The organism is Actinokineospora sp. NPDC051303, assembly GCF_055586285.1.
Genome location: NZ_JBVJIN010000012.1, coordinates 86,971 through 144,641 on the forward strand (window position 1 = coordinate 86,971; position 57,671 = coordinate 144,641).

The window sequence follows — 57,671 nt, forward strand, 5'->3', positions numbered from 1 at the left end:
CCTCACCACCATGACGGTTAGGCGCCTCACGCACGTGACCGTTCAGCGGAGCGCCGCTCAGCGGCACCTCACCAACATGCCCGTTCGGCACCTCACGGACGTGACCATTCAGCGGAACGCGGTGCGCAGGGCCGCTCAGCGACACCTCGCGAACGTGCCCGTTCGACATCTCACGGACGTGGCCGTCGGGCACGTCACGGACGTGGCCATTCGGCACGTCACGAACGTGGCCGTTGGGCACCTCACGAACAGGACCGTTCGGCACCTCACGGGCGTGGCCATTGGGCACCTCGCGAACGTGCCCGTTGGGCACGTCACGGACGTGGCCGTTGGGCACCTCGCGGACAAGGCCGTTGGGCACTTCGTGGGGGTGGCCGTTCGGCACGTCGCGGACATGCCCATTCGGCACCTCGCGGACAGGGCCCTTGGGCACCTCGCGGGGGTGGCCGTTCGGCGGGAGGCCGGGGGTGGGGCTGTGGGGCGGGAGGTCGCCCAGGTGGCCGCTCAGTGGGACAGCGCGCGTCGGGCCGGGGGGGATCTCGCGGGCGTGGCCGTTGCGGGGGGGCTCGTAGGCGTCGCCCGCCGGTAGGGGGGGCTGGCGCGGGGCCTCGCGGACATGGCCGTTCAGGTGAGCCTCATAGGGGTGGCCGTCGGGCACGGCCTCGCGGACCTGGGCCGGGGGCCGGGGCGCGCGGGCGTGGTCGGTCGGTGGGGTGTCGCGGTGGTGGCCCGCGGGGGGACGGGCCGCGGCGGGCAGCGGCGGACGCCGATCGTCGCGCATGTGGTCACCCCCTCGTCGTCCAATGGCATCACGATAGGTCAACCCGCCGTTCGGAGGGCGTCAACCCGGCACAGCCCACACCGCCGATCACAGCCTGGCCCCTCAGGCGAGGAAGCCGCGCAGCAGCGATGCCGTGCCCGCGAGATGCTCGGCCATGGCCCTGCGCGCGGCGGGCGGGTCGCCGTCGAGGATAGCGTCCACGATGATCCGGTGTTGCCGATCGGAGTGCTCGATGTTGGCCGGAATCAGCGGGATCGCGTCGAGCAGGGCGTTGAGGCGGGTGCGCACGTGGACGACCGCGCCGGTCAGCGACGGTGCGGCGGTGGCCTCGGCGATCGCCAGGTGCAGGCGCGAGTCGGTGCGGCGGTAGTCGGCCAGGGCCGCGCCCGCGCAGTCGGCCAGGCGGGCGCGCAGATGTCTGCGGACCTCGGGGGTCAGCGACCGCGCCGCCGCGGTCTCGGCCGCGCCGGTCTCCAGGACGAACCGCAGGGTCAGCGCGTCCTCCAGCTCCCCCGGCGGGGCCGCGAGCGGGTCGGCCGCGCCCCGGGGCGGTGGGACGGCGCGGACGAACGTGCCGCCGTAGCGGCCCCGGCGGGACTCGACGTGCCCGGACTCCTGCAGGGCCCGCAGCGCCTCGCGCAGGGTGACCCGGCTGACGCCCAGCCGCGCGGACAGCTCGCGTTCCGGGGGAAGCCTGCCGCCGGGCGGGACGACGCCGAGGCGGATGGCCGCGAGCATCCGCTCCATCGTCTCCTCGAACGCGTTGCCCGTGCGGACCGGGCAGAACAGCGCGTCCGCGAGCACGTCGTCCAGCCCGTGACCGGGGTCAGAGGGGAGTGACATACGCGCCGGAGATGCCGCCGTCGACCAGGAAGGAGGACGCGGTCATGAACGAGGAGTCGTCGCTGGCCAGGAACGCGACCGCGGCGGCGATCTCCTCCGGCTCGGCGAAGCGGCCGATCGGGATGTGCACCAGCCGCCGCGCGGCCCGCTCGGGGTCCTTGGCGAACAGCTCGCGCAGCAGCGGGGTGTTCACCGGGCCGGGGCACAGGGCGTTGACCCGGATGCCCTCGCGGGCGAACTGCACGCCCAGCTCGCGGCTCATCGCCAGCACGCCGCCCTTGGACGCGGTGTAGGAGATCTGCGAGGTGGCCGCGCCCATGACCGCGACGAACGAGGCGGTGTTGATCACCGAGCCGCGGCCCTGGCGGCGCATGTGGCCGATGGCGTGCTTGCAGCACAGGTACACCGAGGTCAGGTTGACCTCCTGCACGCGCCGCCAGGCGTCGAGCCCGGTGGTGAGGATCGAGTCGTCCTCCGGCGGGGAGATGCCCGCGTTGTTGAACGCGACGTCGAGCGAGCCGTAGGTGTCGACGGCGGTCTGGAACAGGGCCTCGACCTCGGTCTCGCTGGTGACGTCGACCCGCACGAACAGCCCGTCGACCTCGTCGGCGGCGGCTTTCCCACCGTCGGGGTCGACATCGCCGATCACGATCCGCGCGCCCTCCTCGGCAAGCCTGCGGGCCGAGGCGAGCCCGATGCCGCTGGCCCCGCCGGTGATGACGGCGACGCGGCCGTCGAGACGCTTGGTCATCGGTGTCCTCCTGGTCTGCTGTGTCTGGTCCGCTGTGTCTAGTTCTGGTTCGCGGTGTCGCTAGTCCGCTGTGTCGATGAAGACGTTCTTGACGTCGGTGAACGCCGCGACCGCGTCCGGCCCGAGTTCGCGCCCGAGCCCGGACTGCTTGAAGCCCCCGAAGGGCGCCCAGTAGCGGACCGAGGAGTTCGAGTTGACCGACAGGTTGCCCGCCTCGACGCCCCGGGCCACCCGCAGCGCCCGCCCGACGTCGCGGGTCCAGATGGAGCCGGACAGCCCGTATTCGGTGTCGTTGGCAAGCCGCACGGCTTCGGCCTCGTCATCGAAGGGCAGCACGGCCACCACCGGCCCGAACACCTCGTCGGTGACCGCCCGGTGGTCGGCCGCGACCGGACCGAGCACCGTGGGCGGGAACCAGAACCCCGGCCCATCCGGCGCCGCACCGCGGAAAGCGACCGGCGCTTCGTCCACATAGGACGCCACCCGGTCCCGGTGCGCGGCCGAGATCAGCGGCCCCATCTCGGTGGCCTCGTCACCGGGAGCGCCGACCACGACCTGCCGCACGGCCTGCTCGAACAACTCCATGAACCGGTCGTAGACCGGACGCTGGACAAGAATGCGCGACCGCGCGCAGCAATCCTGCCCCGCATTGTCGAACACGGCCGCGGGCGCCTTCGCGGCGGCCTTCGCGAGATCGGCGTCGGCGAAGACGATATTGGCGTTGTTCCCACCGAGTTCAAGCGTCACCCGCTTCACCTGGTCGGCGCACCCGGCCATGATCTGCTTGCCGACCTCGGTGGACCCGGTGAAGACGACCTTGCGCACCAACGGGTGCGTCACGAACCGCTCCCCCACCACCGACCCCCGGCCGGGCAACACCTGAAAAACGTCCTCGGGAATACCCGCCTGCTTAGCCAACTCCGCCAACCGCAACGCGGTAAGCGGGGTGAGTTCAGCGGGCTTGACCACCACCGTGTTCCCACCGGCGAGCGCGGGCGCGAACCCCCACCCCGCGATCGGCATCGGAAAGTTCCACGGCACGATCACTCCGACCACACCAAGCGGTTCATGGAAGGTGACGTTCACCCCGCCCGGCACCGGAATCTGCCGACCGAACAACCGCTCCGGCACCCCAGCGAAGTAATGCAGAACGTCACGGACATTGCCCGCCTCCCACCGCGCGTTACCGATGGTGTGCCCCGAGTTCGCCACCTCCAACCGCGCCAGATTCTCCACATCCCCATCAACGGCCTCGGCGAACCGCCGCAACAACCGCGCCCGCTCCCCCGGCGCCATCTCCCGCCAAGCGGGCAACGCGGCATGCGCCCGGGCAATGGCGGCATCGGTCTCATCAACCGTCGCCAACCCGACGGTCCCCACCACCTCCTCGGTAGCCGGATTCACGATGTCGAGACTGCTGCTCACCGCTCTCCTTCCCGCACGCCCCTCGAAGAATCTGTCAAGTCGTCTATCCACATGCGCCGAAGTTATCCACAGGCTCCGAGAACTCCTTCCACCAGCCCAAATCCCTGACAGACTGGAGCAGTGCCCCGGCCCAGGGCGCGGTCAAAGGTCGATGTGCTGATGGATGAGCCCCGAGAAAGGCGGTGGTCGAATGATGCTGTGATTCCGCGCCAAAGCGTGGTGGAGGTGGCGGTTAGAGCGTGGTGGAAGTGGTTGTTGTAGTGGAGGTGGGTGGTGGTGCGGCTTGCAGGCAGCCGCGCTGATACGAAAGTGGGAGAGGCAGAGGCAGGCCGCCGCTCGGGCTCGCCAAACCTGCCCGCCAGCCACCCCTGCTCTCGGCCCACCCTGCTCGCATGCCATTGGCATGCCTGCAAGGCCGCGCCGAAGCTGCCCGGCGCCCGGTGAGAGCGGGACAGCGAACCCGCCCCCCACGAAGCCGAACCAGCGCCCGCCCGGTGCTCGATGGGGTGGAGTGGTTTCTTTGGGGGAGAAGGAAGATCCCTAAACTCGCCGTGGTCGTGGGGCCGAAGGCTCCCCACCCGTCTTTCCCACGACGGGATCTTCCTTCGTAGGGGCCCCAAAGAAACCACTCCACCCCATCGAGCAGACCACGAAAGCCGGGAAGCACGAAAGCCCAGAGCAGACCCCCACACAGGACCACACACATCCGGGAGGCCATCGACAGCCCAGCTCATGACCGCTGCCTACGACGGCACGCGGCCTGAACCAGAGCGGCGAACAACCGCACATCAGCCGGATCCTGCTCCGGATGCGACTGAACCCCCACAACAAACGTGGCGGCCAGAAGCTCGACCGCCTCGATGGTGCCGTCTGGCGCGGTCGCGGCCACCTTCAGCCCCGTACCCAGCCGATCAATTGACTGGTGGTGATGGCAGTGGGTCTGCGCGGACGAACCCAGGATCGTCGCCAGCATCGACGCGGGGCGGATTGACAGTTCCGTCTTGCCGAAGCGGGCCACCTCCGGCTGGTGGTCGGTGGTTCCGACGACCTCGGGGGTGTGTTGGTGCAGGGTGCCGCCGCGGGCGATGTTGAGGACCTGCATCCCGCGGCACACGGCCAGCAGCGGCAGGTCCAGCCGGATCGCGGCGTCGAGTAGGGCGAACTCGGCGGCGTCGCGGGTGGGTTGGGGGGTGCCGGTGGTGGGGTGCGGTTCCTGGCCGTAGCGGCGGGGGTCGATGTCGGCGCCGCCCGCGAGGACCAGGCCGTCGAGCCAGTCGACGGTTTCGGCGCGCCAGTCGCCGATGGGAGGCAGCAGGACCGCGTTGCCTCCCGCCGCGCGCACGGAGTCGACGTAAACGCGATGCAGGACGGCGGCTTCGGCTTCCCAGATGCTGAAGGTCGAGTGCTCCAGGTAAGTGGTGACCCCGATGACAGGAGGCCGGTCAGAGACGTTCAAAGCCACGCACGCGCTCCCAGTCGGTGACGGCCGCGTCGAAAGCGGCCAGTTCCACCCGCGCGGCGTTGCCGTAGTGCTCGACGACGTCGGCGCCGAACGCGGCGCGGGCGACGGCGCTCTCGGCGAGCAGGGCGGCGGCCTCGCGCAGGGTGGTGGGGACGCGCGGCTTCTGGGAGTTGTAGGCGTTTCCGGTGAACGGCGGCTCCAGCGGCAACTCGTTCTCGATGCCGTGCAAACCGGCGGCGATCAGCGCGGCGACCGCCAGGTACTGGTTGACGTCGCCGCCGGGCACGCGGTTCTCCACCCGCAGCGAGGGGCCGTGGCCGACGACGCGCAGGGCGCAGGTGCGGTTGTCCACGCCCCAGGCCACCGCGGTCGGGGCGAACGAGCCGGGGGCGAAGCGCTTGTAGGAGTTGATGTTCGGGGCGAAGAAGTAGGTCAGCTCGCGCAGGCAGGCGAGCTGGCCCGCGAGGAACTTCGACATCAGCGGGGAGGTTCCGCCCGGGCGGTCACCGGCGAAGGCGGGCCTGCCCTCGGCGTCGCGCAGGCTGATGTGGATGTGGCAGGAGTTGCCCTCGCGCTCGTCGTACTTCGCCATGAACGTCAGGCTGCGCCCGTGCTGGGCCGCGATCTCCTTGGCCCCGGTCTTGTAGATGCCGTGGTTGTCGCAGGTGGTGAGCGCGTCGGCGAAGCGGAACGCGATCTCGTGCTGGCCGGGGTTGCACTCGCCCTTGGCCGACTCGACATACAGGCCAGCGCCCGCCATGCCGGTGCGGATGGCGCGCAGCAGCGGCTCGACGCGGCCGGTGCCCAGCAGCGAGTAGTCCACGTTGTACTGGTTCGCGGGCCGCAGACCACGGTAGCCGCGGTCCCACGCCTGCTCATAGGTGTCGTCGAAGACGAGGAACTCCAGCTCCGTGCCCACGAACGCGGTCAAGCCGTGCTCGGCGAGCCGGTCGAGCTGGCGGCGCAGCACCTGGCGCGGGGAGACCGTGACCGGGCCGCCGGTGACCAGCTCGACGTCGGCGAGGACCAGCGCGGTGCCCTCGTGCCAGGGCAGCAGCCGCAGCGTGGCCAGGTCGGGGCGCAGCACGAAGTCGCCGTAGCCGGTGTCCCAGGACGAGGTCCGGTAACCGTCAACGGTGTTCATCTCGACGTCGACGGCGAGCAGGTAATCGCACGCCTCGGTGGCGTGGTCGAGCACCTCGTTGAGGAAATACCGCGCGGCGCACCGCTTTCCCTGCAACCGGCCCTGCATGTCGGTCATCGCGACCAGCACGGTGTCGACGGCGCCCGCCGCCACCAGCTCGCGCAGCCGGGCCACCGAGATCAGGCCCTCGTCGCGCGGTCGGTCGGTGTCGCGCATCAGCCGGGCCCCCAAAGGTTCAGCTTCGCTCCATTGACGCGGTGTCACTCGCATGCTGGCAGCGACCCAACACTGGCGCAACCACTTCTCGCGGGCAATCCCCTGTTCGGTTCGTTACCTTCGGACGGACCTTGACCAAGAAACCGATTAACCGCACACTGGATCTTCCGGTAATGGACCACCCGCGATCCATTGGGGAGTAAAGATGGCCGACCTCGCCCGCACCAGCTCCCCCGACCAGGACGACGACGAGGCCAGGCTGCACCGGCTGGGATACGCCCAGGAACTGCGCCGCTCGATGTCGGGCTTCAACAACTTCGCGGTGTCGTTCACCATCATCTCGATCCTGTCCGGCTGCCTCACCCTCTACGGGTTCGGCATGAAGACCGGCGGACCGGCCGCGATGATCTGGGGCTGGCCGCTGGTCGGGGTCTTCGTGATCCTGGTCGGGCTGGGCATGGCCGAGGTCTGCTCCAGCTACCCCACCGCGGGCGGCCTGTACTACTGGGCGGCGAAACTCGCCCCGCGCAACGGGCCAGCGTGGTCGTGGTTCACCGGCTGGTTCAACCTCATCGGCCAGGTCGCGGTCACCGCGGGCATCGACTTCGGCGCGGCGCTGTTCCTCAACGCGTTCCTCGACCTCCAGTTCGGCTTCGCCGCGACCCCCGGGCACACCGTCACCCTGCTCGCGATCATCCTCGCCGCGCACGGCCTGCTGAACACCTTCGGCGTGAAAGTCGTCGCGGCCCTCAACAGCGTCAGCGTGTGGTGGCACCTGGTGGGCGTGCTGGTCATCGTCGGCGTGCTGGTCATCGTGCCGGACAACCACCAGGACGCGTCCTTCGTGTTCGGGGAGTTCGTCAACAACACCGGCTGGGCCTCACCGGTGTACGTGTTCCTGCTCGGCCTCCTGCTCGCCCAGTACACGCTGACCGGCTACGACGCCTCCGCGCACATGACCGAGGAAACCCGTGGCGCGGCGGTGGCAGGCCCGCGCGGGATCGTCAACTCGATCCTGGTGTCCCTGGTCGCGGGCTGGGTGCTGCTGATCGGCCTCACCTTCGCCATCCAGGACTACGACGGCGCGGTGGGCTCGGCGACCGGGGTGCCCCCGGCCCAGGTCTTCATCGACGCGGTCGGCGTCACCACCGGGAAGCTGCTGCTGCTGATCTGCATCGGCGCGCAGTTGTTCTGCGGGATGGCGGCGGTCACCGGGAACTCGCGGATGATTTACGCCTTCGCGCGGGATGGGGCGATTCCGGGGGCTGGGTTCTGGCATCGGATCAACAAGCGGACGCGGACGCCGACTAACTCGGTGTGGTTGGCTGCGGTGGGGGCGTTTTTGCTTGCTGTGCCTTACTTGTGGAGTGCTACCGCGTATGCCGCGGTCACTTCGATCGCTGTTGTGGGGCTTTATACGGCGTATGTGATTCCGGTTTATTTGCGGGTGCGTAAGGGGGAGGCTTTCGAGCGTGGGCCCTGGCATCTTGGGCGGTGGGGGCGGGCGGTGGGGATTGTGGCGACCGCTTGGGTGGTGTTTATTTTCGTGTTGTTTATGTTGCCGCAGGTTTATCCGGTGACTTGGGAGACGTTTAATTACACGCCGGTTGCTTTTTTGGTGGTTCTTGGGGGTGCTGGGGTTTGGTGGGGGGTGTCGGCTCGGAAGTGGTTTACCGGGCCTAAGGTGCAGGGGACGGTTGAGGAGTTGGCGGCTGTGGAGCGGGATCTCGCTTGAGTTCTCTGGGGCTGGGTTGGTGGGGTTGCTCGATGGGGTGGAGGGTTTCTTTGGGGCCCCTACGAAGGAAGATCCCGTCGTGGGAAAGACGGGTGGGGAGCCTTCGGCCCCACGACCACGGCCAGTTTAGGGATCTTCCTTCACCCCCAAAGAAACCACTCCACCCCATCGAGCACATGGCAGGGTTCGTGCGGCTTCGTTGGGGCGCGGGTTCGCTGCCCGGTCCGCCCCATCGAGCACCTGGCGAGCGTCGGTTCGGCCTGGTTGGGGGCGAGTTCGCTGTTGCTCGTTCCGCACCATCAAGCACCTGGCAGGGCCGGGTGCGGCTTCGTGGGGGGCCGGTTTGCTGCTCGGTCCGCGCCGTCGAGCGTGGGTTAGGAGAAGGAGCCTGGGCTGATTAGGCCCTGTTCGTAGGCGAAGACGACTGCTTGGACGCGGTCGCGGAGGCCTAGTTTCATGAGGATTCGGCCGACGTGGGTTTTTACTGTGGTGGCGCCTAGGAAGAGGTTGTCGGCTATTTCGGCGTTGGAGAGGCCTCGGGCGATTAGTTCTAGGACTTCTCGTTCTCGGGGGGTTAGGGTGGATATTGCTTCCGGGCGGACGTTGGGTGGGGAGTGGCGGGTGAACTCGCGGATTAGGCGGCGGGTTACGGCGGGGGCTAGGAGGGCGTCGCCTGCTGCGACTATGCGGACGCCGTCTACGAGGCGTTCGCAGGGAACGTCTTTGAGGAGGAAGCCGCTGGCGCCTGCGCGTAGGGCGCCGAAGACGTACTCGTCTAGGTCGAAGGTGGTGAGGATGAGGACTGGGACGGCGTCCACCACGTCCGGGCCCGCAAGCGCGCGGGTGGCGGCTATGCCGTCCATTTTGGGCATTCGCACGTCCATGAGGACGATGTCGGGGCGGTGCTGTCTGGCCAGGGCGACCGCCTCTTCGCCGTCGCCTGCTTCTGCCACGACCTTGATGTCGGGCTCGGCTTCCAGGATCAGGCGGAACCCGGTCCGCATCAGGGGCTGGTCGTCGGCGATGACGACGGTGAGCGTTCCCATATCCGCCGCAGCCTAGTGCCAGCCCCGTGCCACTGTGGGCGGACGGCCCGATTTACCCCCGGTAGGGCAAGGTCGCGACCACTTGGAACTCGTCCGGGTCGTGCCGGACATCCAGGCGGCCGCCGACCAAAGCGGCGCGTTCGCGCATGCCGATCAGGCCGTGGCCGGGGGCGCCGCAGGGGCGGGGCTCGTCGTTGCGGATGTCGATGCGCAGGTCGTTGCGGCCGTAGCGGAGGTCGACGGTGACCCGGGTCGGGTCGGCGTGCTTGGCGGCGTTGGTCAGTGCCTCTTGGACTATCCGGTACGCGCACAACTCCACCCCGGCCGGTAGCTCCCTGCGGTGACCGTGGACGGCGAGGGTGACCGGGAGGCCCGCCGTGACGCAGCGGCTCACCAGGTCGTCCAGGTTCGCCAGGCTGGCCTGGGGCGCCAGGTCGCCTGGCTCGGTGCGCAGCACCCCGAGCAGGCGGCGCAGCTCGGTCAGGCTCTGCCTGCCCGACTCCTCGACCTGGGCGAGCGCGGTGTCCGCCGCGGCGGGGTCGCGGGCGACGGCGCGGCGTGCGACGGAGGTGTAGAGGACCATGACGCTGACCGTGTGGGCCACCACGTCGTGCAGTTCCCGGGCTATCCGGCCGCGTTCGGCCTCGGTCGCCAGGCGGACCCGGGCCTCCCGCTCGTGCTCGACCAGGACGCGGTTGGTGCGCTGCTGGTCGCCCAAGACGAACGCGGTGCAGTAGAGCACCAGCAGCATCGGCAGCCAGGCCAGGGAGTCGTGCTCGATTAGCTCGGCCGCGGTCTTGAGGACGGCGAACCCGACCAGGCAGCGCAGCGCGGTCCGCTTCGGCCGCCAGGCGGCCACGGTGTAGAGCGCGATCAGCGTGCCGACCTCGCTGATGCCCAGGTGCAAGACGGTCCCGACCACCGCGACGCCGCCGATGACCGCGACCACCACAGTCGGCGCCCGCCGCCGCCAGCCCAGCGGAAAAGTGCTGGCCACCAGGAACACCAGCGTCCATCCCAGCGGGACACCCGCCGGGCGGAAGAACACGTTGAACCAGATGTCCGCCGTGAGGAGGACGACCGCCCCCAGGCTGTCGTTGCGGTTGGGCGCGGAAAGGTCAAGCGCAGGAACCCGCATGGCAGCCAACACTAACGAGCGAACAGAGCCGGGGCGTCCTCCCTGGTGAGGATTGCGGGGTCGACACTAGGAGGATGCACAGGCTCACCGCCCTCGTCGTCGCCGCGCTGTCGGTGCTGCCGTTCCTGGTCGTCCCGGCGCCCGTGAGCGCGGCCGAGCCCTGCGCCCCGCCGGGAGACCACACGGAACGCGAGTGGCCCGTGGTGCAGCGCAAACCGGACGGGACGCCGGTGCGCCGCACTTACCGCGCGCACGTCCCACCACACCAGACTGGCGCTGTCGTCCTGGACTTGCACGGCGCCTTGAGCGACAAGGACGAGCAGGACCGGCGCAGCCTGATGCGCGCGAAGTCCGACGCCGAGGGGTTCGTGGTCATCCAGCCGAACTCCGCGCCGAACTGGACCACCTCGCCGGAGGAAGAGGCCAAGCGCGGGGTCAGCGACATCGAGTTCGCCCGGGTGCTGCTGGAGTTCGCGGTGCGGCGCATGTGCGTGTCCCCGGACGCCGTCTACGCCGTCGGGTTCTCCAGCGGCGGTCTGATGTCGACGGTGCTGGCCTGCGCTGGCGCGGAGGGCCGCCTCGGCGGGTTCCGGTTGGCGGGGGTGGGCGCGGTCGCCGCGGCTCCGCTGCCCAGGACGCTCACCGGGCCGGTCTGCCCGGCGCTGGCCGAGCACCCGGTTCCCCTGCGCGTCGTGTTCTCCGACAACGACAGCCTGCTCGCGCGCTGCTGCGGCAGCCTCGCCAAGATGACCACCGCCGTGCACGCCGTCGCCGAGATGTGGGCGGCTGACAACGGGTGCATTCCACTGTCGACGGTCGTCCCGACCGGCCAGTCCGGACCGGGAGTCCGCAAGCGCACCACCAGGCACCACTGCCCGGGGAAACACGGCGAGGTGCTCGTCGACGTCGTTGACTCCGGCTCCCCGTTCCGCGACGGCCACTTCTGGCCGGGACCGCCCAATGGGGACGACTACGACGCCACCGCCGCGCTGTGGTCGTTCCTGCGCCCCTGACCTGGCCGACGACTGGACCGAAACAGATGGTGTGACCCGGGGCACTTTCGCCGATGTCCGGGTAGCTTTGCGTCCCACGTGGTTCGACGGCGCACCACTGGAGAGGAAGATCCATGCGCACCAACAGGATTCGGCTCGTGCTCGCGGCCGCGCTGCTGAGCCTGGCCGCCGGGGCGGTCCCCGCGGCGCTCGCCCAGGAAGGCGACTTCTACACCCCGCCGGGCACGCTTCCGGCCGCCAACGGCGACATCGTCCGCGCCGAGCCAGCCGAGTTCTTCATCGATCCGGTGCGGCTCATCCGCGCGGACGGCGCGGTCCACCGGATCATGTACAAGTCGACCGACCGCACCGGGGCCGCGATCGCGGTGACCGGCACCGTCATCACCCCGAACCGGGCGTGGACCGGGCCGGGGCCGCGGCCGGTCGTCGGCTACGCGGTCGGCACCCAGGGCCTGGGTGACCAGTGCGCCCCGTCCCGCCAGTTGTCGGCGGGCACCGAATACGAGGGCCCGTTCATCGAGGGCCTGCTCGCCCGCGGCTACGGCGTGGCGATCAGCGACTACCAGGGCCTGGGCACGCCGGGCGTGCACACCTACATGAGCCGCGCCGTGCAGGGCCACGCCGTGCTCGACGCCGTCCGCGCGGCGCAGCGGCTGCCCGAGGCCGACCTGCCCGACAGCGGCCCGGTCGCGATCACCGGCTACTCGCAGGGCGGCGGCGCGGCCGCCGCGGCCGCGGAGCTGGCCCCGGCCTACGCGCCCGAACTCAAGCTCAAAGGCGTTGTCGCGGGCGCGGTCCCGGCCGACCTCGCCGCGGTCGGCCGCTTCATCGACGGCGGGCCGTACGTGGCGTTTCTCGGCTACGCGGTCGCGGGTCTGGAAGCCTCTTACGGCATCGCCGCCGACCCGTACCTCAACGACAAGGGCAGGCGGTTCCTGGCCGACATCAAGACCCAGTGCCAGCTCGAATCGATCCCGAAGTACGCCTTCACCCGGACGGCGTCGCTGACCGCGGACGGCCGCCCGCTCGACGCGTACCTCGCCGAGGAGCCGTTCCGGAGCATCGTCGCCGAGCAGGTCATCGGCCAGGGCCGCAAGCCCGCGGCGCCGGTCCTGCTCACGCACTCGACCCTCGACGACGTCATCCCCTACGACGTCGGCAGGAAGCTCGCCCAGCGCTGGTGCGAGCAGCGCGCCAACGTCCGGCTCTCCACCTACGCCAGCCCCACGCACGTCGCGACGGCGATCGCGGCCTACCCGGAGGCGTTCGGGTTCCTCCAGGCCCGGTTCGCGGGCACGCCGCAGGTCTCCAACTGCCCGCTGATCTGAGGCAGCGCGGCCACCCTGGCGCGGCCGAAACCAATTCGACGGCTTTGGAATACTGGGCCGGTCGAAAAAGGTCACAGGAGTCGTAGAGGAGTGCCAGGGTGGCGCACGGAGATGTCGGACTCGAACTGGGCGCGCGGGTGGCGGGGGCGCTGCGCCGCGGGCTGGGCGTGGCGATCACGCCCGAGGAGGCCGTCATCCGACCGTCGACCCGCGCCGGGGCCGACTACCAGTGCAACGCGGCGATGAGCCTGGCCAAGCGGGTGGGCAAGCCGCCGCGCGAGGTCGCCCAGGCCATTGTGGACAACCTGGACTCCGACGACCTGGTCGAGGCGCCGGAGATCGCCGGGCCGGGGTTCGTCAACCTGCGGCTCCGCGAGGACTGGCTCGCGGCGCGGGCGGGCGAGTTGCTGGGCGACGAGCGGCTGGGCGTGCCGGTCGCCGAGCGGCCGCGGCGGTTCGCGCTGGACTACTCCAGCCCCAACGTGGCCAAGGAGATGCACGTCGGGCACCTGCGGTCCTCGATCATCGGGGACGCGATCCTGCGGCTGCTGCGCTTCACCGGGCACGAGGTCATCCCGCACAACCACCTCGGCGACTGGGGCACGCCGTTCGGGATGCTGATCGAGCACCTGGTGGACGAGGGCTGGGCCGCGGGCGGCGAGCACACCATCGGCGACCTCAACGGCTTCTACCAGGAGGCGCGCAAGAAGTTCGACGCCGATCCGGCGTTCGCCGACCGGTCGCGGGCGCGGGTGGTGGCGCTGCAGGGCGGCGACGAGCCGACGCTGGCGCTGTGGCGCGAGCTGGTGGACGAGTCGACCCGGCACTTCCAGAAGGTGTACGAGCTGCTGGGCGTCGAGCTGACCCCGGCCGACACCTACGGCGAGAGCTTCTACAACCCGTACCTGGACGAGGTCATCGCCGATTTGGAGGCCAAGGGGCTCACCGAGATCAGCGGCGGCGCGGTGTGCGTGTTCCCGCCCGGGTTCACCAACCGCGACGGCGAGCCGCTGCCGCTCATCGTGCGCAAGAGCGACGGCGGTTACGGCTACCACGCCACGGACCTGGCCACCGTCCGCTACTGGATCGGCGAGCGCGGCATGACCGACCTGCTCTACGTGGTGGGCACCCCGCAGGCGCAGCACTTTCAGATGGTCTTCGCCGCCTCTCGGCAGGCGGGCTACCTCACCGGTGAGCACACCGCGGTCCACATCGGATTCGGCTCGATCCTCGGCGAGGACGGCAAGACGATCCGCACCCGCGCGGGCGGCTCGGTCAAGCTGGCCGACCTGCTCGCCGAGGCGGTCGAGCACGCCGCGGAGACGGTCGCCGAGCGGTCGTCGCTGCCCGCCCAGACGCAGGCCGAGGTGGCGCGGGCGGTGGGCATCGGCGCGGTGAAGTACGCCGACCTGTCCAACGACCGGGAGAAGGACTACGTGTTCACCTGGGCGCGGATGCTGGCCAAGGAGGGCAACACCTCGGTCTATCTCCAGTACGCGAACGCCCGCTGCCAGTCGGTGCTGCGGAAAGCGGGCGAGGCTCCCGGCGACGCGGTCGCCATCACCCAGGCCGCCGAGCGGGCGCTGGCGCTGAAGCTGGTGCAACTGCCCGCCGCGCTGGCCGCGGCCACCGAGTCCTACGCCCCGCACAAGCTGTGCGCCTACCTCTACGACACCGCGGCCACGTTCACCGCGTTCTACGACACGTGCCCGATCCTCAAGCCGGGGGTCGAGCCAGCGACGCGGCGGTCCCGGCTCGCGCTCACCGCGCTCACCTCGGCCGTGCTGACCCTCGGTCTGGGACTGCTCGGCATCGCCGCGCCGCCGGAGTTGTAGCCGCCGCAACGGGCAGCCGCTGGAATTTGTGAGCCGACAGCGGTTGCCCTGAGTGGGCGGGAGGCGGCAGAGTGTGACTGTGATGATCATCGAGCGGGTAGTGCTGCTGGACGAGGCTGGCAACGACGTCGGCGTCGCGGACAAGGCGGGCGTCCACCACGCGGACACTCCTCTGCACTTGGCGTTCTCCAGCTACGTGTTCGACCGGGACGGTCGTTTCCTGCTCACCCGCAGGGCCACGCACAAGAAGACCTGGCCGGGCGTGTGGACGAACTCGTGCTGCGGGCATCCGGGGCCGGGCGAGGCGATCGCGGACGGGGTGTCCCGCCGTCTCGCCGACGAGCTGGGCCTGCCGGGCCCGCACAAGGTGGAGCTGGTGCTGCCCCGGTTCCGCTACCGCGCGCAGATGGGCAACGGCGTGGTGGAGAACGAGATGTGCCCGGTCTACCGGGTCGTTGTGGACAGTGGCGTCGAGCCCGAGCCGAACCCCGACGAGGTCGACTCTGCGGTGTGGGTGCCGTGGGTCGAGTTCGCCGAGTCGGTCCTTTCCGGCACGCGGGAAGTGTCACCGTGGTGCGTGCTCCAGGTGCGTGAGCTGAGCGCGCTTGGCGACGACCCGGTGAGCTGGCCGCTGGGGGACCCGGCGGACCTGCCCGCGGCGGTGGTCGGCTGAACCGCCGAGGACCGGGGTGGCGGCGACCGGGACGGGCCCGGCGGCAAGGAGTTGTGGCGGCGGCCACCCCGCGGGCGAGCAGGGAAATCCACAAGCATTGAAAAAATCTGGACAATAGGCCAATTGGGGGCAAACCCGACACCTTCGGGTGACGTTTTTCCCTACATTGGATCTAGTGGAACTACTGTTCAGCAGCCTGCCCGCACACGGGCACACCTACCCACTCCTCCCCCTCGCCATCGCGGCCCGCGACCAGGGACACCACGTCACCTACGCGACCGCGGAGAGCTTCCATCCGGTCCTCACCTCGCTCGGCTTCGACGTCGTCGCGGCGGGCCCGGAGATGATGGCCGCCTTCGCCGAGGCGGCAGGCCGTCCGCTGGACGCGGGCCCGGTCAAGCCGCACGACCTCAACGAAGAAGAACTGCACCAGGTGGCGACCCGCGCCTTCGCCGAGCTCCTGCCGCGCGGGTTCGCCCGCGACCTCAAGCCGATCCTGGCCGAGACGAAGCCCGACCTGGTCGTCTACGAGCTGGCCAATCCCGGCGCGGCGATCGCGGCCAAGGCCGTGGGCATCCCCGTGCTCGCGCACGGCTTCGGCCGGGCGGGCTTCGACACCGACGCCGCCGACGCCGCGCACGACTGGAGCCAGTGGCTCCGCGCGGTGGCCGCCGAACACGGTGTGGCCCTGAGCGCCGAGAACGGGTTCGACTTCGGGGACCCGTGGGTGGACATCTACCCGTTGTCCATCCAGCACCCGGACTTCCGCGACGCGGCTGGCCGGGTCCCGCTGCGCCCGGTCCCGTTCGCCGAGCCCGGCGAGCTGCCCGAGTGGGTGACCCAGCACCGTGAGCCGCTGATCTACCTGACCCTGGGCACCGCGTTCGGGCAGGCGGAGGTGCTGCGCACGGCCATCGCGGGCCTCGCGGCGACCGGAGCCAGGGTGCTGGTCGCGGCTGGCCCGACCGTCGATGTCGCCGAGCTGGGCGAGACGCCGCCCTCGGTGACGGTCGAGTCCTGGGTGCCGCAGGCCGACCTGCTCCCGCACCTGGACCTGATCGTCCACCACGGCGGCAGCGGCACCACCCTCGGCGCCCTCGGCGCGGGCGTGCCGCAGCTTTTCCTGCCGCAGGGGGCCGACCAGTTCGTCAACGCCGACGCCGTCGTCGGCGCGGGCGCGGGCCGGAAGCTGCTGGCGGGTGAGATCACCGGGGAGTCGGTCTCCACCGCGGCGAAGGCGCTGCTGTCCGACTCGGCCACCGCCGCCGCGGTCCGCGCGCTGGCCGAGGAGATCGCCGCGATGCCCACCCCGGACGAGGTCGCCAAGCGCCTGCCGGAGTTCGCGGGCTGAGCCCGGGCCGGTCACTCCCTCCGACAACGGGGAGTGACCGGCCCACTCTGGCGCGGGAATGCGACAGGCCCCTGACACCGTGGTGTCAGGGGCCTGTCGGTCGATCGGTGACGCTGGATCGAGACTCGTTACTTCTTCACGAGGTCCAGGTCGATCGGGTTGGCGGGGCTGGCCGCCAGCGGGCCGATGAAGTCGTTGAGCTGGCCGCAGTTGGTCGGCGAGGCCAGGTCGTAGGTGCCCTGGAGCTTGCCGCCCTTGAGGACGTCGAAGGTGCCGACGGACTTGAGCTTGATGTCGGTCGGGTTCGGCGCCTTGCAGGTGTCACCCTGGTAGATCGGGAAACCGAAGACCGAGATCTTGGTCAGGATGATGTCGAGCTTGGACTCGTAGGTGATCGCGCCGGTGGCCACGGTGCCGTTCGACTTGCCCACCGGGGCGAACTTGATGTTGGCGTCGACCGGGAGGAAACCCACGATCTGGAACTTGCCCGAGGTCGGGTTCAGCTTCAGGTCACCGGTGTACTTGCCCGCGGCGAGGTCGGCCACGGCGTCGAAGCTGCCGGACAGGGCGACGGAGCCGTTGAGCGCCTTCAGAGTCGAGGTGCCCTTGAGGCCGTAGCTGATGTTCACGCCGTTGCCGGGAGGCGGGGTGGTGCTGCTCGGCGGCGGGGGGGTGGTGCTGCTCGGCGGCGGCGGAGTGGTGCTGCTCGGCGGCGGGGGGGTCGTGCTGCTCGGCGGCGGCGGAGTGGTGCTGCTCGGCGGCGGCGGGGTCGTGCTGCCGGGGCCGGGGGTGATCTCGAACTGGTGCAGGATGTTGGCCTGGCCCGGGTTGAGCTTGCACTCCGAGGGGAAGGTGCCCAGACCGGTCTCGGTGCCGTCGGCCTTGCGCGGGGTCAGCGTCAGGTTCAGCTCGCTGACGCTGATCTTCGCGGTGCCCGGCTGGGTGAACGACAGCGACGGGGTCTGGCCGGTGGCCACCACGTCGAACGCGCCCGAAGCCGGAACCGGGGTCTTGGCGATCGTCACCGGGACGTTCACCGGAAGCGAGATGCCGGGGGCGTCGACCTTGGCACCCGAGACCGCCTTGCCCTCGATCGTGGTCGCACCCACCAGGGTCAGACCCTGGGTCGCGGTCTCCGGAACGGTGGAGGTCGCCTTGATGTCGAACACGCCGGTCTGCTGCCCCACACCGATCGAGGCGGGCATGTCGCTCTGAATCACGACCTTGATCGGCTGGTCGCCGATCAGCGGGAACGGACACGTGTAGTTCAGCGTCAGCGAGACCGGAGCCGCCGAACTCGTGCCCGAGCCGAGCAGCAGGCCAGTGGCGACCAGCCCGGCCGCGCTGGTCGCGGCGACACCCGCCACCAGCTTCTTGGAAACCTTGCGAGGAGTCACAAATCTTCCTTCCAGGGGTATCAACGGTGATACGGACAGGGCAACAAGGTCGCCCCGTCGTCAAGAGGCGAGTATTCCCTGTGGGAAAAGCCTTGCGGTTTCGTGGAAAGCCGCCGTGTCGGTAGGTTAGCCATCCCACACTGCGCACGCAAGCATCTGATGGAGCCGCTTGTCCGGTTACGAGAACTTGTCATAAAGCAACATCAAGGACCCCTCGGTTTAGCCTGTTTGGACAGCCTGACCAGGCAAGACGCGACTGGCGGGCACTACCCAAGAAATGCTGGACTGACACCTGGGCCGCAAGATTTTCCACGTTCTAGCACGATCGGAACAAGAAGTCCGAAAGCTACCCCTGGGTATGATAACCGACGGGCAAACCACCCGACGCGAAGCCGCGGGGCACCCACCCCGGCGGGGGAGCCACCCCCCTCCCGCGGCCCGCGAGCCCGGGCTCGAACGGCGCCGGAGACGCCGCCACAAGTCGCCGACAAATACGGCGACGGCCGCCGCGGCGGAATGGTTGTCTGAATCGAACAAAGGCCGGACTTTTTTTACTCACCTCGCGACAACGGCCGCCCGATCCGAACAGGCGCGAAAAACGGGCCCCTGACACCGGGGTGTCAGGGGCCCGTCAGCCGAGGGCTCCGGTGGCGGCCGAGTCGCCGCCTCGGTCAACCGAGGGCGGGATCAGTCGTTCTTGGCGCTGCCGCCGCCGGTGATCTCGAACTGGTGCAGGGTGTTCTCCTGGCCCTGGTCCAGCTTGCAGGCCGAGTCGAAGGTGCCCAGGCCGGTCTCGCCGCCGTCCGCGGTGCGCGGGGTCAGGGTCAGGGTCAGCTCACTGACGGTGATCTTCGCGGGGCCAGCCTGGGTGAACGACAGCGACGGGGTCTTGCCGGTCGCGATCACCTCGAACGCGCCCGACGCGGGGACCTCGGTCTTGGCGATCGCCACCGGCACGTTCACCGGAAGCGAGATGCCCGGGGCCTCGACCTTGGCGCCCGAGACGGCCTTGCCCTCAATGCTCTTGGCCCCGACCAGCGCCAGGCCCTGCGTCGCGGTCTCCGGAACCGTGGAGACGGCCTTGATGTCGAACTCGCCGGTCTGCTCGCCCACGCCGATGGAGGAGGGCATGTCGCTGTTGATGACGACCTTGATCGGCTGGTCGCCGATCAGCGGGAACGGACACGTGTAGTTCAGCGACAGCGACACCGGGTCCGCGGCGCTGGTGCCCGAGCCGAGCAGAATACCGGTCACGACCAGGCCAGCCGCGCCGGTCGCGGCGATACCCGTCATCAGCTTCTTGCCAACCTTGCGAGATTCCCGAGATTCCCGAGATTCCATTGTCTTCCTTCCAAACGTATCGACGATGATACAAGCAGGGTAGGCAGCACGCCCGTCGATAAGAGGCGAACACCCCCTACAGGGAAAGCCCGCGGTTTCACTGGAAATCCGCTGAGTCGCACGTTAGCCAGGACACACAACGGACGCAAGTGCCCGGATGCGACTCCATTTGGTTTGCCGGAAACTTGTCACGATGACACATTTCGCTGAGCATTATTTTGCCGTCGACAACCCGCCTGACCAGCCAGAATACCCGCACCTGGACATGCCTAAACCGCGAGCGAAGGGGTGCTTGAACACCGGTTCCGCACGCGGAAAGCGAGGTCTTTTTACGCCCTCAACCAGCTACAAGAAGGATCTGCGAGCCCGTCTGCCCGCACGAGGGGCGAGCCGAAAACTGTCCGATCCGGAGTACGCGGCTAATCGCTCTGGCATACCCGCCGAGTGCCGGGGCGATCTCTCCGCGACCCGGCCATCCGGATTCACGGCGACCGGCCCGCGCGCCGCTGCCACCATCTGTCTTCTCCATATCCCCGACTGTGCGCGTATGACCCGCACACCGCTTTGACTACCAGAGGGGCCGCGCGAAACGCAACATTAGAACATTAAGAATCTCTACTTCTCGCCCCGCGTACGGTGGAGGCATGCGCACCATGCTGATCACCGGGGGCACCGGGAGCCTGGGACGGGAGACCGCCAGGGCCATCGCGGCGGCGGGTGGCTGGCGGGTCGTGGTCACCGGGCGCGATCGGGCCGCGGCGACGGCGACCGCCGACGAGATCGGCGCCGTGGGGATGCCGCTCGACCTCGACTCGCTGGCAGGCGTGCGGCGGTTCGCCGCCGATCTGGCCGGGGCGGGGCTGCCGCCGCTGCACGCGGTGGTGTGCAACGCGGGCGTGCAGATCGTGTCCGGGACGGCGGTCACCGCGGACGGGATCGAGCGGACGTTCGGGGTCAACCACCTCGCGCACTTCCTGCTGGTGCGGGAACTCGTGCCGCACCTGGCGAAACCCGCGCGGGTCGTGTTCGTCGCCAGCGACACCCACGACCCGGCCCGGCCAACCGGGATGCCCGCGCCGGTCTACACCGACGCCCGGTCCCTCGCCTACCCCGAAGAGACCGGCGAGAGCCCGAGCCTGGTCGGGCGGCGGCGCTACACCACGTCCAAGCTGTGCAACGTCCTGGCCGCCTACGAGTTCGCGCGGCGATGCGGGGCGGAGTCCGGGATCGCGGTCAACGCCTTCGACCCCGGCCTGATGCCCGGGACCGGTCTGGCCCGCGACTACCGCGGCGTCCAAGCCCTGGCCTGGCGCTACCTGCTGCCCGCGCTCACCGTGGTCCCCGGCGTGAACGCGCACACCCCGCGCCGGTCGGCCGCCGCCCTGGCCCGGCTGGTGCTCGACCCGGACCTCACGGTCACCGGACGGTACTTCTCCGGCTTCCGCGAGGTCCGGTCCTCCACCGAGTCCTACGACCGCGCGAAGGCGGCCGACCTATGGGAGACCAGCGTCGAGCTGACCGCGGCCCTGATCACCTAAGGTGAGGTCACTTCGATGACCCGGACGTTGCGCAGCGCGCCGTCGCCCGCGTCGTGCTGGGAGCGGTAGAGCAGCTGCATCCCGACCGGCAGCGGGGTGCCCGGTTCGATGGTGTGGTCGCCGCCTTCCGGCGAGCGGACGACGACGCGGCCCGCCGTGCCGTCCTCGATCACCTCGTACCACTGGGTCTGCTGCGGGTTGACCCGGGAGTTCGGCGGCGCGTCGAAGCTGATCTCCCACATGACGACGCGTTCCTCGTTGGCCGCCAGCGTGAGCTCGTAGCTGATGACCCAGCCGGTCTGGTCCTCCGGCCAGGTCTGCGCCCACTGCCCGATGATCCGCACGTCGGCGCTGACCGGGGGCAGCTCGACCGCGGTGGTGACCGCGTCGGAGTGCTGCGGGGCGGTGTTGGCGCGGGTCGGCGAGATGATGGACGCGCTGCTGGTCAGGCCGCCCTCGAACGCGGGGTCGATCGTGCCGCTGACCGTGATCGTGGCGCTGGCGCCCTTGGGCAGGTTGACCGGCTGGCTGAGCCTGTCGGTGACCGAGCCCCCGCCGCATTCGGCGCCGTTCGCGGGCACGCAGGTCAGCTCCAGGTCGGAAAGCTGCTCGGCGAGGACGCCCTCCACCACGGCGTCGGCCGCGTTGTTGGGCCCGGCGTTGGACACCTCGATCGTGTAGGAGATCCGGTCTCCGGACTCCGCCGTCGCCGGGCCCGTCATGTCCAGCGGCATCCGGGCGGGCAGGGCGACGGTGAGGTTCTTGATCCGGTGGGCCGCGATGGCGCTGCCGGTGCCCGCGGCGAAGCCCAGTTTGAAGGTCGGCGGCAGGGCGACCTGTCCGGGCGCGCCCGCGAGGTCGAAGCCGTCGATCAGCACGGTCCCGTTGGGGTTGGCCGCGGTGGAGTGCACCACGGTGAGTCGGCCTTCGATGATGGACAGTTGGATGTGCGCGCCCCGCTCCCATGGCGCGGCGAAGCCGCCCGCCATCGGCGCCCCGGTGAGCCAGCGGAACCCGGCCCGCTCACTTCCCGAGCCGCGCACGCCGACCATGTTCGGGGACTGGCCGGGGCCGCCCGTCCCGGACAGCGTCGAAGCGTAGTTGCCGTGGTTGTCGAAGCCGACACCCACATATCCCGCCGTCACGCCCGCGGCGACGATGTCGCCGGAGCCGTCCTTGGTGAAGGAGTAGCCGAGCCCGCCGCCGTGGCCGCCGGGCCGGGTCGTGCGCGCCCCGTCGATGAGGTAGACGCAGAAGCCGTCGCCGGGGGCGTTTCCGGAGGCGGTCACGCACGAGTAGTCGAAGTCGATGGTCACGCCGAGCAATGAGGAGAACGGCTGGTCGAGAAAGCCGGTCCCAGCCTTGCTCTGGGCGTCGGGAGTGAGTTGGAGGCTGCCGTTGGTCAACGCGGCCGCACCGAGGAACTTCCAGTGCGGGGAGCCGGGCGTGGAGTCCGCGAACGTCTCGATGAGCGGAAACTGCACCTGCTGGACGGCGACGGGCGCTTGGGCGGTCATGACGTCTCCTTTGTGGGCGGACTTGCCGTGCGGCCCACGGCGATGCCGCGCCATGCCACTCACTGTATGAGTCCACGTCTATCCACAGTGTGATCAACCTTGAGGTTCACCCCAACGGGAAGAGCGGGCAACCCGGGCGCAGCAAGATCATCACCCAGATGCGGCGAAACGGTCCCGTGCGGTGTACGCAGACAATTCGTCCGCGCTCCCTGCTGGCCCATTCGGTTGCCTTCCCGCGTCATTGGTGTGAGCGTGCCGGGATCGACCCAACGCGACTTCGTTTCACGCTAGGGTCGCACACGTTCGATCCGCGTGTTCCCCTTCTCTTCGGCGACGAAAGAGGAAACTATGGCGCATTGGAAGAATATCTCCGGAGGTTTGTCCGCCATCGCTGTCGGGGCCAAGACAGCGGTATGGGGAGTGAACTCCAACAATCAGATTTACCACTACACCAACCATGACACGAACCCGTGGGTCGGCATCCCGGGCGGGCTTTCCGATATCGGGGTCGGAGCCGACGGCACGGTCTGGGGCGTGAACCCCGCGGGCAATATCTACAGATACACCGGCGACACCGACGACGACCCGTGGCTGCAGATCCCCGGCGGCCTGACCCGCATCTCGGTGGGGTCGCGCACCAACGTCTGGGGCGTCAACCGGGAGGGCCGGATCTACCGGTACACCGGCGATGACGCCGCGCCCTGGGTGAACATCCCCGGCGGGCTGACCGACATCGGCGCCGCGGCGGACGGGACCGTCTGGGGGGTCAACGCGAACGCGAAGATTTACCGGTACTCGTGGACGGCCAATCACTGGATCAATATCCCGGGCGGCCTGGTCAGAATCGACGCGGGATCCCGGACGAACGTGTGGGGCGTCAATTCTGAGGGGCAGATCTACCGCTTCAGCGGCGACGACGCGAACCCCTGGGTGAACATCCCGGGCGGGCTTTCCGATATCGGCGCGGGCGCCGACGGCACGGTCTGGGGCGTCAACTCCGCGGGCAAGATCTACCGCTACACCGGCGACGCGCCGAACTGACCGCGCACGCCGTGACCTGACCCAGGTCTGTCCAGAAAGGCGCTTCCGGCCGGGGCGCGCTATTCCTCGGACAAGCGCCGGGAGCGCCTTTCGGACATTCCGCCGCTCAGCGCGGCAAGCGGGCATCGAGTTCGGCGAGGTAGTCGAATCCGTAGGGCCCGCGTTCCAGGCCGTCCAACAACGCGGGCGGCAGGTCGGGGGCGAACTCCGCGGACCGGGACGCCGCGGCGAGAGCGATGGTGGCGACGGTGTCGACGTCGCCGGTGAAGGCCACGCAGGCGCGCAGGAGGCCGCTGAGGGTATCGGTGGCCGCGAGCGCGGTGAGCGCGGCGCGGACGCTCATCCGGCCCGCCGACCCCACCTTCCCCCGCCACGGCTCCGCCCAGCCGCCCGGCACGTGGCGGTCGATCCAGCGGCCGATGTCGGCCACCGGGCCCAGCCCGAAGTGGCAGTAGTGCACCGCCAGTGCCGCGGCCTGCGCCGACTCGACCCCGCCGGGGGTGTCGTGGGTGACGCGGGCCTGGATCTCGGTGTGCCGCAACACCTCCGGCACGGTCGGCAGCAGGCCCAGCGGGCCGGAGCGCATGGCCGCGCCGCTCTTGTCGCTGGCCGGGCGCAGCCTGCGCAGTAGTTCCCCGCCGTCGCGCACCTCGCGCAGCAGGCCGTGGAAGCCCGCGGCGTAGCCATCGCGGGGGTCGCGGTGAAAGACCCGGACGAACGCGTCGGCCAGCGTGGGCGCGGTCCACGGGTCGCCCGAGAGCAGCGTCTCGGCCACGGCGAGCGTCATCTGCGTGTCGTCGGTGTAGGACCCCGGCCGCAGCCCCCGGTGCCTCGGGTGCGGCACGTAGCCGCCCAGGGTGTTGTGCTCGGCGACGAAAGCCAGGTCCGCGTACTCGAATCCGGCGCCGTAGGCGTCGCCGACCGCCAGTTCGACCATCACCCGCGCATCGTGGCAGAGACCAGCGGTCGGACGGACCGGATTTCCACACTGTCCACAGTGGAGTGTCACCAGGTGGGGTGGGCGCCGACGCCGCCGTCCACCACCAGGTCGTGGCCAGTGATCCAGGCGGCCATGGGCGAGGCGAGGAAGACGCACGCGTCGCCGACGTCCTCGGGGCGGCCCAGGCGGGTCAAGGGGGCCGCCGCGTGCCAGCGGCGCACGCCATCGGGCCAGTCGTCGGCGAGCCCCGGGCGGTCGACGAGGCCCGGGGACACCGTGTTGACCCGGATGCCCAGCGGCCCGTACTCCAAGGCGGCGGCGCGCGCGTGCATGATCAGCGCCGCCTTCGCCGCGCTGTAGTGCGCGTGCCCGTGGGCGGGCTGGCTGCCCTCGATGGAGGCGATGTGGGTGACCGTGCCGCCGCCCGCCGGGCCCAGCACCGCGGCGGCGGCCTGCGTGCAGGAGAACGCGCTGGTGAGGTTGGTGTCGACCACCGCGCGCCACTCGGCGGCGGACATCTCCGCCAACGGCAGCACCGGCTGCACGCCCGCATTGTTGACCAGCGCGGACAGGCCCCCGCCCCACGCCGCGGCCTGTTCGACCAGCCGGTGGCACTCGGCGTCGTCGGTGAGGTCCGCCGCGATCGCGACCGCCCGGCCCCCGGCCGCGGCGATCCGGCCGACCAGGGCGTCGGCGCTGGCGCGGTGATGGTGGGCGACCACCGCCGCGCCCGCCTGGGCAAAGCGCAGGGCGATGCCCCGGCCGATCAGGCCGCTGGCTCCGGTCACCAGCACGACCGCGCCGCGCAGATCGGGCAGCCCGGGGTCAGGCGCGGGCGTCGCCGAGACCGATTCCATCCGCGCAGGCCTCCCGGTGACCAGGCTTCTCCCGACGAGCAGCGGTCGCCGCCCACCGGAATGATCTCCGGAAGCGCCGCGCGCGACAACCGGGAACCGCCCGGCCGCCGAGTGCGGGCGCCAGAAAGGCGAGCAGGCTGGGCACGACGTCGTGATGCGCGGCGAGCAATCGACCGGGATTCTCCTTCAGGTTCGACATTAGCGGCGACCAGGCGCGACATCGTTTTCGCGGTCTGTGGGACGTGGGGCCGAATACATTCTCCAACGAGTGGCAACGAGCAGTTTTCCGAGCCGGGCCACGGCTACCAGTCGATCAGAAATTAGTGGCGGCGCGGCCGGGCAGCCGGGCGCGCGGGGGCACCGGCCCTCGGCCGCGTCGCCCGGAGACCCGGAACACCGACAGGTTTTCCCTGGTGAACGCCAGTGCGGCAGTGCCGGACGCGGCGAACGACGACCGCTGGACAATCCCGGAGTTAGAAAAACTTGACAACGAACTAGAGAATGATGACAAAATATTACCGCGGCTTTCCGTTGCCAAGGCTCCGTCGTCAGCCCTACGGTGTACTCACCAGTTTCCCGAACCTTGCCCGCCATTTCGCCACCAGCGGCGAATCGCAGGTTTCGGCCGTTCCGGCAGCGACGCCGGAAATGAAGGAGTCCTCGTGCGGAATGTCCTCACGGATACCACACTGCCCGGCCAGCTCGCGGCGTGGGCCACGCTCGACCCGCACGGGGTCGCGGTGTCCTTCCTCGACTACCGCGCCAACCCCGCTGGCGAGCAGTTCTCCCTGACCTGGGGCGAACTCGACGCGCGGGTGGCCGCCGTCGCGGCCTGGGTGGGCGCCCAGGTGGACCGGGGCGAGCCGGTGGCGATCCTGATGGACCAGACCCTGGACTACGTGGTGGCGTTCCTCGGCGTGCTCGGCGCGGGCGCCGTCGCCGTCCCGCTGTTCGCGCCGGGACTGCCCGGCCACGCCGACCGGCTGGCCGCGGTGCTCGCCGACTGCGCGCCGCCGCTGGTGCTGGTCGACCACGGCGCCGACCACGCCGATCACGAGGTGCGCGGCTTCCTCGCCGACCGAGGACTGCCCCCGACCGAGGTCGCCGCCCTGCCGACCGAGACCGGCGAGCGCGGCGAACCGGTCCCGCTCCGCGCCGAGGACGTGGCGTACCTCCAGTACACCTCCGGGTCCACCGGGTCCGCCCGCGGCGTCATGATCACCCACGGCAACGTGGTCGCCAACGCGCGGCAGTGCACCACGGCCTACGAGATGGAACGCGGCCACACGGTCACCGTGGGCTGGCTGCCGCTGTTCCACGACCTGGGCCTGGTGCTCTCGGTCGCGGTGCCGGTCGTCGCGGGCATCCGCTCGGTGTTCATGCAGCCGATGGCGTTCCTGGAGCGGCCCGCGCGCTGGGTGAAAGCGCTTTCGGCCAACCCGAGCGCGGTGACCGCCGCGCCCAACTTCGCCTACGCCTACTGCGGCGCGCGGGTCGCCGACGCGGACAAGGCGCGGCTGCGGCTGGAGACGGTGCACGCCATGGTCGACGGCAGCGAGCCGCTGCAGGAGGCGGCGATCGCCCGGTTCCGCGACGCGTTCGCCGTCTGTGGGCTGCGGGCGCGGGCGCACCGGCCCTCCTACGGCCTCGCCGAGGGCACCGTCGCGGTGTCGACCACGGTGGCGGGCACGCTGCCCAAGGCCTGGTCGTTCGACCGGGAGAAGCTGGCGGCGGGCACGCTCGCCGAGGCGCCAGCGGGCTCGGCCACGGCGATCAACCTGGTCTCCTGCGGTCGGCCGATGGGTCAGACGGTGGCGATCGTGGACCCGAAGACCCGCCGCGAGCTGCCGCCGGGCGCGGTCGGCGAGATCTGGGTGACCGGGCCCAACGTCGGCCAGGGCTACTGGAACCGGCCCGAGGAGTCGGCGGCGACCTTCGGCGCGGTGCTCGCCGACCCGGCCCGCGACGACCGTGGCGGGGACGCCCGGGACGACCTCGCCACGTGGCTGCGCACCGGCGACCTCGGCGCGTGCCACAACGGCGAGCTGTTCGTCACCGGGCGGATCAAGGACCTGATCATCGTCGACGGCGGCAACCACTACCCGCAGGACATCGAGCAGACCGTCGAGCGGGCGCACCCCGCGATCCGCCCGCGCAACACCGTCGCCTTCTCGGTGCCCTCGCCCGAGGGCGAGCGGGTGGTGGTGCTCGCCGAGCGCACCAGGTCGGTCCCGGCCGACTCGATCGACCTCGCCGACCTCGCCGGGGCGGTGCGGGCCGCGGTCGCCCGCCGCCACGGCATCGCCCCGCACGAGGTCCGGCTGGTGGAGCCGGACACCCTGCCGCGCACCTCCAGCGGCAAGATCGCCCGCTCCACCTGCCGGGACCGCTACCTCACGGGCTGAGCTGCGCTCAGAACTGCGCGGCCTTGGCGTTGCGCCGGAAACTCGACCACATCGGCGCGGCGCAGTTGCCGCACTGCTGGCCGAAGAAGTCGCCCCTGGCCTGCTCGTCGCCCATCAGGTGGTAGCGGAACCACGCGGTGACCGGACCGCGGAACTGGCCGCCGTCGCCGACCGGCGCGAAATGGGACGCGCCGCGCATTTCCCCGTAGATCGCCGGAATGTGGCCCGCGCTGTTGTACCGGGGGATCACCAGCAGGAACGGGACGACGATGAGGTCCAACTGGCCGCCGAGAATGAACATGGGGGTGGTGAGCTTGGCGATGGCGCCCTGCGGGCCGGGCTGGATGGGCACCGTGGTGTCGATCCTGGGGTCCGCGCCCGCGACGATCGCGCCGCCGCCGCCCTGCGAGTGGCCGGTCACGCCGACCTTGTCGAGGTCGACCTTGCCCGCGTAGACACTGTCGGGCCGCGCGTTCTGGCTGGCCAGGTAGTCCAGTCCGGCGAGCATCTCCCGGCCCGTGCCGGACTGGGTGGTGTCGGCGGCGGCCACGATGAAGCCGTGCGAGGCCAGGTGCCGCAGCAGGCCCGCGTACGCCTTCGGGGTCGCGCCGGTGCCGTTGCCCCACAGGATCACCGGGTGCTTGCCACAGCCCTGGCCGAGGTCGGTGGGCCGGAAGACGGTGTGCCCGACGCCGCTGGCCTCCTGGGTCACCGCGAACGGCCCGGCCGCGGACCAGTTCTTACCGACCGAAGGACAGGCCGACGCGGCCGAGGTGGCGGCCTCATCGGCGAAGACCGACGAGTGGGCCACGGTGGTGCCCGCGACCGCGAGCGTGACCGCGCTTGCCACGGCGAACACCTGATAAATGCGACGGATTCGCACAGAGGGCTCCTTTCAACGATGCTTGACAGAATGCCCTGGCCAACCCGGGCACGCCCTTGTGACCTGGAACAGAGTTGTGGCGGGCTCATTGTGACAGATCCCTTGCCCGCCCGGAAAAGATCCTTTCGGAAACGCCCGGAAAGCATTCCACCGAGCCTATCGTTTCTTTGATTAGTGACAATTTTCCGGCCGACCCGCCGCCGTCGAGATCCGAAAATCGTTCAAAACAGAGTGCCGGAAGTGATCCCGATCGCACTGGGCGGTTTGCCCGGTTGTGGCACCCTGTCGCCATGACTGGGGATGTGCGGATCAACCTGCTTGGTCCGATCAGGATCGTCACCGCGGACGGTCCGACGCCGGTGGCCCCGGCGAAGGTGCGGGTGCTGCTGGCCGCGCTGTTACTGCACGACGGGCGACCCGCCCATGTGGACGAGCTCACCGAGCAGGTGTGGTCCAACGACCCGCCGCGCAACCCCAGGGCGGCGATCCACACCTATGTCGGGCGGTTGCGCAGGCTGCTGCCCGACCCGACCGTGCTGCGCGCCGAAGGCCACTCCTACCGGCTCGACCTGGGCGCGAACGGCACCGACCTGCGCGAGTTCCGCGCCCTGGTGGCCCGCAGCCGCGACAGCGCCGACCCGGCGCACGCCGCGGACCTGCTGCGCCGGGCGCTGGGGCTGTGGCGCGGGGCCCCGGTCGCCGACGCGGTGTCCGACGTGGTCCGGGCCGAGGCGTCCACGCTGCGCGCGGAGTGGTTGCAGGCCGTGGAGTGGCGGATGGCCGCCGAGCTGTCGCTGGGCAGGCACGTGGAGGTGCTGCCCGAACTGCGCGACCTGGTGGCCCGGCACCCGCTGCGGGAGCGGCTGTGGGCGCTGCTGCTGCGCGCGCTGTGCGCGGCGGGCCAGCGGGCCGAGGCGTTGCGCGCCTACGCCGACGTCTCCGCGCTGCTGCGCGAGGAACTGGGGGTCGGACCAGGCGACGAGCTCACCGCACTGCACCAGCGGATGCTCGTCCGCGGCGAGCACGCGGCCCCGCGCGACTGGGAGCCGATCTGCCAGCTGCCGCCGCCGGTCGCGGACTTCGTCGGGCGGGTCGAGCTGATCGATGAGGTGACCGGGCTGCTCAGCGCGGGCGATGGCGTGCCGCTGGTGGCGCTGACCGGCCCGCCCGGCGCGGGCAAGACCGCGCTGGCCGTCACCGTCGCGCGCCGGGTGCGCGACCGCTTCCCCGACGGGCAGCTCTTCGTGCCCTTGGCCGCGCACGGGGCCGCCCCATGCACCCCGTCGACCGCGCTCGGCGAGCTGCTGCGGGCCATCGGCGTGCCGACCCTGCCCGCGACCATCGAGGCCCGCTCCGCTGAGCTGCGCGCCCGCCTCGCCGGGCGGCGCGTGCTCGTCGTGGTCGATGACGCCGCCGACGCCGCGGCGGTGCGCCCGCTGCTGGCCGGGGCGCCCGGTTCGGCGCTGCTGGTCACCAGCCGCGACGAGCTGCGCGGCCTGGTCGCCCTGGACGGGGCGCGGCGGCGGCTGGTGTCCGCGCTGGCCCCGGCCGAGGCCGAGGACCTGCTGGTGCGCCTGCTCGGCGACCAAGTGCGCGGCGCCTGCCCCACGCAGACCGAGGAACTGGTCCGGCTCTGCGCGGGCCTGCCGCTGGCGCTGCGGCTGGTCGCCGCGCACCTGGCTGTCGACCCCGAGCCCGCGCTCGGCCGCTGCCTGGTCGAGCTGCGCGGCCCGGAGCGGCTGACCGCCTTCGCCATCGAAGGCGACCCGGACACCGCGATCCGGGCCACCTTCGACCGCTCCTACACCCGCCTGGACGACGAGTCCCGCGCGGTGTTCCGGGTGCTGGGCGTGGTCACCACGACCGAGGTCGGCTTCCCCGTGCTGGCCGAGGAAGCGGGCCTGCCCGAAGCAGCCACCCGCCGCGCGGTCCGCAGGCTGGTCGCGGCGCACCTGCTGGAGGAATGCGCGCCCGACCGGTACCGCACCCACGACCTGCTGCGGGCCTACGCCGCGGAACTGGCCGCGGAAGCCGACCCCGGGCGGGCGACCTGCTGCGGGAGCGGGGTCAGCAGTCCACGCACAACGGCTCCGGCCACAGATCGCGCCACCTGAACACGTAACCGCTGTTCTCGCCGTGCGAGATCCCCATCGCGCCGAAGCCGTGCCCCTTGCCCGCGCTCATCCCGACCGAGGCGTCGAAGGACCACTTGCCACCCTCGTCCAGGTTGTACTCGGCGCCCCCTTCGATGTCGATCCGGCGCAGCTTCGGTCCGCGTTCGATGAAGAACACGGTGCCGTCGTTGACGTCGCTGGCGAGATCGGTGTCCCGTTTGACCTTGACTCCAATCTCTCCCCCCGAGCCAGGACCGAGTTGGACACCGCCCTTGCCCGCCTGGTTGAAGGTCACGCCGCGCCGGTCGACGGACATGCAGCCTTCCATGCCCACCATCATCGGAACCGGAACCCTGGCGTCGATGTCGCCGCCCCCCGACGCCGACAGGCAGAGGCTGGTGGAGCCGCGGAAAATCGGGGTCTTCATGATGACGGGCGCGACCACCCGCTCGAACCAGTCCGCCGCCTTCTTGGCTCCCGCGAGCAGGTGGTTGTAGCCGGTGGCGATCAGCCTTTTCGGTGTCGGCGGCCGCATCGGCGTCCAGGGCTTGTAGCCCAACGGCTTCTTGCCCATCCCATGCTTGGGACCGTCGTGCTTGTTGTCGCAGTACTGCAAGCACTGGCCCCGTGAGTTGCGGACCGGGCCGGTCTCGCTCCAGCCCGGGTCGCCCCGGCAGACGTTGTAGTCGCACGGCGCGAGGCCGTCGGGGTCGCTGAAGGTGACCGGGCTGTTGTTGGCGTAGGTGTAGCCGTGGGTCTGCTGGGGGTCGGCCAGGTCCATGATCGGGTCCACGGACAGGAACCGGCCGTTGGCCGCGTCGTACTGGCGGGCGCCGAGGGTGATCAGGCCCGCGGCCGCGTCGCGGACGCCGCCGACGTAGTCGCGTTCGCCGGGGAGGGTGGCCGCCGGGCCGCGGGTCTCGCCGAACGGGGTGCGGCGCTGGTGGGTCACGCCGAGGGTGGCCGCGTCGACCGCCACTTCGGGGGTGCCCTGGTGGTCGACCGCCAGCCAGGACAGGCCCGCCTGGGTGCGGACCGCGACGGGCTGGCCCGCGAGGCGGTAGTGCCGGGTGCCCGACAGCGCGCCGGTCGAGCGGTCCAGGCGCACCTCCTGCTCACCGAGATACAGGGTGACCCCGGCCGGGTCGCGGCGGAGCAGGCGGTCGCCGTCCGCGGTGTAGACGTACTCGGTGGGGCCGCCCGGCCCGCTCACCGAGGCGAGGCGGTTCTCCTCGTCCCAGGTGAGGGTTTGCGCGGCGCCGCCGACCGTGCGGGCGGTGACGTTGCCCGCCGCGTCGTAGTCGAACTCGTCGGTGGTGACGCCGGACGGGCCCTCCGAGCGCACCGACCCAAGCCGGTGCCCACCCTCCACAGTGGACGTGCGGACGGTGTCGCCCGCCGTGCCGCGCTGGGTGGCGGTGAGCCGGTTGCCGACCGCGTCGTGGGTGTAGGAGTGGTGGTACGGCGCGGGTCCGGCGAGCGCGCCCGGCGCGGCGGCGCAGTCCGACGACGGGGTCCACGCCTCGGTGAGCCGTCGCAGCGCGTCGTGCCGGAAGCACTGGGTGTCGCCGTTGTCCGCGTCGGCGACCGAGGTGAAGTTGCCCGCCGGGTCCTGGGTGTAGCGCACGTCCGCGCGCATCGGGTCGACCGTCTCTGTGTCCACAATGGACCGAGTGGTGCGCCTGCTGTTGGTGTCGTAGTACCGCGACAGCCACACCCGCTTCGGGCTGACGCCCAGCTCGACCCGCTGCGGCTCGCCGTAGCGGGTGTGGTCGACGGCGGTCACGTAGTCGGCGGCGCCGGACAGCCTGGTCGGACTGCCCAGGTCGTCGTAGGAGTGCACCAGGGTTTCCTTGCCCAGCCCGCCGACCGCGGGCAGGGCCACGCTCGCCAGGCTGCCGTCCACCTTGTACGTGGGATAGGTGCTGTAGGTGCCCGCCAGCGCCAGTTCCGCCTCGGGAACCGTGACCGAGACACCGGAGGGCTGGTAGAGCTGGCTGTAGCCCAGGATCTTCGTGACGTAGGCGCCCCCGCCGACGAAGCGGGTGCTGGTGGCCGGGCGCCCCTTGCCCTTGAACACGGTGTCGTAGGTCCACTCGGCGAGCTTGGCCGCGTCCCGGTGCAAGGTGCGCTTGCGGCCCAGCGAGTCGTAGGCGTAGGTCAGCGTGACGCCCCGGGCGTCGGTGCTGGTCAGTTTCTGGCCCGCGGCGTCGTAGGTGGAGACGGTGACGCCGCGGTCGGGGTCCTCGTCGCGCACCAGCCTGCCGCGCAGGTCGTACCCGCGCCGCCAGAGGCTGCCCGCCGGGTCGGTGACGGTGGCCAGCCTGCCCGCGGTGTCGTAGGTGTAGCGGGTGGTGTCGAGGCCGCCGGGCCGGTGCAGGCTCAGCTCCGTGGTGCGCCCGCGCGCGTCGGTGACGGTGGTCCGGGTCGTGCCGCCCTGCGGCGGGACCACAGTGGTCCGGTCGCCGCCGTGCTGGGTGGTGGTGACCCAGTTGACCGCGCCGCCGACGAACGCGCTGGTGACCGGGCGGCCCGCGCCGTCGTGCCCGGTCACCGTCATCCCGGCGACCTGGGCGTCCTCGGCGACCCACAGCGACTCGTCGGGGACGGCGTCGTTGAAGTACGGGGCGGTGGCCTTGTGCTGGCGGCCCTGCGAGTCGTACCGCACGTCGGTGATCAGCCTGCCGCCGCCGTGCGCGGCGCGCTGGGTCTGCCGCTCGCGCAGCAGGCCGTCGTGCAGGACGGTGGTCGTGGCGTAGACCTCGTTCGCGGTGAGCGTGGACGTGGCCACCACACTCGGGCCGTCGTTTGCGGATGACGTACCGGTGGCGGTGGTTGCCGCCGACGCCGGGCGCCCGGGTCCGGTTGGGCAGCCAGGTCTCCACGACGCGGCCGAGCGGGTCGTGGGCGTGCTCGGTGACCCGGAGGTTGGCGTCGGTGGACTTCACCACCGCGCCGGACGCGGGTTCGAGCAGCGTGGTCACCGCGTGCGCGGCGGGGTTGGCAACCACGGTCTGCGTGGTCGGCCCGCCCGTCTCCGGGGTGTAGCGGACGGTGGTGACCCGGCCGAGTTCGTCGGCGGAGTCGAGGACCCGGCCGTGCGCGTCGTAGGTGGTCGTCGTCGCGGGCGCGTACTGCGGGCCGGACGCGGGCCGGGCCTCGATCTCCTCGGTCCTGGTCGGGTTGCCCCGGGTGGGCGGCACGCCGAAGGCGGCGCCGTCGTAGGCCGTGCGGGCGCCGGAGACGGCGTGGTCGGGGAAGACCGGCGTGGTCTCGCACCGCACGGACACGGTCTCGGCCGACGACGGGAAGTCGATCAGCCAGCGGGTCGTGTCGCGGGCGTAGGCGAGCCGGGTGCACTGGTCGTCGGCCCCGGTCGCGACGTCGCCGAGGTCGTTGACGCGCTCGGGCAGGCCGTGTTCGTCGTAGGCGGTCTCGGTCCTGGCGACCCGGCTGCCGCCCGCCGCCAGCGCGGTGTGCGTCGCGGTCGCGCCCTGGCGCACCCGGTATGCCTTGTGTTGGCCGCGGGTCGCGGTCGGCCCGGCCCACACCGGGGTGGTGATCTCCTTCGACACGGCAGGTCCGCCCACGCCGTCGAGCACGGTGGACTCGTACTGGAAGCCCGCGAGCCAGTCGTGGTCGGTGGTGACCGTGTTCTCCGAGTCGGTCACTGTCACCGTCCGCCTGCCGTTGTCGGGCAGCGTGTCGCCGTCCATGCCCCGGTAGAACCGGCTTTCCACCGCGGTCACCGGGCCGGAAGGGTCGCCTGCTCGTCCTTTGTGGACTCGGACGCGCCCGTATCCCCGGTACTCGTTCCAGGTTTTGCGGTCGGGCTTGGTGAACTCGGAGGTGTCGTAGTGCCAGGCGGCGCCGTCGAGGTACTCGTAGCCGGTCACTTCCTCGGGGTTGGCCGAGATCCGGTCGGAGCGGACCACACTGGCCACGACGTAGCGGTGGAACCAGTCCGTGCGCTCGGCGTAGTCCTTCTTGGCCCAGCGGACCGGGAAGCAGCGCTGGGTGTTCTCCTCCGGCTTGGCCGGGATCTGCGCGCACTCGACCGGCGCGTAGGCGACCGAGAGCACCCCGCCCGCCTCGGACACCACGCCGCTGATCCGGTAGCGCCACAGCCGGGGCAGGCCGTCGCCGCCTGCGACCCGGTTGGGCTTGCGCTCGCCCTCGAACACCACCGGCGGCAGCGCGGCGTCGCCGCCGACGTGTCCGGTGTGGACGATCGAGCGCAGCCACAGGGCGGCCTTCTCCCCGTCGCCGGGATCGGGGAACTGGTGCTCCAACGTCCAGGAGTCCACCGGCGTGAACTCCGTGCCGCGGCGGACCTTCGTGGTCACCTTCGCCAACCGCTTGGTGGTGAAGAACGACGGCACATAGCGGTCCACGCAGGTGGCCGTGTCGCAGAACTGGTCCCACGGCACGTCCGGCCAGTTGTCCCGCTTGCTCGCCACGCAGTCGCCGCCGGGCACGCACCGGTCGGCCACGGTGAACTCGACCCGGCCGGTCGCCGCCGGGCCGCCCGCGCCCTCCCGCAAGCCGTACTCGATCGCCGCCAGCCAGCCGCCGCGAATGTAGGAGACGGCGGTGTCCTTGACGTTGAGCCCGTAGGAGTTCGCCTCGCTCTGGTACTGGTACAGCGTCATGTTTCCGTTGCGGTCGACCACCTTGTCCAGGTTCCACCGCCACGCCTGCGCGCAGTGCGACGCGGCGAACGTGGCGCCGTGGCAGGGTTCGGCGCTGTCGTCGCCGAACACCGGGACCGTCCAGGTCGACTTCGACTCCGGGCGCGACCCGAAGAAGTACTGCGTCCCGTCGACGGTGGTGATCTTCCAGTGCTCGCCGTCGTGGTCGCCGTTGCCCGCGCCGGTCAGCCGCTCCACCCGCGAGCCGTCGTCCGCGCGCGGGCGCCACACTCCGGTGGCGTCATCCCTGACCAATGGGCCGCCACCGCCCGGGTAGGACGCGGTGGCGTTGTCGCTGCGCCAGCACAGGTCGCCGACCCGGCCCGGGTCGACCCCGCCGTCGGTGTCGGCCACGCACGGCAGGTACGCGCGCTCGATGAACCCGGCCTCCAGGTTCCAGCCGTCACCGGCCCAGGACGCCTGGTTGTTCGTCGCGCTGGTCCGACCGTCCACAAGGGACGACCGGTACGACAGGGCCACCTTCGGCTCCGTGCCGCCGGGAGCGGGCGGCACGCGCATCGGGTAGGTCCAGGTGAACTCGCCCGCGTTGAGCCCGACATCCCAGCTCGCCGACGGCTCCAGCGGTGTCGCGGCGGCCGTGCCCGCGCCGTCGGCTGGCGCGGCCGGACCGGTCTGGTCGCCGTGCAGCGCCTGGGAAGTGGCCTGGTCCGGGCCCCGGGTCGCCATGTCCTGCCGGGTCACCGGCGTCGAGCCGACCCCCGGCAACGGCACCGACGGGCCGCCTTCCGCCGCCGCGGTCAGCGGCGGCAGCGCGACGACGAGAGCGGCCGCCACGGCGGCGGTGAGCCCGCAGGCGAGGAGTCCCCGCACTTTTCCTCCAGTGGTTCTCACGCGGATTCCGGTGGTCATGCCGACCTCGTGGCGACGGTGAGCACATAGCCCAGCTGGCCCTCGACGGTGTGGCCCTCACAGGCCGCGTCGGTGGACAGGAAGTGGTCGCCCCAGGCCACGCACCGGTAAAGCGGCCTGCTCGGCGGCCCGCTGGGCGGGCTGGTCCACAGGCGCCCGGTCACCCCGAGCACCGTCCGCTGCTCGCACTGCGGGTCGGTGGACAGGAACTGGTCCACCCCGTCCAGGCAGCTCATCAGCGGGATCGTTCCGGCCTCCTCGGTCAGCGCGACCAGGCCGAGGTCGTGCTCGACCCGGTATCCGGCTGGCGTGCCGTCGACCGAGCCCCAGTGGTCGCCGTTGGCGTCCACCGACCGCGTCAGCGCCGCGTAGGCGGAGACGTAGCCCAAGGTGTGCTCCCGCGGCGCGCCCTCGCAGTCCGGCCGCAGCGACTCGAAGTGGTCCGGGCCGGTGTTGCACCGCTGCACCGCCACACTCACCCCGGACGGGGGCGGCTGCGCGTAGACCCGCGCCACCTCGCCCAGCGCGACCTGCCCCTCACAGCCGGGGTCGGTCGTGGTGAAGATGTCCGCGCCGAACAGGCACGAGTACAGCGGGATGGTGCCCTCGGCGCTGGCGGGCGGAAGCTGGCCCAGGACCGCCTCGAACCGGTACCCGGCGCGCGGGGGCAGCTCGGCCGACCCGGTGTAGCGGTCGCCCGCGTCGTTGGCGAACCGGGCGAGCTGCCCCGCCGATGGCGCCGCCCACTTCGCCCGCGCCGCGATCTCGGCGTCGGCGACCGCGCCGAGGTCCACCCGCACCTCGTCCAGCGAGCCCGCGAGGAAGTCCGCGGGGAGGCCGTCCCGCTTGCCCCGGCCCATGGTCAGCGGCCCGTCCGCGACCCAAAGGCCCACGTCGTCGCGGGAACCCGCGAGAGCGCCGTCGACGTAGAGGCGCACCTGGCGCGCGGGGTAGTCGTAGACGCCCGCGACGTGCGTCCAGCGCCCGGCCTGGGCGGGCGCGCTTGACGAGGCGTAGACCAGCTCCGCGCCGTCCGCGTCCTGCACGGACCCGCCGAACGCCCACCGCTGCGACGCGGACCGGTACTGCAACACCACCCCGCTCGCCCGGGTGCCGTCCTGGCCGACGACGGTCTGCACGCGGTCCGTGCGGTCCAGCTTCACCCACGCGGACACGGTGAAGCTGTCTCGCGCCGCGATGCCGGGCGCCGTGGTCGCCGCCGCGTCGTCCACCCCGTCCAACCGCAGGCCCTTGCCGTTGACGCCCGGGCCGAAAGCCGCGTTGGTCGTCGCGTCGTTGTGCCGCCAGCCGTAGTCACGGGCGGTGCTGTCGTTGAACCGCCAGGTGTTGTACAGCGGCGCGGGCATGTCGTCGTGGACCTTGCGGACCTCGCCCGCGTTCAGCGTCCGCGAGTACAGGCGCACGTCGTCCACGCCGCCGGAGAATCCGCCGACGCCCACGCCGTTGAACTTGCCGCGCCCGAACGCCACCGGGCCGGTGGACGCGGGCACCCGCACCCCGACCCGCGCCACGGACAGCATCCCGTTGACGTAGAGCCGGACCTGGCGCAGCACCGGGTCGTAGCTGACCGCCAAGTGCGTCCACTCGTGCACGGACGCGGCGTCGGCCGAGAGGACCGCGGTGGTGACCGGGTTGTCGGTGTCGGTCTCCGGGACCACCACAGCCCACCGCTTGCTCGCGGCCTGGTAGCCCACGGCGAACGCGCCCGCCCGGTTGCCGTCCTGGCTCAGCGCGATCCGGTCAGTGGCGGCGTTGTCGAGGTAGACCCACGCGGAGGCCGTGAACGCCCGCGAGGTGTCCAGCGCCGGGCCGGAGGTCTGCGCGTGCGCGCCGGTCCCGTCGAGCCACAGCGTCTGGCCCGCGCGGCCACCGGTCCAGGACACCGCGCCGGTGGCCGTCGCGGTCTGCTTGCGCGCGCTGTCGTCGGCCAGGCTCGTGTCGAACCGCCAGTGCCCGGAGTCCGCCGTCGGCAGCGCGGCGGGCGGCGCCTCGGCCGCGTAGGACTTCACCAGCGTCCGCACCCGGTCCCGGTCCAGGACGCCGGTGTGCACGCGCACGTCGTCCACCGAGCCGGTCCAGTGGTTCGCGGGCTGCCCGTCCTGCTGGCCGCGGCCCACGCGCAGCGGCTTGTCGACGTGCCACGGGTCGTGCAGCACGCCCTCGCCGACGCGCTCGCCGTTGACGTAGAGGAAGATCGCCCGCGACGGCGCGTCGTACACGCCCGCCAAGTGCGTCCACTGGTCCTCGTCGGCTGGCTCGGCGGCCACCGCGGCCCGGGTCAGCGGCGAGTCCGGCATCGACTGCTCGGGCATCTCGAACACCCACTTGCCGAAGCTGTGCTGGCCGTCGTCGGCCACGTGCCCGAGGCGGAACTTGCTGCTGGTGACGCCGTCCAGGCTCACCGCGTCCTGCCTGCACACCGGGGTCGTCTCCGGCAGGCACTTCGTCCGCAGCCGCACCCACGCGGTGACCGTGAAGCTGGCGTCGGTGCGCAGGTCAAGACCGGTGGTCGACCCGGCGTCGTCCACGCCGTCGAAGGCCGCCGCGTTGCCCGCGCGGCCGGGGCCGAACCCGGCCCCGCCGGACAGGGCGACCGGCCGGGTCCCCACGTTGTCGGTGGCGCTGCTCCCGGCGCTCTCGTCCAGCCGCCAGTGGTGCGCCAGGGTCAGGTCCCGGCCCGCCAGGGCGCGGACCTCGGCGGCGAACAGCCGCCTGCGGTAGCCCGCCGCGTCGTCCACCGCGCCGGGGAAGTAGTCCGCTGCCGCGCCCGCCCGCCTGCCCCGGCCGATCTCGATCCCGCCCGCCGGGTTGACCGCCTGCGGGTGGGCCGCGCTGCCCGCCTGCGTGCCGTTGACGTACAGGTGCAGCGTCGTGCCGTCGAACACGCCCGCCAGGTGCGTCCACGCGCCGACCGCGGCCAGGCCGCCGACCACGCGGTCCACCGTCGCGCCGTCGGTGTCCGACCGGGGCGCGGAGAACGCCCACCGGCCGTCCGCGGTCACGTGCAGCCGCGCCGCGCTGAGCCGGGAGCCGTCCTGGGACAGCACGGTCGGCTCACCGCCGGTCCGGTCCAGCCGCGCCCACGCGGTCAGCGTGAACGCCCGGTCGGTGTCGACGGTGTGCGCGGCGCTGACATGGTCGTCCACGCCGTCGAGGTGCACGGCCAGGTCGGCGGGCGCGGGGTAGGCGCTCTGGCCGCCGGTCCACCCGGGGTCGCCCGCGAGCGTGCCGTGCCGGTCGCGGCCGGAGGTGTCCGCGGCGTCGCCGTCGAGCGCCCACTCGCCGCCCGCCACGTCGTCGTGCCCGAGGATGCCCTCGATCTCGCCCGCGTCCAGGGTCCGGCCGTAGAGCCGGACCTCGTCCACCGCGCCCGGCCAGTGCTCGGCGGGCGCGCCCGCCGCGAAGGCCCGGCCGACGGCGACCCGGCCGCCCGCGGACCACGACTGGCCCGCGCCGGTCGCGGTCGCGGCGAGCACGCCGTCGACGTAGAGCGACGCCGTCCGCGTCCCCGCGTTCCACACCCCGGTCAGGTGCGTCCACTCACCGGTCCGCACGCTGCTCGGGGCGCTCTGCGCGGTGGCGTTCGGGGTGGCGTTGCCGTCGCCCGCGGTCAGGGCGAACACCCACCGGCCGTCGCGCTGCCCGAGGGTGAAGCCGCTGGACGTGCCGCCGTCCTGGGAGACCGCCGTGCACGCGGTCCCGGCGCGGTCGAGCCTGACGTACGCGGTCGCGCTGAAGCTGTTGTCCGTGCGCAACGCCGGGCCGGTCGAGGTCGCCGCGCCGGAGACGCCGTCGAGGGTGAGCGCGCCGCGCACGGCGCCCTTGTCGGTGCGGCCCGCGCCCGCGCCGAGCACCAGCGCCTCGCCGCCGGTCACCGCGTTGGCCGCGGTCGCGCCCTCGGCCTCGTCGAACTTCCACTGCCCGGCGCGCACGTTGTCCTGGCTCATCGCGGCCCGGACCTCGGTGTCGGACAGCACCCGGTCGAACACCTTGACCTCGTCCACCGCGCCCTTGAAGTGCCTGCCGTCCGCGCCTTCCCAGCGGGACCGGCCGAGCACGAGGTCGCCCGCGGCGTCGAAGGCGACCGCCCGCGGCGCCGTCGCGGCGAGCACCCCGTTGACGTAGAGCCGCACGCGATCGGCGGCCGGGTCCGACACCGCGGCCAAGTGCGTCCACACCCCGGTCTCGGCCGTCACGTCGCTGTGCGCGGCGACATCGCCCGGATGCGGCGTCGCGTCCGCGCCCGGCAGGTACAGCTCCCACACCGCGCGCGTCTCCAGCCGCCGGTAGCCCAGGATGAACCCGGCGTTGACCGCGCCGTTCTGCGACAGCGCCGTGCTCGACTGGCCGACCGCGGGCGCCTGGTCGAGCCGCACCCACGTCGACACCGAGAAGCCCGCGTCGGTGCGCACCGCCCGCGGCGCGACCACGTGGTCGTCCACGCCGTCGAGCGCGACCGCCTGGCCCACCGCGCCCGAGGTGAACACCGCGCCGCCGCGCAGTTCGCCGTGCCGGTCGCCGAGGTGGGCGGTGTCGCGCACGTCGCCGTCGAGGGACCACTGGCCCACCGGCCCGTTGCCCGCGCGGACGTAGGTGCGGTGCGTGGTCACCGGGCTCCGGTGCCCGGCGCGGTCGACGGCGCGCACGTACAGGGTCCTTGGCCCGTCGCCGGGCGGGGCGCTGAGCACGACCGCGTCGCCGCCGAGCGCGGCGGCGTCCACCCTGGTCGAGGGCGGGTCCTGCCAGCCATACAGGTAGTGGTCGATGTCGCCCGTCCCATTGGCGCGGAAGGTGAACTCGCCCGCGACGCCGACGCCGCCGTGCCACCGGCCGTCGTCGGCGTACAGCCCGCTCTCGACCAGCGGCGCCGCGGCGACGCCCACCCGGTCCACGACGAAGGCGGTCCCCTGCGCGGCCGGGCCGTCGTGGTCGTCCCTGCCCAGCACGCTCCACGTCACGGTCTGCCCGTCGCGCTGGCTCAGGTCGACGTCGGTGCTGAACAGGGACCCGGAAATCTGCGGCTCGCCGATCCGCTGCTCGCCTTGCACCTGCCACACCGGCCGCACCTGGTTGCCGTCCGGGTCGGACAGTCGCGCGATGAGCCGCACCGTCTGGTTGCCCACGTAGGTCTTTCCGTCGCACCACTTGCACGGCGGGGCGAACAGCGGGTCCGCGCTCAGGTCGCTCGGCGCGTTCGGCCGGGTGTTGTACTCGACCCGGATCACCACGGAGGCGGGGTCGTAGCGGCGCCACGCGTCGGAGTTCTGCTCCTGCTCGGCCTGAATCCAGTAGGTGGAGACGCCGCCAGCGACGATCGCGTTCGGGTGCGAGACGTCGAAGCCGACCGGCTGGTAGCCGGTGCAGCCGGTGTAGTTCGACTTCACCGGCACGGTCTGCACGTGCAGGCCCGCTGGCGCGTTGTGCCAGTTGGTATCCGGGTGGATCTGGCTGGTGGCGCGGTAGAGCACGTGGTTGTTGGTGACGCACTTGGGGCCGTGCGCGACGCCCGCGTCCAGCGACGCCCGAATGAGCTCCTTGCCCGCGAGGAACCCGGTGTCGAACTGGAAGTACGACCGGGCGGTGCCGATGCCGTTGCAGCCGCTGAACCCGCAGTAGCCGACCTTGGCCCAGTTCTGGCCGTTGGCCTCGACGTCGTTCGCGCCGTTCCAGTGGCCGCTGCCGCTTCCGGTGCCGGAGAACGCCTTGGTCCACGCGGACTTGCCGAAGGTGTGCGGGTTCGGGTCGATGGTCACCGGGTACGCGCCGTCGCGCAGCAGCCCGGCGTCCGGCGCGAGGGTGAGCACGGAACCGTCCACAGTGGTCACCACCGGCGCCCGCCTTCCGGCGGCGTCCCACATCTCGGCGGGCGGCGACCCGAACAGCGCCCGGCCATCGGGGTCGGTCGCCACCAGCCCGCCGTCCGCGGTGGTCCCGAACGCCACGCCCTCGGCGCGCATCCCGAGCGCCACCCGGTCGACCGCGGCCCCGCGCTCGCGCACCACGAGGTGCTGGGCGAACCCGTCCCGCTCGGCCAGCAGGACGAGGTCCACCCCCGGCAGGACCTGCTCGTAGGTGGCCGCCGCGCCGGACAGGCGCGGCGCGGGCAGCGTCCCCGGCCAGGTCAGGGCGATCATCCGGCCCGGCGTCCCGTAGCGGACCATCGGCCCGTCGCCGCCGCCGGAGAAGGCGATCTCCGCGGCCGCGGCCACCGGCCCGACAGACCCGTCGGCCCGCCGCTCCAGGGTCGGGTCGACCGAGACCCACCCCTGGGCCCGGCGCACCCGCACCGGCGCCGCGGCGACCTCGGCCACCAGCGCCCCGGTCGGCTGGGCGCGCACCAGCCGCTCTTGGGTGGTCAGGTTCGCGACCACCACCGGCGTCCCCTGCCGCGTGGCCGCGGCGATCGCCGCGGCGGTGTCCTCGGCCTCGGCCACCGGCGGCGGCGCTGGCACCTCGGTCGGCATGTCCCGGGAGACCACGATCGTCGTCGCCACCAGCGCGAACCCCACAGCGGCCGCGCTCGCACGTCGGAGCAGTGTCACGGTGTGCCTTTCCCTCGCCCCAGAAACCCGAGCGAGAATGGCAGCCCGCGCACTCATCCCACTGTCATCTCACTGTCATCCGGACGACCAATCCCGTGAACCTGCCCGGGGCGATCCGGCGGATGGCCTAGCGTGTGGGCGTCCTACAGCGAGGGAGGAAACGTGATCAGGTTCGGACACGTGGTGGCGGCGGGGGCGTGCGCGCTCGCCCTGGCGGCGTGCGGCGGCGGCGCCGAGAGTGGGAGTCCGGCGGCGACGACACCGGCGGGCCAGCAGGCGCAGAGCGAGACGGGCAAGCCCGCCTCGGCGGGGCTGGGCTTCTGCGACGAGTTCAAGGCCAACGGCGGCAGCGGCGCGTCGTTCAGCCAGTTCCAGGTCTGGCTGCCCAAGTCCGACGTCCTGCCCGAGGTGGAGGCGGCGCTCAAGGTCATGGGCGACATCGAGCCCCCGGCGGAGATCGCCGAGGCGTGGACCGCCAAGAAGACCTACGCCACCAAGCTCAAGGCCGCCCTCGAACCGCTCGCCGACAACGCGACGCTGGGCGACACCCGGGCGTTCGGCGATGTCGCCGACCTGACCGCGGCCACCGACAAGCTCACCAAGTACTACTTCGCGAACTGCAAGAAGTAGCCCGCGTCCCCGGGGCGGTCACAGGATGATCGTGAACGCCCCGGGGCTGGCCGGTCCGGTGTTGCCCGCGGCGTCGCGCGGGGTCGCGGTGACGGTGTAGAAGCCGTGCAGGCCGGTGGTCGACACGCGCCAGGTCGCGCAGCCCGCGGCGGCGCAGGTCGCGGCGCGGGTGATGCGCTGGCCGGTGAAGAAGTTGACCGCCGTCACGGTCACCTCGGCCGCGCCGGACAAGGAGTCCGCGGCCGTGCCGCCGAGTTCCGTCCCGGCGCGGATCAGTCCGGCGGGGGCGGTGACCGTCGCCGTGGGCGGGGTGGCGTCGTAGCGGAACGCGAACGGCGCCGGAGCGCTGACGTTGCCCGCCTTGTCGGTGCACGTGCCGGTGAGCGATCCGGTGGCGGTGTCCGGGCCGGAGTACGCGGCCTTGGTGCACTCGGCGATGCCACTGGGGTCCGTGCCGGACCAGGTGGCGGTGAACGGCTTGTTGAACCAGCCCCCGGCATCGGGCGCGCGATCGGCCGCGGCCGTCACACCCGAGGGCGGGGTGGTGTCGGCGATGTCGGCGAAGAGGCCCTTGGCGAACGCGAGCGCGTCGGGCAGGGCGACGTCCGGGGTGCCGGTGTGGTCGCTGGGGTAGGTCTTGTAGGTGTGCGGCTGGTTGTTCGCGGCGAGTGCGCCGACGAGCTTGTCGGTCAGGAACGGCGCCACGGTGCTGTCGTCCTTGCCCTGGGCGATGAACAGCGGCCGGTCGTAGCCGGTCACCGGCACGTCGAACACCGAGCCCCACGCCTGTCGGAACGGCTCCCCCAGGTCCTTGGTGAACATGTCGCCGAGGTTCACCGAGGACATCCGCGCGGCCATCTCGTAGTAGCAGAGATTGCGCGCGTCGGCGACGACCTCCTTGCCGAGCGGGGTCAGGTAGGCGTCGAAGCCGAAGTCCGGGCGCGCGACGTCGAACCCGGCGAAGATGTAGGCCAGCAGCGTCTTCGTGTCCAGGTCGACCAGCGACGGCGGGAACGTCGGCCCGATCAGGGCGACGAAGTCCGCCAGGTTCGACGGCGCGCCGTGCGCGACGGCCCCGCGGAAGTCCAGCTCCGGCGCGTACCGGGTCGCGGCGTTCGCGGTGAACAACGCCGCGTGCCCACCCTGCGACTGCCCCGCCACCAGCCAGCGCGGCGACAGCCCCGGCGTGACCGCCCGCGCCGCCCGCACAATGTCGATCACACCGTGCGCCGCGACCCGCCCATCGAGGTACGGGTGCTCCCCCGGCGTCCCCAACCCGGCGTAATCGGAGGCGACGACCGCGTACCCCGCGGCAAGCCACTTCGACAGATACGAGATCCGGTCCGCCCCGGTCACCGACGGCGCGCACGAGTCGCCGAGCCCATGCGTGCCATGCGCCCACGACAGCACCGGCCAGCCACCGGCGGGTGGGGAGCCCTTGGGCAGGTAAACCAACCCGCTCACCGTGGTCGCCGCCCCGCCGATCCCCGTCGACGCGTAACGCACCTGGTACCCGCTGGCCGCGTCCGCCGGCAGCCGCCCCGCCGCCAGCGGCGTCGTCCCGACCACCGTCCCCGGCGCGCCGGGTCCCGGAGCGACCCCGTCGAACACGCCCTTGGCGAACGCGAGCGCGTCGGGCAACGCGGCGTCCGTGGTGCCGGTGTGGTCGGTGGGGTAGGTCTTGTAGGTGTGCGGCTGGTTGTTCGCGGCGAGGTCGCTGGCGAGCCGCTCAGCCGTGAACGGCGGCACGGTGGCGTCGTTCGTGCCCTGGGCGATGAACAGCGGCCGGTCGTAGCCGGTCACCGGCACGTCGAACACCGAGCCCCACGCCTGCCGGAACGGGTCGCCCAGGTCCTTGGTGAACATCTCGCCCAAACCCACGTTCGACATCCGCGCGGCCATGTCCGCGTTGCAGAGTCTGCGCGCGTCGGCGACGACCTCCTTGCCGAGCGGGGTCAGGTAGGCGTCGAAACCGAAGTCCGGGCGCGCGACGTCGAACCCGGCGAAGACGTAGGCCAGCATCGTCTTCGTGCCCAGATCGACAAGCGACGGCGGGAACGACGGCCCGATCAGCGAGACGAAGTAGCTCAGGTTCGACGGCGCGCCGTAGGCGACCGCGCCGCGGAAGTCCAGCTCCGGCGCGTACCGGGTCGCGGCGTTCGCGGCGAACAGCGCCGCGTGCCCACCCTGGGACTCCCCCGCCACCAGCCAGCGCGGCGACAGCCCCGGCGTGGCCGCCCGCGCCGCCCGCACGATATCGATCACCCCGTGCGCCGCGACCCGCCCGTCGAGATACGGGTGCTCCCCCGGCGTCCCCAGCCCGGCGTAGTCGGAGGCGACGACGGCGTACCCCGCGGCGAGCCACTTCGACAGATGGCCGATCCGGTACGGTCCGACCACCGACGGCGCGCACCCGTCCCCGAGTCCGCTGGTGCCGTGCGCCCACGACAGCACCGGCCAGCCACCGGCGGGCGCGACGCCCTTGGGCAGGTAAACCAACCCGCTCACCGTGGTCGGCGCCCCACCGATCCCCGTGGACGCGTAACGCACCTGGTACCCGCTGGCCGCGTCCGCCGGAAGCCGCCCCGCGTCCAACGGCACCGTCCCGACCACCGTCCCCGGCGCCTCCGCCGCCCCCGCGACCGGCGAGCCGACCCCCACCACGATCCCGCCCGCGACGGTGGCCGCGGCAAGCAGCGCTCCGAGCAGACGCCGACGAACTCCCGACACGGCGGACCCCTGTTCCCAGGACGGCCGCATCCGACAGTGGCCGACTACCTGGGAACGGTAGGAAGTCCATTTGACCTGGTCAAGCGGCGGTGTCGGCGTGCGTGAAACCAGTGTCCGCCAACCGCGATTCTGTGGGAATGGTGACAAAGCCGCCGCACTCCGATTCCGTGCTCGCGGAATCGGAGTGCGGCGGCCGGGTCCTACTCGACCTCCTGCTCTTGCCCGCCAGAAGGCTTCTGGAGATCGGGGTCGATCCGGTAGGTCATGCCGCCGAGCGGAATCCCGTCGGCCTCAAGGTGGACCTGGATGTCGCGGCCCCGGCTCTTGGCGACCTCGTCCGCGGTGAAGTCCTCGCCCGCGGCCAGGCGCAGGCGCAGGGTGCGCTTCTCGCCGGGGCGCAGGCGCAGGTCGGCGGACTCGGGGACGTCGAGGCGCCAGCCCTTGCGCTTGAGCAGGTCGGGGAGCTGGACCCGGATCTGGAGCGTGGCGGGCTTGGGGCGGCTGTTGCCCGCGACGAACACCGCGCCGTCGAGAGCGGCGATCAGGGACTCGCCTCCTCCGCCGCCGGGGACGATGACCACGTTGCGCTGGCCCACGTTGTTGTCGTGCGGGACCAGCCGCCACTCCTCGATGGTCTCGTTGCCGGTGAAGTGGTCGACGTTGCTGGGGTCGCCGTCCGTCGAGGCGATCATGAGGGTGCAGTCGTGGCCGAAGACGTTCTCGTTCGGGGTCCACTCGAACGGGCCGAGGACGACTTCCTCCGCGTTGCCCGGGTCGATGCTGTCGACCGTGAGCCCCGCGGCCGGGCCCATCGGGGTGAAGTCCGTGGGCCAGGTGAGCCCGGCGCCGGGCAGGCAGTGGAAACCCTTGACGACGACCTCGCCGGACGCGGCCGTGCCCCGGTTCTTCACCTTGACGTACATGAAGTTCGTCGCCCCGGCCACCGCGTTCTGGTGCCCGGGGAGGCCGTCCGGGCTGGTGCGGTTCCACATGGACTGGTTGTGCCAGTGCACGGCCTGGAACTGGTATTCGCCCGCGCGGCCGTCGTCGATGTGCACGTCGACCTCGGGGGCGGCGCCGCCGTAGCTGCCCTGCTTCTCGAACGCCCAGCGGGCCACCTTGTTGTACGCGCCACCGGAAAGGCCTTCGGAGGTCCAGTTCTGCAGGTCGGCGTCCTGCAATTCCTCGCACCACAGCTGCGCCCCCCGGCCGGGGACGTTGGTCATGGTCACCGGGTCGAAGTTGCTGGGGTTGGTGGCGGCGGTCAGGTTCTCGGTCGTGCGCAGGATGAGGTAGATCGCCGCGCGGGCGGCGAACTTGCGGCGGCCCAGGCTGGTGTGGTCGCCGCCCAGGGACCGGTAGAGCCGGAAGTGGCAGGTGGCCAAGATCTGCTCGGCGTTGTACCCCACCTGCCCCAGGTCGTTCGGGCCGCCCCAGGCCCAGGTCGGCACGGCCCGGTCGAAGCGCCGCTCCTCCTTGAACGGGCGGAACGGGGCGTAGCGGAACCGCTCGGGAACCGCACGCAGGGCGGACTCCGGGTCCTGGCGGATGGCGGCGAGACCGTCGCCCGCGCTGTGCGAGAACCCGAGCTTGCCGGAGCCGACGTGGTCGCCGAGCGAGCCGTGTCCGGCCATCTCGTGCCAGTGCACCCAGGGGTCGACGGCCCGGCCGAGGGGTTCGGCGAGGTTGGTGACGTCGCACAGGCCGTAGCACATGTGTCCGGTGCCGCCCGCGCCGTTGGGCACCCAGTGCGCGTTGATGGTCTCCGCCTCGGCGGCGCCGAGGCCGCGGTGGTCCATCGGGATGGGAAAGTCGGTCCCGTCGAAGTAGGAGGCGATCGGGAAGCCGAGGTCCTCGATGTACCGGAACAGCTCGGTCTGGTGGTAGTACGCGTTGACCGCGGCGAAGTCGTTGGTGCGCGGCTGGAATGTGTCGAAGTTCTGGCCCGCCGGTCTGGTCGGCGAGGCGATGGCGGGACTCTCGACGTTCTGGATGACGACGTAGGTTCCGCTGAGGTTCTGGGTGTTCCCGACCGGCGCGTCCAGATCGTTGAGCACCTCCAGGGAGTCGTGGTCGTCGAGGACCGTGTTCCCGTCCGCGGAGGTGACCATGAGGTTTCCCGAGCCGACGTTGGGGTCCTGCCGGAACACCAGCCCGCTCACGCCGCAGGTCAGGCATTCCAGGTACAGCACCGAACCGGTCTCCGGCTCCACCAGCGCGAGCCACACCAGGTGGCCGTGGTCGGGCAGGTCGTACCGGAAGACCAACTCGGCGACAAGGTAGGCGCGGCCCTCCTGAATCCCTTCCGCCACCGGGGGAAGGTCGAGGACCGGCGCGTCGCCTTCCTCCATCGACCCTCCGTCGCCCCGGGTGGGCTGACCCGCGAACCGCTGGTCCGCGATGTACTTGTAGACAACGAACTTCCCGCTCATCAACCCGGTCCGGTCGCCGCGCTCGGCGGGCGCGTCGACTCCCAGCAGAGACCGCACGAACGGCGCGGAGTCGTCCCCGGGTGGCGGCGCCGCCCCACGGACGGGCGTGGCGGGGAACAGCTTCTGGTAGCGCTCGATCGCCTCTTGCGCGGGCAGTTCCCCGTCCAGGTCGTCCTCGGTGTTGTCGCTGACGGCCACAACCCGGGTCGGCCCGTGCTCGACCTTCACGGTCAACCCGCGCCGCCACACCGGAATGTCGAAATAGGTCTGACAGTAACTGACCACAGTGGACCCTGACCGCTGTCTCTCCTCATCGAGCCGGTATTCGATTCCCTGCTGGACCGGCAGCAGGTTCTGCGCGCCCCGGTCCAGATTCCGCAGCCGCTCCCGGGGAATGCTCAGCGCGTCGGCCATCTCGTCCAGATACCGGCCAGCGGCCAGCCGAGGCGCGTTGTCCTCGGCGATCCGCCGCTCCTGGCCGTGCCGGATATGGCGCACCCGGCCGCTGTCGTCGGTGGTCACGTGCGCTTTCAGATTCGCTTCGTAAACGGTGCTCGTCATTGTCGATCTGCCTCCCGTCGGGTCGATTCCCGCGCACCAGCGGACCACAGCCCGCCGCACCCGGGAGCCCGTTCCCTGGCCTCTGCCCCAACGGACGGCACCCCCGCCCCTTCGGCCGCCCGGTTATTCGGCGAACCGGCTCCGGCGCCGCGCGACAGCGTTCACGGGGTGCTCGTGGGCAAATCGGTGAGCCGGTAGCCGCGGCCGCGGACGGTGCTGATCCAGGTGGCGCCGACTTTGCGGCGCAGATAGCGCACATAGACGTCGACAATGTTGGAGTCGCCGTCGAAATCGGGGCCCCACACCGTGGCCAACAGGTGCTCGCGGGAAAGCACTTGGCCGCCGCTGCGAAAGAACGTCTCAGCCAGGGTGAACTCCCGGGCGGTCAGCTCCACGGCGTGGCCGTCCACTTCGATCACCCGCGCGTACAGGTCGAGGACGATCGGCCCGCACCGCAGCCGGTGCGGGTCCGAGCGCTCGTCGTCACGCAGCCGACGACGGATGCGGGCCAGCAGCTCGGCGAACCGGAACGGCTTGCTCAGGTAGTCGTCCGCGCCCGCGTCGAGCCCGGCGACGGTGTCCTCCTCCCCGCCGCGGGCGGTGAGGATGATGACCGGGATCGCGCAGTGCTGCCTGCGGAGTTCGCGCAGGACCGCGAAGCCGTCCATGCCGGGCAGCCCGATGTCCAACAGCAGCAAATCGTGGTCGCCGGAGAGCGCCTGCCGGTACGCGGCGTGGCCGTCGGCGACGACGGTGGCGCCGAATCCGTTGGCGCGCAGGCCGCGCTCGATGATGGCGGCGATGCGGTCCTCGTCCTCGGCGATGAGGATGTCAGGCACTGGTCAGCTCCGGGGTCGGGGCGGGCTGCTTCGCGGTGGGCAGTTCGAGGGTGAACACCGAGCCGTGGCCGGGGCGGCTGTCGAGGCGGACCCGCCCGTGGTGGGCCTCGGCGATGGCCTTGACGATCGCCAGGCCCAGCCCGGCCCCGCCGGACCGGCGCCGCGGCGTGGCCCGGCCGAACCGCTCGAAGATGTGCGCCTGCTGGTCGGCCGGGATGCCCGGGCCGCTGTCGCGCACCCAGACCCGGGCCAGGCCGTCGCCGGTGTCCCAGCCGATCCAGATCGGGTCGCCGTCGTCGGTGTGCTGGGTCGCGTTCTGCGCGAGCTGGATCACCGCCTGGTCCAGCCGCTGCCGGTCGGCGTGCAGCAGCGTGGGCGTGGTGTCCCTCGGCCGTTCGAGAATCCAGTCGCGCGGCGCGAGCGCGCCCGCCTTGGCGTAGACGTCCTCGACGAACGTGGTCAGCTCGACCGCGGCGGGGTGCAGGAAGTCCGGTCGGCGGGTGGTGGCGAGGGTGAGCAGGTCGCCCACGATCCGGCTCATCCGGTCCAGCTCGTCGGTGACCAGCGCGATGGTCTGCCTGCGCTCCGCCGGGTCGTCGCCGAGCAGTTCGAGGTTGGTGCGGATGATCGTGATGGGGGTGCGCAGCTCGTGGCTGGCGTCGTCCACGAACTGCCGCTGGGTGGCGAAAGCCTCCTCCAACCGGTTCAGCATGGCGTTGAAGGTGGCGGCGAGATCGGCCATCTCGTGGTGCCCGGTCACCTCGATCCGGCGGGTGAGGTCGGACTCGCTGATGGACCTCGCGGTGTCGCGCAGCACGCGCAGCGGGGCGAGCAGGCGGCCCGCGAACAGCCAGCCCACCCCGGCGGCGAGCAGCAGCGCGCCCGCGCCGACGATCGCGTCGGTGACGATGGCGTGCTCGATCTCGTCGGCTTCCTCGTCGGGGAAGGTGGCGATCACGAACGTCCCCCGGGCGGGGTCGGGCGGGTTGGTGACGGGCACGACCGCGTAGCGGACGCGCCCGGCCGCGGTGACGGTGTCGCCGTAGGCGGGGGTGGTCGCGGCGGACAGCATGGCCAGCAGGGCGGGATCGCGGGCGAGTTCGGCCGCCGCCCCGACCGCGTCGCCGCGCAGCGGCTTGCCGTCGACCAGGGCGAGGAACGCCTGCTCGTCGTCGGGCCGGATCGCGCGCAGCGCGAGGTCGAGCAGTTCGGCCACGTCGATGCCGCGCTCGCCTGCGAGCTCGGCGTGGCTGTGGATCGTGGAGCGGAACTCGCTGACCTCCTCGGCGAGCCGCTCGTCCATGCGCTCCCGCAGCTGCGTGGTCAGCACGACCGCGGTGGCCGTGATCGTGAGGGCCAGGGTGAGCCCGGTGAGCAGGAGCATCCAGCCCAGGATGCTCAGCCGCCGTGATTTCCAGGCCCGAACCCGCGGCTGGTGGGCGGCGGCGTCAGTCGTCGTCATCGTCGGATTCGCAGTCGTCGTCGCAGTCGGCGGTGGAGGTCGGGGTCCGGGTGGGCAGCGGCGCCCGGGCGGCGGGGTCCGCCGCGGGCGCCTGGGTGGTCAACGGCGCGGGGGCCGCCGTGGTCGTCGCCACGGGGACCGGTCGCGCTGTCGTGACTCGCTTTTCGGTGACCTGGACGCTCTCGGCCTGCTCGCGGGGTGTGGTCGGCGACGCCGACCACACCCCAGTGGCCTTGGTCGGGTCGCTCGGGTCGGTGGGGCCGGTGCTGGGCGGCGTCAGCGTGGTCGCCACGCCGGACGGCGGCCCGACGATCGTCACGGGCTCGCCCAGCGGGGGTGGCTGCGCCCGTTCGGACAGGATCATCAGCGCCGCCGCGAACAGCACGAGGGCGCCGCCCATCAGCGCCGGGGTGAGGCGGCCGGTTTGCACGTGCACAGCGCTCCTTGGGTGGGTACGGCGGATGCCACCTCCAGGCGGCGGTGGCTGGAGGTGGCATCCGCGGGGCGGTTCACCGGCGGCGCGAGGGGGCACGCCGCCGGTGAACCCGTGGTCAGACCGTCGCGGGTTGGGGAGTCGACTCCCGCGACTGGTCGACCGGGCCGAAGTGGCCGGTGGCCGGGTCGAGCAGATGGACCGCGGCGGTGGCGATGTCGAAGTACATGCCGACCAGCCGCAGCTCGCCTGCTTCCACCCGGTCGCGCACTCCCGGGTAGGTCATCAGGTTGTCCAGTTGCTGCGCGACATTGGCGTGGCACAGGCGCTCCAGCTCCGAGCGACCGTCGCCGTCCACAGTGGACACAGCGGATCCGTTGGACCCGTTGGACTCGGCGGACACAGTGGACTTGCTGGACTCGCCGACGAACCGGTCCAGCGACCGCGCGCCGTGCCGCAGCCACGAGTCCAGCGGCCCGCTCGCCTCGCCCGTGCCGCGCCCGGCCAGCAGGGCGCCCATCGCGCCGCAGCCGGAGTGGCCGCACACCGTGATCGTGGCGACCCCGAGGACCTCGGTGGCGTACTCGATGGTCGCGCTGATCGAGGCGTCGGAGTCGTCGCCGTGGCACGGCACCAGGTTGCCGACATTGCGGGCCATGAACAAGTCGCCCGGCCCGGTGCCGGTGATCACGTGCGGGACCAGCCGGGAGTCAGCGCAGGTGATGAACAGCTGCGACGGCGACTGGCCGCCCGCGAGCCCCTCGAACAGCGGGCGCAGCTTCGGCGCCGCCTCCCGCTGGAACTCGCGGACACCGCGCAGCATCTGGTCTTCCGGCTCGTCCTGGGGGCGGGTCCGCTGCAGCGGCAGGAACCAGGGCACGGCCGGAGTGGACTTGCTGCTCCCCGGTTCGCCGGAGGCGGCCCGCTCGTACCAGTCCTCGTGGATCTCGTCGATGTCGACCCGGCCGCCCATCCGCTCGTGCGCGGTGCGCCAGTTGTGCAGCGCCTCGAACGCGGCGTGGTCGAGGAAGTCCACCCGCAGGTCGACGTCCACGTTGGCGCCCGCCGGGATCTTCGCCAGGGTCTTGGACAGCGTGGGCACCGACACGAACGTCAGCGAGCCCTGCACCGTCACGTGCCAGTCGTCGCCGCGCTCCTCGGTGCGGATCTTGGTCTGGGTCAGCCGGTACAGCGAGAGCAGGATCGCCGCGGCGATGCCCAGCATCACGCCTTCCATCAGGTTCAGCTCGACCACGCCGAACGCGGTGATCGCGTACAGCGCGAACTGGCGGTGCCGCCGCAGGGTGCGCATCTGGTTGATGTCCATCATCTTGACGCCGACCATCACCAGCAGCGCCGCCAGCGCGGCCAGCGGAATCTGCTCCAGCAGCGCCACGGCGAGCAGGGTGAACACGATCACCCACACGCCGTGCAGCATCGCCGACGCAGGCGTGCGCGCCCCGGCGGCGACGTTGGTGGAGCTGCGCACGATCACGCCGGTCACCGGCAGGCCGCCGAGCGCGCCGGAGGCCATGTTGGCCAGGCCCTGCCCGACCAGCTCCCGGTCGAGGTCGGCGCGGGGGCCGTTGTGCATCTTGTCCACCGCGACCGCGGACAGCAGCGACTCGATGCTCGCGATCAGCGCCACGGTGACCACCGCGATCGCGATCCCGGACCAGCTTCCACCGGGCATCGCGGGGAAGATGAAGCTGCCCAGCAGGTCGTCCGGCAGGTTGACCTTGGGCACGCCCAGGCCGAGCACCGCCGCCGCCGCGGTCGCCAGCACGATCGCGACCAGGGGCGCGGGCAGCACCTTGAGCTTGCCCGCCACCTTGGGCCAGGCGAGCAGCACGCCGATGACGAGCAGACCCAGGGCGAGCGCGCCGGGGTTGAGCCGGGCGACCGCCTCGGGCAGGGCGGCGATGTTCGCGTTGGCCGAACTGGCCGACTTGCCACCGAGCATCACGTGGACCTGCTGCAGCACAATGGTGATGCCGATCCCGGCGAGCATGCCGTACACGATCGCCGGGGAGATCGCCAGCGCCGCGCGGCCGACCCGCACCGCGCCGAGCACGACCTGCAGCGCGCCCGCCGCGACGGTGATCGCGCAGGTGGCCGCCCAGCCGTATTCCTGCACCAACTCGGCGACGACCACGGTCAGCCCGGCCGCCGGGCCGCTCACCTGGAGCGCGGAACCACCGGCGGCGGCCACGATCACGCCACCGGCCGCGGCGGCGATCAGGCCAGCGGTGATCGGCGCGCCCGAGGCCAGCGCGATACCCAGCGACAGGGGGATCGCGACCAGGAACACCACGATCGACGCGGGCAGGTCATACCGCAGGGCGGCCAGCGACCAGCGGGACGCTTGTTTCGTCGGAGGGGACTGGGAGGTAGGCATGAGTCATCCTTCTTCCGTGTCTCTACGGTCGGCCCGCGGCCCGGCTGCCGACCGTCGGATTCGAGGAGCGCCGGACTGACGCGACTTCGCGATATCAGATCGGGCCGAGGTGAACACCGCGTGACCTCGAAAGGAATGCGCGCCCGCCATCCCGATGCGCTCCGGCGGAAAGTGGATGAGAATCCTCTAATGTAATCGTTTTCGCATTCACCATACCCCAATCGGACCAGCTTCCCGCGCCGACGATCTAGACACATTGCCGATCCACATGAGAACCCTCTCATAAAAGCGCGGCACAAGCACTTCCCGGAAAACCAGGTCATCCATCGTTCATCTATTTGTTGAGTTGTGTCGACGCGCGCCTATTAGCGTTCGGCCGTTCGCACCGCTCCCGAACTGGAGAAATCGTGACCAATAACTTTTCCGGGCGCCGCACCTTCCTGAAACGAGGACTGGCCACCGCGACGGCGCTGGCCGCGCTCGGCCCGCTGGAGGCCCTCGGCAGCCGCACCGCTGGCGCCGCGCCGATGACCAAGCTCGGCGCGAGCCCCGACTACGGCCCGCTGTCGCCGGTGAAGGACCAGACGACCGGCCTGGAACTGCTGGCGCTGCCCAAGGGGTTCGAGTACCTCAGCCACGGCTGGACCGGCGACATGATGTCCGACGGCAAGCCCACCCCCGGCAAGCACGACGGCATGGCCGCGTTCCGCCGGGCGGACGGCGCCGTCGCCCTGGTCCGCAACCACGAGGTCAGCGCGTACTCCGGGGCGTTCACCGAGCCCGCGTACGACCCCGCCGCCGCCGGTGGCACCACCAACCTGGTGTTCGACCCGAGCAAGGGCGAGTTCCTGGAGTCCTGGGCCAGCCTCTCCGGCACGATCCGCAACTGCGCTGGCGGCCCCACCCCGTGGGGGACCTGGCTGAGCTGCGAGGAAACCACCGAACTCGGCCCGAACGGCGCCCGGCACGGCTACGTCTTCGAGGTCCCCTTCGACCGCAAGGGCGACCCGAACCCGATCAAGGCCATGGGCCGGTTCAGCCACGAGGCCGTCGCCGTCGACCCGGGCACGGGCATCGTGTACCTCACCGAGGACGCCACCCCGTCCGGCTTCTACCGCTACCTGCCCGCCCAGCGCGGCAACCTCGCCGCGGGCGGGCAGCTCCAGATGATGGTCGTGCGCACCCCGGACGGCTCCTCCTACACGACCTACGCCGACGGCACCGGCGTCACCTACGACACCTCGTGGGTCACCATCCCCAACCCGGACTACGCGCCCGGCGAGACCCGCCCGGCCGAGCAGGGCGCCGCCCTGGGGGCCGCGGTGTTCAAGCGCCTGGAGGGCGCGTGGTGGGGCAACGACCGCGTCTACATCGTCTCCACCAGCGGCGGCCCGCAGGGCCAGGGCCAGGTGTTTGAATACGACCCGAAGTCGGAGCGGATGCGCGTGCTGTTCGCCTCCCCCGACGCGTCGGTGCTCAACAACCCGGACAACATCTGCGTCAGCCCCCGCGGCGGCATCGTCCTCTGCGAAGACGGCAACGAGGGCGAATACCTGCACGGCCTGACCACCGCCGGGGAAATCTTCCCGTTCGCGCTCAACCAGGTCGTGATCCCCCAGGGCGGCGTCCCCGGCAAATCCGTCGCCCCCGGCGACTACCGCGGCTCCGAATGGTGCGGCTCCACTTTCGAGCCGAAGAACGGAAACTGGCTGTTCGCCAACGCCCAGAACCCCGGGATCACTTTCGCCATCACCGGCCCCTGGCTCACCGGCTCCCTCTGACCGTCCCCGCGGAGTCGATTCCGCACGGCCCGCGCCGCCGCCCCGGCGGCGCGGGCCCGGACGCCTTCGTGAGACGCCGCACCGGCAACCGGACCGTCCACAGTGGTCACACCCGTCGCGCGGCTCGCCAGGCGCGGGAGTAGTTGCCGTCGTCGTCGAGTAGGGAGGTGCCGCCGAGGTCGCCCATGGTGGGGCCGTTGGCGCGTTCGCGGCTGGAGATGAATCGGTGGTGTCCGGTGGTGTCGATGCCGAGGTAGAGGGCGACGTGGTCGATCTGCTCGTCGCCCTCCAACTGGAAGAACAGCAGGTCGCCGGGTTGCGGGGCGGCGTAGTCGGTGACCCGGTCCCCGGTGTCGGGGATCAGCGCGACGCCGGGGCCGGACTCGGCGATGGCGTAGGCGCGGCGCGGCAGGCCAGGGCCGGGGGTGTTGCCCGAGAGCAGGGGGTAGCCGGAGCGGTAGCCGAAGACCAGGCGAATGAACCCGGAGCAGTCGGTGGCCCCGTAGTGGCGCGGTTTCGGCTTGCGGGTCACCCCGTCGCCGAACTTCCAGGACACCCCGAGGTAGTCGATGAAGTCGGACTGCTCCAGCCTGCCCGCCCCGGACACCGCGACCGGCCCGAACGCGGCGTCACCGCGAAACCGCACCCCGCGCCGGTCGCGCTCGGCCGGCGCGCCGTGCTGGTACTCGGTCATGATGCCCAGGATGTCGGGCTTGGCCGGGTCCCGCGCCAGCCAGGACGCGAACCACTCGGCGCGCTCGTCGCTCGCCCGCCAGGGGCCGGGCAGCAGCCGCACCCACGCGGTCGTGGCGACCTGCGCGAGGTGAACTCCGGCTCGGCGAACACCCGCCGCGGCCCGGTCACCACCGCCGTCCGCGCGCCGTCGGTGAACGTGGCCACCACCACCACTGTCCGATCCGGCCCGGCCAGCCGTAGCTCACCGCGCCACTGTCCGCGGCGAGCGCGCGGTCGTCCACCACGATCGCCGCGGGCGCGGCCGGACCACCCACCGGCCTGCCCACATGCGTGGCGAAATGCACCACACCCCACGCCGCCAGGCCGATGGTCACCGCGAACGCCGCCCCACGGGCGATCTTGAGCGCCTGCACCCGGTTCCTCCTCACAGCACCGTGGGCACGAGACCGACAAGCACACCACTGACGATCACCCCGTAACAGGCGAAACTGACCGTGCCGGTCGCCACCAACGTCGCCACCCTCGGCTGCCGCACCAACTGATAAGCGATCAACCCCGGAACGACGAACCCCAACGCCTGATGAGCGAACAACACCGGATAATCCTGCTGGACCACCACGATCATGGTCGTCTGCAACACCACCCCGGTCAGCACCACAGCAGCGAACTGACGCTTGCCATACAGATTCACGAAGCGCTGCAACAGGACCACCGCGCCGAAGGTCGGCACGGCACACGGTCGTGGCGTGATGCCTCGGCGCCGCGCCGGGAGTCCGGTCGAGCAGTCGGATGATCGCGTCGACCGCGGGCA

The 57,671-nt window shown here is 71.4% G+C and carries 42 protein-coding genes and 2 pseudogenes; 17 read left to right on the top strand and 27 right to left on the bottom strand.

The annotated features are described in order from the left end of the window. The 6 genes and pseudogenes from ACZ6SD_RS12280 to ACZ6SD_RS12305 all read right to left on the bottom strand — a co-directional run. Positions 1 to 781: pseudogene (locus tag ACZ6SD_RS12280) on the bottom strand (hypothetical protein); the annotation flags it as partial. Positions 782 to 883: 102 nt separating this feature from the next. Continuing rightward, complete coding sequence (locus ACZ6SD_RS12285) at positions 884 to 1,624, bottom strand: FadR/GntR family transcriptional regulator (RefSeq protein WP_465316985.1); 741 nt, start codon at positions 1,622 to 1,624, stop codon at positions 884 to 886. Then, a complete protein-coding gene (locus ACZ6SD_RS12290) occupies positions 1,608 to 2,375 on the bottom strand; it encodes a 3-oxoacyl-ACP reductase (RefSeq protein WP_465316986.1) in 768 nt (255 codons plus the stop codon). Before ACZ6SD_RS12290 ends, ACZ6SD_RS12285 begins: the two co-directional genes overlap by 17 nt. Positions 2,376 to 2,435: 60 nt before the next feature. Then, on the bottom strand, positions 2,436 to 3,800 hold the full coding sequence (locus ACZ6SD_RS12295) for an aldehyde dehydrogenase family protein (RefSeq protein ID WP_465316987.1): 1,365 nt from the start codon (positions 3,798 to 3,800) through the stop codon (positions 2,436 to 2,438). Positions 3,801 to 4,530: 730 nt separating this feature from the next. Continuing rightward, positions 4,531 to 5,262, bottom strand: a complete 732-nt coding sequence (locus tag ACZ6SD_RS12300) for a gamma-glutamyl-gamma-aminobutyrate hydrolase family protein (protein WP_465316988.1) — start codon at positions 5,260 to 5,262, stop codon at positions 4,531 to 4,533. Then, positions 5,243 to 6,622 carry a glutamine synthetase family protein gene (locus ACZ6SD_RS12305; RefSeq protein ID WP_465316989.1) on the bottom strand — a complete coding sequence of 460 codons (1,380 nt, stop codon included), beginning with the start codon at positions 6,620 to 6,622 and terminating at the stop codon, positions 5,243 to 5,245. Before ACZ6SD_RS12305 ends, ACZ6SD_RS12300 begins: the two co-directional genes overlap by 20 nt. 205 nt (positions 6,623 to 6,827) lie before the next feature. On the opposite strand from ACZ6SD_RS12305, the gene ACZ6SD_RS12310 reads away from it, so the two are divergent. Beyond that, positions 6,828 to 8,357, top strand: a complete 1,530-nt coding sequence (locus ACZ6SD_RS12310) for an amino acid permease (RefSeq protein ID WP_465316990.1) — start codon at positions 6,828 to 6,830, stop codon at positions 8,355 to 8,357. Positions 8,358 to 8,731: 374 nt separating this feature from the next. On the opposite strand, the gene ACZ6SD_RS12315 is transcribed toward ACZ6SD_RS12310, so the two are convergent. Together ACZ6SD_RS12315 and ACZ6SD_RS12320 are read right to left on the bottom strand one after the other, a co-directional pair. Then, positions 8,732 to 9,403 (bottom strand): response regulator, encoded by a 672-nt coding sequence (locus tag ACZ6SD_RS12315; RefSeq protein ID WP_465316991.1) that lies wholly within the window; start codon positions 9,401 to 9,403, stop codon positions 8,732 to 8,734. 52 nt (positions 9,404 to 9,455) lie between these two features. Then, the gene (locus tag ACZ6SD_RS12320; protein ID WP_465316992.1) at positions 9,456 to 10,541 is read right to left on the bottom strand and encodes a sensor histidine kinase; all 1,086 of its coding nucleotides are present in this window, start codon (positions 10,539 to 10,541) and stop codon (positions 9,456 to 9,458) included. A gap of 74 nt (positions 10,542 to 10,615) precedes the next feature. Between ACZ6SD_RS12320 and ACZ6SD_RS12325 the strand changes: the two genes are divergently transcribed. The 5 genes from ACZ6SD_RS12325 to ACZ6SD_RS12345 all read left to right on the top strand — a co-directional run bounded on the left by ACZ6SD_RS12325 (position 10,616) and on the right by ACZ6SD_RS12345 (position 16,741). Then, the gene (locus tag ACZ6SD_RS12325) at positions 10,616 to 11,554 is read left to right on the top strand and encodes a CE1 family esterase (RefSeq protein ID WP_465316993.1); all 939 of its coding nucleotides are present in this window, start codon (positions 10,616 to 10,618) and stop codon (positions 11,552 to 11,554) included. 113 nt (positions 11,555 to 11,667) lie between these two features. Next, entirely contained in the window at positions 11,668 to 12,882 is a 1,215-nt protein-coding gene (locus tag ACZ6SD_RS12330) for a lipase family protein (RefSeq protein ID WP_465316994.1), read from the top strand. A gap of 98 nt (positions 12,883 to 12,980) precedes the next feature. Further along, positions 12,981 to 14,717, top strand: a complete 1,737-nt coding sequence (argS, locus tag ACZ6SD_RS12335; protein ID WP_465316995.1) for an arginine--tRNA ligase — start codon at positions 12,981 to 12,983, stop codon at positions 14,715 to 14,717. Positions 14,718 to 14,805: 88 nt separating this feature from the next. Beyond that, positions 14,806 to 15,390, top strand: a complete 585-nt coding sequence (gene idi / locus ACZ6SD_RS12340; RefSeq protein ID WP_465317046.1) for an isopentenyl-diphosphate Delta-isomerase — start codon at positions 14,806 to 14,808, stop codon at positions 15,388 to 15,390. Positions 15,391 to 15,565: 175 nt separating this feature from the next. Next, positions 15,566 to 16,741 (top strand): glycosyltransferase, encoded by a 1,176-nt coding sequence (locus ACZ6SD_RS12345; RefSeq protein ID WP_465316996.1) that lies wholly within the window; start codon positions 15,566 to 15,568, stop codon positions 16,739 to 16,741. Positions 16,742 to 16,869: 128 nt separating this feature from the next. Here ACZ6SD_RS12345 and ACZ6SD_RS12350 read toward each other — a convergent pair whose 3' ends face one another. Continuing rightward, a complete protein-coding gene (locus ACZ6SD_RS12350; protein WP_465316997.1) occupies positions 16,870 to 18,138 on the bottom strand; it encodes a DUF6801 domain-containing protein in 1,269 nt (422 codons plus the stop codon). Between the two features lie 687 nt (positions 18,139 to 18,825). Continuing rightward, positions 18,826 to 19,431: a DUF6801 domain-containing protein gene (locus tag ACZ6SD_RS12355; protein ID WP_465316998.1), complete on the bottom strand. Its 606-nt coding sequence runs from the start codon at positions 19,429 to 19,431 to the stop codon at positions 18,826 to 18,828. A gap of 692 nt (positions 19,432 to 20,123) precedes the next feature. Here ACZ6SD_RS12355 and ACZ6SD_RS12360 point away from each other — a divergent pair. After that, positions 20,124 to 21,017, top strand: coding sequence for an SDR family NAD(P)-dependent oxidoreductase (locus ACZ6SD_RS12360; protein WP_465316999.1), 894 nt, complete (start codon positions 20,124 to 20,126; stop codon positions 21,015 to 21,017). Here the strand turns inward: ACZ6SD_RS12360 and ACZ6SD_RS12365 are convergent. After that, entirely contained in the window at positions 21,014 to 22,534 is a 1,521-nt protein-coding gene (locus ACZ6SD_RS12365; RefSeq protein ID WP_465317000.1) for a hypothetical protein, read from the bottom strand. The two genes, ACZ6SD_RS12360 and ACZ6SD_RS12365, sit on opposite strands and share 4 nt — an antisense overlap. Positions 22,535 to 22,846: 312 nt before the next feature. On the opposite strand from ACZ6SD_RS12365, the gene ACZ6SD_RS12370 reads away from it, so the two are divergent. Beyond that, positions 22,847 to 23,575 carry a tectonin domain-containing protein gene (locus tag ACZ6SD_RS12370; RefSeq protein ID WP_465317001.1) on the top strand — a complete coding sequence of 243 codons (729 nt, stop codon included), beginning with the start codon at positions 22,847 to 22,849 and terminating at the stop codon, positions 23,573 to 23,575. Between the two features lie 106 nt (positions 23,576 to 23,681). On the opposite strand, the gene ACZ6SD_RS12375 is transcribed toward ACZ6SD_RS12370, so the two are convergent. The 3 genes from ACZ6SD_RS12375 to ACZ6SD_RS12385 form a co-directional block, all read right to left on the bottom strand. Further along, positions 23,682 to 24,512: an ADP-ribosylglycohydrolase family protein gene (locus tag ACZ6SD_RS12375; protein ID WP_465317047.1), complete on the bottom strand. Its 831-nt coding sequence runs from the start codon at positions 24,510 to 24,512 to the stop codon at positions 23,682 to 23,684. 68 nt (positions 24,513 to 24,580) lie between these two features. After that, the gene (locus ACZ6SD_RS12380) at positions 24,581 to 25,372 is read right to left on the bottom strand and encodes an SDR family NAD(P)-dependent oxidoreductase (protein ID WP_465317002.1); all 792 of its coding nucleotides are present in this window, start codon (positions 25,370 to 25,372) and stop codon (positions 24,581 to 24,583) included. A gap of 313 nt (positions 25,373 to 25,685) precedes the next feature. Continuing rightward, positions 25,686 to 25,862, bottom strand: a complete 177-nt coding sequence (locus ACZ6SD_RS12385; protein WP_465317003.1) for a hypothetical protein — start codon at positions 25,860 to 25,862, stop codon at positions 25,686 to 25,688. A gap of 172 nt (positions 25,863 to 26,034) precedes the next feature. Here ACZ6SD_RS12385 and ACZ6SD_RS12390 point away from each other — a divergent pair, with 172 nt between their 5' ends. After that, positions 26,035 to 27,777 (top strand): fatty acyl-AMP ligase, encoded by a 1,743-nt coding sequence (locus tag ACZ6SD_RS12390; RefSeq protein ID WP_465317004.1) that lies wholly within the window; start codon positions 26,035 to 26,037, stop codon positions 27,775 to 27,777. A gap of 7 nt (positions 27,778 to 27,784) precedes the next feature. Here the strand turns inward: ACZ6SD_RS12390 and ACZ6SD_RS12395 are convergent, their stop codons facing one another. Next, entirely contained in the window at positions 27,785 to 28,660 is an 876-nt protein-coding gene (locus ACZ6SD_RS12395; protein ID WP_465317005.1) for a poly(ethylene terephthalate) hydrolase family protein, read from the bottom strand. A gap of 290 nt (positions 28,661 to 28,950) precedes the next feature. Between ACZ6SD_RS12395 and ACZ6SD_RS12400 the strand changes: the two genes are divergently transcribed. Beyond that, entirely contained in the window at positions 28,951 to 30,774 is a 1,824-nt protein-coding gene (locus ACZ6SD_RS12400) for an AfsR/SARP family transcriptional regulator (protein ID WP_465317006.1), read from the top strand. Here the strand turns inward: ACZ6SD_RS12400 and ACZ6SD_RS12405 are convergent. Then, positions 30,728 to 33,565 (bottom strand): RHS repeat domain-containing protein, encoded by a 2,838-nt coding sequence (locus tag ACZ6SD_RS12405; protein ID WP_465317007.1) that lies wholly within the window; start codon positions 33,563 to 33,565, stop codon positions 30,728 to 30,730. The two genes, ACZ6SD_RS12400 and ACZ6SD_RS12405, sit on opposite strands and share 47 nt — an antisense overlap. 23 nt (positions 33,566 to 33,588) lie before the next feature. Here ACZ6SD_RS12405 and ACZ6SD_RS12410 point away from each other — a divergent pair, with 23 nt between their 5' ends. From ACZ6SD_RS12410 to ACZ6SD_RS12425, 4 genes are all read left to right on the top strand, one after another. Beyond that, complete coding sequence (locus tag ACZ6SD_RS12410) at positions 33,589 to 33,822, top strand: hypothetical protein (RefSeq protein ID WP_465317008.1); 234 nt, start codon at positions 33,589 to 33,591, stop codon at positions 33,820 to 33,822. Between the two features lie 510 nt (positions 33,823 to 34,332). Further along, the gene (locus ACZ6SD_RS12415) at positions 34,333 to 34,500 is read left to right on the top strand and encodes a hypothetical protein (protein WP_465317009.1); all 168 of its coding nucleotides are present in this window, start codon (positions 34,333 to 34,335) and stop codon (positions 34,498 to 34,500) included. A gap of 438 nt (positions 34,501 to 34,938) precedes the next feature. Then, on the top strand, positions 34,939 to 35,160 hold the full coding sequence (locus tag ACZ6SD_RS12420) for a hypothetical protein (protein ID WP_465317010.1): 222 nt from the start codon (positions 34,939 to 34,941) through the stop codon (positions 35,158 to 35,160). Positions 35,161 to 35,178: 18 nt separating this feature from the next. Beyond that, the gene (locus ACZ6SD_RS12425) at positions 35,179 to 35,358 is read left to right on the top strand and encodes a hypothetical protein (protein WP_465317011.1); all 180 of its coding nucleotides are present in this window, start codon (positions 35,179 to 35,181) and stop codon (positions 35,356 to 35,358) included. A gap of 89 nt (positions 35,359 to 35,447) precedes the next feature. Here ACZ6SD_RS12425 and ACZ6SD_RS12430 read toward each other — a convergent pair. Beyond that, a pseudogene (locus ACZ6SD_RS12430) lies at positions 35,448 to 35,984 on the bottom strand (hypothetical protein); the annotation flags it as partial. 28 nt (positions 35,985 to 36,012) lie between these two features. Between ACZ6SD_RS12430 and ACZ6SD_RS12435 the strand changes: the two are divergent. Beyond that, entirely contained in the window at positions 36,013 to 36,357 is a 345-nt protein-coding gene (locus ACZ6SD_RS12435; protein ID WP_465317012.1) for a hypothetical protein, read from the top strand. Here ACZ6SD_RS12435 and ACZ6SD_RS12440 read toward each other — a convergent pair. Continuing rightward, complete coding sequence (locus ACZ6SD_RS12440) at positions 36,332 to 42,898, bottom strand: LamG-like jellyroll fold domain-containing protein (RefSeq protein WP_465317013.1); 6,567 nt, start codon at positions 42,896 to 42,898, stop codon at positions 36,332 to 36,334. The two genes, ACZ6SD_RS12435 and ACZ6SD_RS12440, sit on opposite strands and share 26 nt — an antisense overlap. A gap of 162 nt (positions 42,899 to 43,060) precedes the next feature. Here ACZ6SD_RS12440 and ACZ6SD_RS12445 point away from each other — a divergent pair, with 162 nt between their 5' ends. Beyond that, a complete protein-coding gene (locus ACZ6SD_RS12445; protein ID WP_465317014.1) occupies positions 43,061 to 43,528 on the top strand; it encodes a hypothetical protein in 468 nt (155 codons plus the stop codon). 18 nt (positions 43,529 to 43,546) lie between these two features. Here ACZ6SD_RS12445 and ACZ6SD_RS12450 read toward each other — a convergent pair whose 3' ends face one another. The 6 genes from ACZ6SD_RS12450 to ACZ6SD_RS12475 all read right to left on the bottom strand — a co-directional run bounded on the left by ACZ6SD_RS12450 (position 43,547) and on the right by ACZ6SD_RS12475 (position 54,383). After that, a complete protein-coding gene (locus ACZ6SD_RS12450; protein ID WP_465317015.1) occupies positions 43,547 to 46,258 on the bottom strand; it encodes an alpha/beta hydrolase family protein in 2,712 nt (903 codons plus the stop codon). A 200-nt stretch (positions 46,259 to 46,458) separates the two neighbouring features. Beyond that, the gene (locus ACZ6SD_RS12455) at positions 46,459 to 49,251 is read right to left on the bottom strand and encodes a hypothetical protein (protein ID WP_465317016.1); all 2,793 of its coding nucleotides are present in this window, start codon (positions 49,249 to 49,251) and stop codon (positions 46,459 to 46,461) included. Between the two features lie 161 nt (positions 49,252 to 49,412). Further along, positions 49,413 to 50,090: a response regulator transcription factor gene (locus ACZ6SD_RS12460; protein ID WP_465317017.1), complete on the bottom strand. Its 678-nt coding sequence runs from the start codon at positions 50,088 to 50,090 to the stop codon at positions 49,413 to 49,415. Continuing rightward, positions 50,083 to 51,552 carry a sensor histidine kinase gene (locus ACZ6SD_RS12465; RefSeq protein WP_465317018.1) on the bottom strand — a complete coding sequence of 490 codons (1,470 nt, stop codon included), beginning with the start codon at positions 51,550 to 51,552 and terminating at the stop codon, positions 50,083 to 50,085. Before ACZ6SD_RS12465 ends, ACZ6SD_RS12460 begins: the two co-directional genes overlap by 8 nt. Further along, positions 51,539 to 51,988, bottom strand: a complete 450-nt coding sequence (locus ACZ6SD_RS12470; protein WP_465317019.1) for a hypothetical protein — start codon at positions 51,986 to 51,988, stop codon at positions 51,539 to 51,541. Before ACZ6SD_RS12470 ends, ACZ6SD_RS12465 begins: the two co-directional genes overlap by 14 nt. Before the next feature lie 115 nt (positions 51,989 to 52,103). Next, on the bottom strand, positions 52,104 to 54,383 hold the full coding sequence (locus ACZ6SD_RS12475) for a SulP family inorganic anion transporter (RefSeq protein WP_465317020.1): 2,280 nt from the start codon (positions 54,381 to 54,383) through the stop codon (positions 52,104 to 52,106). 407 nt (positions 54,384 to 54,790) lie between these two features. Here ACZ6SD_RS12475 and ACZ6SD_RS12480 point away from each other — a divergent pair, with 407 nt between their 5' ends. Continuing rightward, on the top strand, positions 54,791 to 56,164 hold the full coding sequence (locus ACZ6SD_RS12480) for an alkaline phosphatase PhoX (RefSeq protein WP_465317021.1): 1,374 nt from the start codon (positions 54,791 to 54,793) through the stop codon (positions 56,162 to 56,164). A gap of 106 nt (positions 56,165 to 56,270) precedes the next feature. Here ACZ6SD_RS12480 and ACZ6SD_RS12485 read toward each other — a convergent pair whose 3' ends face one another. The 3 genes from ACZ6SD_RS12485 to ACZ6SD_RS12495 all read right to left on the bottom strand — a co-directional run bounded on the left by ACZ6SD_RS12485 (position 56,271) and on the right by ACZ6SD_RS12495 (position 57,590). After that, positions 56,271 to 56,960, bottom strand: a complete 690-nt coding sequence (locus ACZ6SD_RS12485) for an NlpC/P60 family protein (protein ID WP_465317022.1) — start codon at positions 56,958 to 56,960, stop codon at positions 56,271 to 56,273. Between the two features lie 64 nt (positions 56,961 to 57,024). Next, positions 57,025 to 57,273 carry a hypothetical protein gene (locus tag ACZ6SD_RS12490; RefSeq protein ID WP_465317051.1) on the bottom strand — a complete coding sequence of 83 codons (249 nt, stop codon included), beginning with the start codon at positions 57,271 to 57,273 and terminating at the stop codon, positions 57,025 to 57,027. A gap of 11 nt (positions 57,274 to 57,284) precedes the next feature. After that, a complete protein-coding gene (locus tag ACZ6SD_RS12495) occupies positions 57,285 to 57,590 on the bottom strand; it encodes a poly-gamma-glutamate biosynthesis protein PgsC/CapC (protein WP_465317048.1) in 306 nt (101 codons plus the stop codon). Positions 57,591 to 57,671: the final 81 nt, after the last annotated feature.

Excerpts from the sequence above, each read along its gene's own strand:
- ACZ6SD_RS12465 (WP_465317018.1), bottom strand. The coding sequence starts at position 51,552 with ATGACGACGACTGACGCCGCCGCCCACCAGCCGCGGGTTCGGGCCTGG.
- ACZ6SD_RS12325 (WP_465316993.1), top strand. The coding sequence starts at position 10,616 with ATGCACAGGCTCACCGCCCTCGTCGTCGCCGCGCTGTCGGTGCTGCCG.
- ACZ6SD_RS12360 (WP_465316999.1), top strand. The coding sequence starts at position 20,124 with ATGCGCACCATGCTGATCACCGGGGGCACCGGGAGCCTGGGACGGGAG.
- ACZ6SD_RS12475 (WP_465317020.1), bottom strand. The coding sequence starts at position 54,383 with ATGCCTACCTCCCAGTCCCCTCCGACGAAACAAGCGTCCCGCTGGTCG.
- ACZ6SD_RS12455 (WP_465317016.1), bottom strand. The coding sequence starts at position 49,251 with ATGACGAGCACCGTTTACGAAGCGAATCTGAAAGCGCACGTGACCACC.
- ACZ6SD_RS12365 (WP_465317000.1), bottom strand. The coding sequence starts at position 22,534 with ATGACCGCCCAAGCGCCCGTCGCCGTCCAGCAGGTGCAGTTTCCGCTC.
- ACZ6SD_RS12320 (WP_465316992.1), bottom strand. The coding sequence starts at position 10,541 with ATGCGGGTTCCTGCGCTTGACCTTTCCGCGCCCAACCGCAACGACAGC.
- ACZ6SD_RS12305 (WP_465316989.1), bottom strand. The coding sequence starts at position 6,622 with ATGCGCGACACCGACCGACCGCGCGACGAGGGCCTGATCTCGGTGGCC.
- ACZ6SD_RS12330 (WP_465316994.1), top strand. The coding sequence starts at position 11,668 with ATGCGCACCAACAGGATTCGGCTCGTGCTCGCGGCCGCGCTGCTGAGC.
- ACZ6SD_RS12290 (WP_465316986.1), bottom strand. The coding sequence starts at position 2,375 with ATGACCAAGCGTCTCGACGGCCGCGTCGCCGTCATCACCGGCGGGGCC.
- ACZ6SD_RS12380 (WP_465317002.1), bottom strand. The coding sequence starts at position 25,372 with ATGGAATCGGTCTCGGCGACGCCCGCGCCTGACCCCGGGCTGCCCGAT.
- ACZ6SD_RS12410 (WP_465317008.1), top strand. The coding sequence starts at position 33,589 with ATGACGTACCGGTGGCGGTGGTTGCCGCCGACGCCGGGCGCCCGGGTC.
- ACZ6SD_RS12285 (WP_465316985.1), bottom strand. The coding sequence starts at position 1,624 with ATGTCACTCCCCTCTGACCCCGGTCACGGGCTGGACGACGTGCTCGCG.
- ACZ6SD_RS12315 (WP_465316991.1), bottom strand. The coding sequence starts at position 9,403 with ATGGGAACGCTCACCGTCGTCATCGCCGACGACCAGCCCCTGATGCGG.
- ACZ6SD_RS12400 (WP_465317006.1), top strand. The coding sequence starts at position 28,951 with ATGACTGGGGATGTGCGGATCAACCTGCTTGGTCCGATCAGGATCGTC.
- ACZ6SD_RS12375 (WP_465317047.1), bottom strand. The coding sequence starts at position 24,512 with ATGGTCGAACTGGCGGTCGGCGACGCCTACGGCGCCGGATTCGAGTAC.
- ACZ6SD_RS12355 (WP_465316998.1), bottom strand. The coding sequence starts at position 19,431 with ATGACGGGTATCGCCGCGACCGGCGCGGCTGGCCTGGTCGTGACCGGT.
- ACZ6SD_RS12310 (WP_465316990.1), top strand. The coding sequence starts at position 6,828 with ATGGCCGACCTCGCCCGCACCAGCTCCCCCGACCAGGACGACGACGAG.